Genomic DNA, 40440 nt, shown 5'->3' with positions numbered 1-40440 from the left:
GGTCTTGCCGTGTGCGCAGGATTGCGCACACGAGCAAGCGGCGACCGAGCTTACATGGGCGTACTTGCAGCAGCCCCTGCAAGCGGACCCACCCCGCCATCCCACGGATAGTCAGCTTTTGCCTTTGCCTTTGCCGTTGCCTTGGCAGGTGCAGGGCTGCAAGCCCTGCCGCAAACACACCCCTCACACCACCGGAATGCTGTGCTGCCCCAGATTCCGATATGGCGGCGTGGACATGACCATCTCCGCCAGCGAATAGGCCAGCTCGCGCTCGGCCATCACCGTGCCATCGGCACCATGCTCCAGCAGATGCTTCACTTCGGCATCGCTGTGCGCACGTGCCAGCAGGGTCAGGTCCGGGTTGATCGCACGCAGCTTGGCCAGCGCCTCACCGGCTTCCAGCGGCTGCGGAATCGCCAGCACTGCGATCTTGGCCCGCTCTGGATGGGCCTCGGCCAGCACCCGGTCGGCGGCGGCGCTGCCGCGGATCGCTGCCAGGCCCCTGGCGTGCGCCTGCTCGACGTGCTCCTTGTTGTCATCGATCACCAGCACCGGCACGCCGCGATCGCGCAGCACCTGTGCCAGCTCGCTGCCGACCCGGCCATAGCCGATCACGATGGCGTGGTCATGCAGGTCGCGCGACGGGCCGGTCGCCTCTTCCGGCTCTGGCGTTTGCGGCTGTGTTTCCTGCTTGGCCTGCCATCGGTCGAGCAGGCCGAACACCAGCGGGTTGAGCATGATCGACACCAGCGCGCCGGCCAGCACCAGCGACTGGCCTTCCTTCGGCAGGATCTGCAGCGCCACGCCGAGGCCGGCGATGATGAAGGCGAACTCGCCGATCTGGGCGAGGCTGGCCGAGATGGTCAGCGCAGTGCTGGTCGGGTGGCCGAACGCGCGCACGATGAAGAACGCGGCTGCCGACTTGCCGAACATGATGATCAGCACCGTGGCCAGCACCTGCCACGGATGCTGGACGAGGATGTTGGGGTCGAACAGCATGCCGACCGAGACGAAGAACAACACCGCGAACGCATCGCGCAGCGGCAGCGAATCATGCGCGGCCTTGTGGCTCAGTTCCGATTCGTTGAGCAGCATGCCGGCGAAGAACGCGCCCAGCGCGAACGAGACACCGAACAGCATCGCAGAGCCGAACGCCACGCCCAGCGCAATTGCCAGCACCGACAGGGTGAACAGTTCGCGCGAGCCGGTACCGGCGATACGTTCGAGGATCCACGGGATGACCCGGCGCCCGACCACCAGCATCACCGCCACGAACAGGCCCAGCTGCACGAAGGTCCAGCCGATGTCGGCCAGCACGCTGCCCAGCGAGTGCGACTCCTTGGCCGCGTCGGGACCGAACACGCCGGCCATCACCGGCATCATCACCAGCGCCAGCACACAGGCCAGGTCTTCGACGATCAGCCAGCCGACCGCGATCTTGCCGCGCATCGTCTCCAGCAGGCGCCGTTCCTCCATTGCCCGCAGCAGCACCACGGTACTGGCCGTGGCCAGCGAGAAACCGAAGATGACGCCATGAATGGCCGGCCAGCCCATCAGCGAGGCCACGCCCCAGCCGAGCAGGGTGGCCACCGCGATCTGGCCGATGGCGCCGGGGATGGCGATGGCCTTGACCGCCATCAGGTCCTTCAGCGAGAAGTGCAGGCCGACGCCAAACATCAGCAGCATCACGCCCAGTTCGGCCAGCTGGTTGGCCAGCGCCTGGTCGGCGACGAAGCCGGGGGTGAACGGGCCTACGCAGATGCCAGCAACCAGGTAACCGACCAGGGGAGACAAGCGGAGCTTGTTGGCCAGCGCGCCGAAGATGAAGGCGAGCCCCAGGCCAACGGCAACGATGTTGATCAGGTCGGTGTCATGGTGCATCGGCACTCGCAGGAAATCGGGGGTGCCCCGATTTTCACCGATGAAGCCAGATACGGCAAACCTGCCGTCCACGTGCCGTGGCCGGCGGGTTTGCCACGCATTTCTCCTCTACCCCCGCCTTCGGCGCGCCCCTTCAACAAGAAGGGGCTCTCCTCCAGATGCGGCCCGGGGTTGCCGGCCAGCGGCCGGCACTACCGCTTACCAGGTGTACTTGATCCGCCCGTACACATACGCGCCGTTGAAGCCGAACGGCGAGTAGTTGCTGTACGGCAGCATGCCGAAGGTGGAGTTCTGCAGGTCTTCGGTGCGGTCCGGGTACTTGTCCAGCAGGTTGTCGGCGCCCACGGTCAGAGTCCAGTTGCTGCTCGGCTTGTAGCTGGCCGAGGCATCCACCACCCAGGCATCGCCGTAGGTCTGGTCGCGCAGCGCGGTGGCCGAGTTGCGCACGGTGAACTTGCCGTAGCGGGTGGCGGCCAGGCCCAGTTCCCAGTGATCCGAACGCCAGGTGCCACTCAGGATCGCCTTGTCGCGCGGGTAGCTGTCCTCGATGCGGCCGATCTCATCACGGCCGATCAGCGACTGGGTCAGGCCCAGCGTGCCGAACACCGCTGGGGTGCCGCCGACACGGCGCACTTCGGTGTCGTTGTAGCTGTACGCAGCGGTCAGCTCCAGGCTGCTGGCGTTGAACGGCACCGTATAGCTGGACACGAAGTCGACGCCGCGGGTGCGCGTATCCAGGCCGTTGGTGAAGTACGAGAACGCGGTCACCTGCGGCAGGCCGAGGGTGCCCAGCAGCGCGCTGGTGGCGGCGTTGGTGGTGATGCTGGACGACAGCGCGATGCGGTCATCAATGTCGATCTGGTACGCATCGACGGTGATGTACAGGCGGTCGACCGGCTGCAGCACCAGGCCCAGGCTGTAGGAGGTGGAGGTTTCGGCCTTCAACGGCGAGGCGCCCAGCGCCTGCGCGGCCGGGCTGGTGGTCGGGAAGGTGCCGCGTTCAACGAACACGCCATTGAGGAACTGGCTGGTGACCGCCTGGTAGCCCTGCTGCGCCAGCGACGGTGCACGGAAGCCGCTGGAGGCGGTGGCACGCAGCGCGACCTTGTCGGTGAACGCATAGCGCGCCGACAGCTTGCCGGAGAAGCGGTCGCCGAAGTCCGAGTAGTCCTCGTAGCGGCCGGTGATGCCGGCCGAGAACTTCTCGGTCAGGTCCGCTTCCAGGCCGGCATAGACCGCGTAGTTGTGGCGGTCGGCATGCACTTCATTGGTCGGGGTGAAGCCGGCGAAGCCCTGCGCGCCGCTGCCGGTGTACGAGTTCAGTTCGCCCGGATTCTGGTCCCACTTCTCCTTGCGGTACTCACCGCCGAAGGACAGCGTGACCGGGTAGGCCAGGCCCCAGTCCAGCGACTTGGTCAGGTCGGCGTTGAAGATGTCCTGCTGGTACTTCAGCGTGCCGTCGTAGAACGAGCGCGGGCTGGTCGCACCGAGGCTGTAGTTGATGCTGTTGCGGGTGTGGAAATCGAGGGTGTTCTCGCCGTGGTTCAGGCTCAGGTCCCAGGTCCAGCCGCTGTCGGTGTTGCCCTTGACCCCGGCCACCAGCGAGCGGTCCTTGGAATACTGGTTGATCTCCGGCACGTAGCCGTCCGGATAGGTCTGCGCCAGCAGCGCGCTCTGCCCGCTATGGTTGCGCGAACGGTAGAACGCGAACGAGGTGATGTCGCGGTTGCTGAGCAGCGCGCTGGCGTAGCCGGTCACGTGGTCGCTGAAATCGAAGCTGGCGTTGGCCGAGGCGGCAGTGGCGTCCACGCGCGGGTCGCCGACGATGAAGGTCTTCTGGCCGATGCTCGGGAAGTTGCCGGTATTCGGCGTGGTGCCGCGGTACGGGCCGGCGCGGTTGCTCTCGTCCTGCTGGCTGATCTGGCCGGCCACGTGCACGCGGCCACGGCCGTTGCCGAACTCGACGCCGGTATCGCCGGAAAGCTGGTACTTGTTGCCGTCGCCGGCGGAGTACTGGCCGTAGTCCACGGCCAGGCTGCCGCCACGGCCGCTGCCCTTGAGCACGATGTTGATGACGCCGGCGATGGCGTCCGAGCCGTACTGCGCCGACGCGCCGTCGCGCAACACTTCCACGCGCTCGATCGCGGCGATCGGGATCGCGTTGATGTCCACCGCCGACGAGCCACGGCCGATGCTGCCGTTGACGTTGATCATCGCCGAGGTGTGGCGGCGCTTGCCGTTGACCAGCACCAGCACCTGGTCCGGCGACAGGCCGCGCAGTTGCGCCGGGCGCACGCCGCTGGTGCCGTCGGTCAGGGCAGGGCGCGGGAAGTTCAGTGAGGGCAGGGCGCGTGACAGGGCGGTGGCCAGTTCACTGGTGCCGGTGGACTGCAGCACTTCAGGGGTGATGATGTCGATCGGCGACTGCGATTCGGCGACGGTGCGGTCGGCCACGCGGGTGCCGGTGACGATCACGGTGTCCAGGGTGTTGGCGGCGGTGCCGGCCTGCTGGGCGGCGGCGACGAACGGAGAGCCACCGAGTGCGACAGCGACGGCGGCGGCGATCAGGCTGGTCTTGCGGGTCATCGGGATGGGCTCCGGTTGGCGGGGGCGGCACCGGAATCGACATCACGGGGGTGAGGCGGACGGCGGTTGTTGCGGTGCGCAATACAGCAATTAACGGGATATTCAGTGCCTGTCAAATGCCGGTCATCGGAAAAAACGTTGCAGCAGCAACCATTTAGCCCGGACAGGCATCGGCGGGGAGGAGACCCGGGAAGCGCGCGGCGAGGACGTGGGAGAGAGGAACGTCGGCCACTGCGCATCCCGGGACGCGTCAAGTATTCGTTAACGCTAGAATTGCGTCGCAGGAACAGTGCTCACCAGCACATTCCATCCGGTTATATGGACCCCTTCCCCGATGATCTCCCTTCGTAATTTCGCCTTGCGCCGCGGCGAGCGGCTGCTGTTGTCCAATGTCGACCTGACCCTGCACGCCGGTTACCGGGTAGGTGTGGTCGGCCGCAACGGTGCTGGCAAGTCCAGCCTGTTCGCGGCGGTGAAGGGCGAACTGGAGGCCGACAAGGGTGACGTCGACCTGCCCGGCAAGGTCCGTATCGCCAGCGTGGCCCAGGAAACCCCGTCGCTGCCGGACCCGGCGCTGAGCTTCGTGCTGGGCGGCGATACCGAGGTGGCTGCGGTGCTGGCCGAAGAGGCCGAGGCAACCGCCCGCGAAGACTGGGAGGCGGTGGCCAACGCACACACGAAGATGGCCGAGATGGGCGCCTACGACGCCGAAGCGCGCGCCGGCAAGCTGCTGCACGGGCTCGGCTTCCCGGCCGAGACGCACCACCGCGCGGTGTCCTCGTTCTCCGGTGGCTGGCGCGTGCGCCTGAACCTGGCCCGTGCGCTGATGATGCCCAGCGACCTGCTGCTGCTCGACGAACCGACCAACCACCTGGACCTGGACGCGGTGTACTGGCTGGAACAGTGGCTGCTGAAGTACCCAGGCACCTTGTTGCTGATCTCGCATGACCGCGAATTCCTGGACAACGTGGCCACCCACACCCTGCACCTGCACGGTGGCGGCGCCAAGCTCTACCCGGGCGGCTACACCGATTTCGAGCGCCAGCGCGCCGAACAGCTGCGCCAGCAGCAGATCGCGCACGAGAAGGAGCAGGCCGAGCGTGCCCACCTGCAGAGTTTCATCGACCGCTTCAAGGCGCAGGCGAGCAAGGCCGCGCAGGCGCAGAGCCGCATGAAGCGCCTGGCCAAGCTGGCCGGCACCGAAGCGGTGCGTGCCGAACGCGAGTTCCGCATCGAGTTCGCGCCGCCGGCCAAGCTGCCGTTCTCGCTGATCCGCCTGAATCACGTCGAGGCCGGCTATGGCCAGGACGCGGTGATCCTGCATAACGTCGGCTTCGGCCTGGAAGCGGGCCAGCGCATTGGCCTGCTCGGCCCCAACGGCGCCGGCAAGACCACCCTGGTGAAGACCCTGGTGGGTGAACTGGCGCCGATCGTCGGTGAGCGCATGGCGCACCCGGACCTGAAGATCGGCTACTTCGCCCAGCACACGGTGGAGTCGCTGCACGAAGGCCAGTCGCCGATGGAGCACTTCCGCGAGATCGCCCCGGATGCGCCGAACCAGTCGTTCCGCGATTTCCTTGGCAAGTGGAATTTCCCGGGCGACCGCGCGTTCGAGCCGGTCGATGGTTTCTCCGGTGGCGAGCGTGCGCGCCTGGCGCTGGCGCTGATCGCCTGGCAGCAGCCGAACGTGCTGCTGCTGGACGAACCGACCAACCACCTTGACCTGGAAATGCGCGAAGCGCTGGCCGAAGCACTGGCCACCTTCGAAGGCGCGATCGTGATGGTCTCGCACGACCGCCACCTGATCGGCCTGGTCTGCGATACCTATTGGCGCGTGGCTGATGGCGTGGTCGAGCCGTTCGACGGCGATCTGGATGCCTACGCCGCGTGGCTGCGTACCCGCCCGCAGGCACAGGGCACCAAGGCGCGCATGGAACAGGTGGAAGAGCCGGTGGTGGTCAAGACCGCCCCGGTGGCGCAGGTGGTGCAGAAGAAGCCGGTGAACCCGCACAAGCTGGCCGCCGCTGAAGCCAAGGTGGCCGAGCTGGAAGGTGCGCTGGCCGAACTGGATCGCCAGCTGGCCGACCCGGCCAACTACGCCGATGCCAGCCGCATGGCCGTGCTTGGCCGCGATCGGGAAACCGCCGCCGCGCAGCTGGAAAAGGCTGAAGCGGCGTGGATGGAGCTGCTGGAGTCCTGACCGGTCGTGCCGGCCAGCGGCCGACTGGCATTTCTGCAGAGCCGAGCCACGCTCGGCTTTCGCGCGTAGCGCGGCATTGGACACGGAGCAGCCGAGCGTAGGCTCGGCGCTACATCATGCCTGCGCCTGCAGCCACTCGCGGAAGCGCTTGGCCGGCTCGCGCTCGGCGCGCGAGCGTAGCCGCGTCAGCCAGTAGCGGCCCAGCTCCAGCGTGGTGCCGAACGGCTGCAGCAGGCGGCCTTCGGCCAGTTCCTGCTCGAACATGCGCAGCGGCAGCAAGGCCACGCCGGCACCGCCGGCGGCGGCCATCGCCACCGTCAGCGAGGAATCGAACACCGGCCCACGTGCTTCCACACCGCTGACGCCGGCCGCCTGCAGCCAGCGCGGCCATTCGTCGCTGCGATAGGAACGCAACAGCGGCAGCGTGGCCAGGTCGCGCGGCTGCTTCAGCCGCCGCGCCAATGCCGGGGCGCACAGCGGCGCGAAGGGCGCATCGAGGATCGCCGTGCAGGCCTGGCCCTGCCAGTCGCCATCACCGAAGCGGATGGCCAGATCCAGCCCTTCGCCGGCCAGGTCGATGCGGTTGTTGTGGGTCTGCAGGCGCAGCTCGATGTCCGGATGCGCGGCCTCGAATGCGGCCAGCCGTGGCAGCAGCCAGCCGGTGGCAAAGGTGCCGACCACCCCCAGTGTCAGCACTTCGCGGGCCGGCCCGCCGGTGTAGCGCGCGATGCTGGCCGAGATGCGTTCGAACGATTCGTTGAGCACCGGATACAGCGCTGCGCCTTCATCGGTCAGCGCCACGCCGCGCGGCAGGCGATGGAACAGGCGGATGCCGAGCCGGTCTTCCAGGCCCCGGATCTGGTGGCTCAGCGCCGCCTGGCTGACACACAGCTCCAGCGCGGCACGGGTGAAGTTCTGATGGCGGGCGGCGGCCTCGAACGCGCGCAGCGCATTCAGCGACAGGGTCGGGTGCAGCATCGTACAGTCGTGAGCTGGAGTGATGGCTGATCCTACCCTGTCGATAGAGTTGTTCGTAACAGTAGTGGGTTGAATGCGACAGGCATGAATAATTTTCATGTCTCTCGCTGATATTTCGCGCTGGTCGCCCATCGTGCTGGCCTGAATAATCGAGGGGTTGCCAGGAGATTCCGTATGCTCGCCCGTCGCCGATTCCTGCAGTTCAGTGGTGCCGCCGCCGCTTCTTCGCTTGCCCTGCCGTTGCTGGCGCGTGCGGCAGGCAAGGCCAGCGCACGCGCACCGACCGAGGCTGCCATTACCACCGCCAACGATTTCGCAGCGCTGGAGATGGCCTGCGCCGGCCGCCTGGGCGTGACCCTGCTCGACACCGCCAGCGGTCGCCGCTTGGGTCATCGCCAGGATGAGCGCTTCCCGATGTGCAGTACCTTCAAGAGCATGCTGGCGGCCACCGTGCTCAGCCAGGCCGAGCGTGCGCCCGCGCTGCTCGACCGGCGCGTGCCGGTGCGCGATGCCGATCTGCTCTCGCATGCACCGGTCACCCGCCGTCATGCCGGCAAGGACATGACCGTGCGTGACCTGTGCCGGGCCACTGTGATCACCAGTGACAACACCGCCGCCAACCTGCTGTTCGGCGTGGTCGGTGGCCCGCCCGCGGTGACCGCGTTCCTGCGTGCCAGCGGCGATACGGTCAGCCGCAGCGATCGGCTGGAGCCGGAAATGAACAGCTTCGCCGAGGGCGACCCGCGCGACACCACCACCCCGGCGGCGATGGCCGCCACCCTGCAGCGTGTGGTGCTGGGCGATGTGCTGCAACCGGCGTCGCGGCAGCAGTTGTCCGACTGGCTGATCGACAATGAGACCGGTGATGCCTGCCTGCGCGCGGGACTCGGCAAGCGCTGGCGGGTGGGTGACAAGACCGGCAGCAATGGTGAAGACGCGCGCAACGACATCGCCGTCCTGTGGCCCTTGTCCGGCGGCGCACCGTGGGTGCTGACCGCCTATCTGCAGGCCAGTGCGATCAGCAACGAGCAGCGCGCCGGGGTGCTGGCGCAGGTGGGGCGCATTGCCGATCGCCTGATCGGTTGAGGTAACCGGGAGTCATCCAGAAACGGCTTGCCGGATCGGTTCAGCGCGCGCATCCTGCGCGCGTTCCAACCCCACGGAAGACCCCATGAGCCATGAACTGATCTACCTGCTGCTGATCTTCGCGCTGCTGGTGATCCCACGCGCGTTGCAGCGTTTCAGCCTGCCCGCCCCGTTGACCTGCCTGCTGTTCGGCATCATCGGCATGCTCTGGCTGGGGGATCAGGCACATGATGCGGTGATCGGACTGCTGGCCACCCTGGGCATTTCCTCGCTGTTCCTGTTCGCCGGCCTGGAAGTGGATCTGCAGGCGCTGCGCCGGGGCATGTGGCCGCTGCTGGCACATCTGGTCATCCGTACCGGCACGCTGTTCGGCGTCGGCTGGTTGGCCTGGCGTTACGCAGGATTGCCGTGGCAGGCCGCCGGGCTGCTGGCGTTGGCGCTGCTGACGCCCTCGACCGGTTTCATCATGGACTCGCTGTCGCGGCTGGGCCTGAGCGAGGACGAACGGTTCTGGGTGACCAGCAAGGCCATCGCCGGTGAGCTGCTGGCGCTGGCGGCGTTGTTCATCGTGCTGCAGGCCGGCGACCCGGGACACATGGCGCTGTCCAGCCTGGCGCTGCTGGCGATGATGGTCGGCCTGCCGCTGCTGTTCATCGCGCTGGGCCGCTGGGTGGCGCCGCACGCGCCGGGCTCGGAGTTCTCGCTGCTGGTGATGGTCGGCATGGTGGCGGCCTACATCACCTACCTGCTGGGCGTGTATTACCTGGTGGGCGCGTTCATCGCCGGCCTGGTTGCGCGCCTGCTGCACCAGCGCATGCCGCTGCTGGCCTCGCACGAGAACCTGCACGCGCTGCGCCTGTTCGCCTCGTTCTTCGTGCCGTTCTACTTCTTCAACGCCGGCACCAAGGTGCCCAGCGAAGCGTTGAGCTTCGAGGCGCTGGGGCTGGGCATCGTGATCACCCTGGTGGTGCTGCCGCTGCGCATCGGCGTGGTCTGGCTGCAGCGCCGGGTGATGTTCGGCGAGAGCTTCCGCAGCAGCCTGCGCGTCTCGCTGGCGCTGGCTCCGACCCTGATCTTCACCCTGGTGCTGGCGGCGATCATGCGCGAGCGTTTCCAGATTCCGGCGGTGCTGTTCGGCGCGCTGCTGCTGTACGCCGCACTGACCACGCTGCTGCCGTCGCTGGTGTTCCGTACACCGTTTGACGTTGATCCGGTGGAGCAGGAGCCGGCCGGCGAGGGCGAGGCCGCGCCGGTAGCGGCGGCGACCGAAGCACTGCCGGCAGCACCGTCTGCCGAGCGCTGAGCGGGACTGGCGCGCGGTTTGCGCCCATCGTCCATGGCCGTTAGGGTTGGGGTATGAGACCGATTGCCGTTGCCACTACCGCCGCCCTCCTGCTCAGCCTCGCTGCGTGCACGCAGCGCTCCGACACGGTCGCCCATGACCTGGCGACCGCACCGGCCGATGCGTTCATGGCCGCCATCGCCGCACATTGCGGCCAGGCCTACGTCGGCAAGGTGGTGGAGGACACGCCTGCACCGACCGCCAAGGATCCGTTCGCCGGGCAGCGCCTGGTCATGCATGTGCGCGGCTGCGCCGACCCGGCGCACGAACTGCGCATCCCGTTCCATGTCGGTGATGACCACTCGCGGACCTGGGTGCTGACCCGCACGCCGAACGGGCTGCGGCTGAAGCACGACCATCGCCACGAAGACGGCAGCCCCGACGCGATCACGCTGTACGGTGGCGACAGCACGCCGCCGGGCACCGCCGAGCGCCAGCAGTTCCCGGCCGATGCCGATTCGGTGGCGATGTTCCGCCGCGCCGACATGCTGGCTTCCACGCATAACACCTGGGCGATGGAGATCGATCCGGATCAGACGTTCGTCTACGAACTGACGCGCCCGGACGGCCGCCGCTTCCGCGTGCAGTTCGACCTGAGCAAGCCGGTCGACCTGCCACCGCCACCGTGGGGCGACGACACAGCACCCGCGCCGTGATCCCCGGGTCGGACCCCTCCTGCGGAGGGCTCTGACCCCAACCCCTCAACTCAACGCGTACCGAAGCGCGCCCGGCAACCGTTGCTCACCCACACCTGGCCCCGTGCGTAGCCCCAGCTACGGCCCTCCTGGCAGGCGCTGCCGGACAGCTGCTGCTGCAGTACCGGCCGGCCCTGGCGCTCATCCCAGTCGCAGTTCTGCGTGCGGTTGTTGTTGCTGCTGCAGGTGATGGAGTAGTTGCTGTTGCCGCCGCCCCAGCCACCGCCCCCGCCGCCCCAGCCGCGAGCTTCGGCGAATTCGGCGCGGCAGCCGTTGCTGACCCACACCGCGCCATTGCGCACCCCCCAGGTACGGCCTTCGTCGCAGGGGCTGCCGGACAGCTGGCGGACCAGGCGGGCATTGCGCCAGCCGACCGGGCAGCTGCGTTCGCGATTGTTCTGGCTCTCACAGCGGATGGTCTCGCCGGGCCGGCCGTTGTTGCCGCCCCAGCCACCGCCGTTGCCGCCGCCCCAGCCACCACGGGCCTCGACGAATTCGGCGCGGCAGCCATTGCTGACCCAGATGCTGCCATTGCGGCTGCCCCAGGTGCGGCCCTCGTCGCAGGCGCTGCCGGACAGCTGGCGGACCAGCTGCGCATTGCGCCAGCCTGTATTGCACACGCGTTCTCGGTTGTTCTGGCTCTCGCAACGGATCACCCCGCTTTGCGCGGCGGCCGGGGCGGAGGGCAGGGCGAGCGTGGCGATGGTGCCCAGGCTCAGGGTCACGGCCAGGCGGGCCAGGGACAGCGGATTCATGGCGGCATCCCATACGGTGGCAGGTGCCTGACTATAGGGAGGGGGATGATCAAGCCGGTGTGACTGGCCGGATTTGCCCCGGCCGGGGCCTCGGCCGCAGAATACGGGGCTTTCCGGCCCCCATCCGGTGCCGGCGTTCTCCAGCGGAGCTTCCCCCAATGCGTACCCACTTCTGCGGCCTGGTCGACGAGACCCTGATTGGCCAGACTGTCACCCTCGCCGGTTGGACCGACGTGGCCCGTAACCAGGGCGGCGTCTGCTTCATCGATCTCCGCGATCATGAAGGCATCGTGCAGGTGACCGTGGAGGTCGACAACGCCGAAGTGTTCGCCGTGGCCGCTTCGCTGGGCTACGAGGACGTGCTGCAGGTGGAGGGCGTCGTGCGCGCCCGCCACGCGGTGAACGACAAGATGCGCACCGGCAAGGTGGAAGTGATCGCCACCGCCATCACCGTGCTGAACAAGGCTGCGCCGCTGCCGTTCCACGCCCACGAGAACCCGGGCGAGGAAACCCGCCTGAAGTACCGCTATCTGGACCTGCGCCGTCCGGAAATGCAGCGCATGCAGCGCACCCGCATCAAGCTGGTGCAGGCCCTGCGCCGCCACCTGGACGAAAAGGGCTTCCAGGACATCGAGACCCCGATCCTGACCAAGGCAACCCCGGAAGGCGCGCGCGACTTCCTGGTGCCGGCGCGCATGCACCCGGGCGAGTTCTACGCGCTGCCGCAGAGCCCGCAGCTGTTCAAGCAGATCCTGATGGTGGCCGGCTTCGACCGTTACTACCAGATCGCGCGCTGCTTCCGCGACGAAGCACTGCGTGCCGACCGCCAGCTGGAGTTCACCCAGCTGGACATGGAATTCGCCTTCGTGCGCGAGCGCGACGTGCAGGACTTCGTCGAAGACATGATCCGCGCCATCTTCAAGGAAGTGGTCGACGTCCAGCTGGATGCCAGCTTCCCGCGCATGACCTGGGCCGAGGCGATGCGCCGCTACGGTTCGGACAAGCCGGACCTGCGCATCGCGCTGGAGCTGGTCGACGTGGCTGAACTGGTCAAGGACAGCGAGTTCGCAGTGTTCACCGGCCCGGCCAACGATGCCGAAGGCCGCGTTGCCGCGCTGCGCATCCCGGGCGGTGCAGCGCTGAGCCGCAAGCAGATCGACGAGTACGCCGCGCACGCCGCCAAGTACGGCGCCAAGGGCCTGGCCTACATCAAGATCGCCGACAACGGCGAAGTCAGCTCGCCGATCCAGAAGTTCTTCAGCGAGGCTTCCTTTGCTGCGCTGGTCGCCCATGTTGGCGCCGGCAATGGCGACATCGTGTTCTTCGGTGCCGGCAGCTACAACAAGGTCTCCGACTTCATGGGTGCGCTGCGCCTGAAGGCCGGCAAGGACTTCGGCCTGATCGCCGATGGCTGGGCGCCGCTGTGGGTCACCGACTTCCCGATGTTCGAATGGGACGAGGAAGAACAGCGCTACGTCGCCCTGCATCATCCCTTCACCGCACCGGCCGTGGACGACATCGCCGACCTGCGCGCCAACGCCCGTACCGCCGTCTCGCGCGGCTACGATATGGTGCTCAACGGCAATGAAATCGGCGGCGGTTCGATCCGTATCCACCGTCCGGACATGCAGAGCGCAGTGTTCGAGCTGCTCGGCATCGGCGCCGAAGAGGCCCGCGCCAAGTTCGGATTCCTGCTCGACGCGCTGAACTACGGCGCGCCGCCGCACGGTGGCATCGCCTTCGGCATCGACCGCATCGCCGCGCTGATGGCCGGCACCGAGTCGATCCGCGACGTCATCCCGTTCCCGAAGACCACCGGTGCACAGGATCTGATGACCGACGCGCCGTCGCCGATCGTCGACGCGCAGCTGGCCGAAGTGCACATCCAGGTTCGCCCCAAGACCAACTGATCAGGAGATCCAGGCAATGACCGAGTTTGCGTTTTCGCTGGAGTGGGAAAAGCTGGGCAATGAAGGCTCCGAGGCCAACCTGGTCACCGAGCGTGCACGCGTGTTCGGTGGTTGGCTGGTCCGCGTCGGTACCAACCCGGCGGCGATGGCCCTGACCTTCGTCGCCGACGGCGAAGGCCGTTGGGACGGTGAAGACTTCGGCGTCGAGGATTACGAGGACGACGAAGAGGAAGAGTACGACGAGGACGAGGAAGGCGAGGAAGAAGAGGACGAGGACGAGGACGAAGAAGAGTACGAGGAAGAGGACGAGGAAGAAGAGGAGTCGCCTGAAAAGGCTTGACCCCCGCTTCGCCCTGGCGTCAACTTCCTGCATGTATTCGATCCGCCGCGCCACTGTGGACGATGCGCCGACCCTGTCGGCGCTGGCCGCCCGCACGTTCACCGAAACCTTCGGCCATCTGTACCCGCCGCAGGACCTGCAGGCCTTCCTGGAGGAGGCCTACACGGTCGAGCGCCAGCGCGTGATCCTGGCCCACCCCGATTACGCAGTGTGGCTGCTGGAACTGGATGGGGAGGCGGTCGGCCATGCCGCCGCCGGCCCCTGTGGCCTGCCGCATCCGGATGTGAAACCCGGTGACGGCGAACTCAAGCGCCTGTACCTGATCAAGACGCAGCAGAGCTGCGGCTGGGGCAGCCGCCTGCTGGAAACCGCACTGGCCTGGCTGGAGCGCGAAGGCCCGCGCACGCTGTGGCTGGGCGTGTGGTCGGAGAACTTCGGCGCGCAACGCTTCTACGCCCGCTATGGTTTCGAGAAGGCCGGCGAGTACCTGTTCCCGGTTGGCGATACCAACGATCTTGAATTCATCCTGCGCCGCGCACCGCGCGCGGCCTGACGTTCACCGCCGCTTGCTGCGCGCGCGTGTTCAATCACCTCACGTTCCTGCCCCGCTGACCGCCAGGCTGTTTGCATGACTCCCCCCGTATTGCTGCTGCATGGCATCTGGAATGCCCGCGCCTGGGTCGGGCCGCTGGCCTGGCGCCTGCGCGCGCGTGGTTTCCAGGTGCATGCGTTCGGTTACTCCTCGGTGTTCGGTGGTCCCGACGTGGCGGTGCCCCAGCTGCTGGAACGGTTGGCCGACGCCGGGCCGTTGTCGCTGGTCGGCCACAGCCTGGGCGGGTTGCTGGCGCTGGAAGCGCTGCGGCGCAATCCGCAGCTGCCGGTGCAGCGCGTGGTCTGCCTGGGTTCACCGCTGCGCGGCAGTGGCACCGCACGCTCGTTGTCCGAGCACGGCTGGGGCCTGGCGCTGGGACGCAGCAGCGAGCTGCTGCTCGATGGCCTGCCGGACTGGCAGGGCAGGGCCGAGGTTGGCCTGATTGCCGGCTCGGTGCCGCACGGGCTGGGCAGCCTGCTGGGTGCCATCGACGATGCCTCCGACGGCACCGTGGCACTGGCCGAGACCCGGCTGCCGGGCCTGGCCGACCATTGCGTGGTCCGCACCAGCCACAGCGGCCTGGTGGTGTCGCCCGACGCTGCGCGGCAGACCGCGCATTTCCTGCGCCATGGCAAGTTCGACCACAGCCGCGACGCGGCGGCAGCATAGGGGCAGGGGAGGCAGGCCGCCCTGTAGAGCCGAGCCCATGCTCGGCTGCATTCCGTCGGGCCCATTGAGCCGAGCATTGGCTCGGCTCTACAACAATACGGGCCTAGACACGGTTGCAGCGCCCGATCAGGTAGAATCCGCGCCTTGATCCTGAAGCAGCCAGACGGTAGCACCCATGGGTAGAGGCCCCTCCATCGAAGCCCGCAAGAACGCGTCCGACGCGAAGCGCGGCAAGATTTTCACCAAGATCATCCGCGAGATCGGCGTTGCCGCGCGCGGCGGTGGAGGCGACCCCAACAACAATCCGCGCCTGCGCGTGGCCGTGGACAAGGGCCTGGCCGTGAACATGTCCAAGGACGTGATCGAGCGTGCCATCAAGAAGGCGACCGGTGAGCTGGAAGGCGTCGACTACGAGGAAGTCCGCTACGAGGGCTACGCTCCGGGTGGCGTGGCCGTGATCGTCGACTGCCTGACCGACAATCGCGTGCGCACTGTGGCCGACGTCCGCCATGCGTTCAGCAAGTGCGGTGGCAACATGGGCACCGAAGGCTCGGTGGCCTTCATGTTCAAGCGCCTGGGCGTGCTCAGCTTCGCCGCAGGGGCCGACGAGGAAGCCATCACCGAAGCGGCCATTGAGGCCGGTGCCGATGACATCGTGGTCTACCCCGATGACGGCTCGATCGATGTGGTCACCAGCCCTGACGCGTTCAACGCGGTGAAGGATGCGATGGCCGCCGCCGGCCATGTCGCCGACCACGCCGAGATCACCTTCCGCGCGGACAACGACATCAAGGTTGAAGGCGACGTCGCCCTGCAGGTCAAGAAGCTGCTGGACATGCTCGAAGACCTGGACGACGTGCAGGACGTGTATTCCAACGCCGAACTCGGCGCCGACGCCTACGCCTGAGCCGTCTGCGACGGCCTGGGCGCGGGCCGTTGAACGGTCACCGCGGACAGCCATGAGCCCCCTACGCCTGCCAGCGCATCCCGTTCCGCCCCGCCAGGAGTGCAGCATGACCCGCATCCTCGGCATCGACCCCGGTTCGCAGCGGACCGGGGTCGGCATCATCGATGTCGATGCCGCCGGCCGCGTCACCTACGTGCACCACCAGCCATTGGTGCTGCTGGGCGCCGACGACTTCCCGCAGCGCATGAAGCTGCTGGTGCTGGGCCTGGCCGACCTGTGCCGCGAGTACCAGCCGCAGGAAGTGGCCATTGAAAAGGTGTTCATGGCCCGTAATCCCGATTCGGCGCTGAAGCTGGGCCAGGCCCGGGGCGCGGCGATCTCGGCCGTGGTGCTGCGCGACCTGCCGGTGCACGAATACGCCGCCAGCGAGATCAAGCTCGCCGTGGTTGGCCGTGGTGGCGCCGAAAAGCAACAGGTTCAACACATGGTCGGGCTCATGCTCAACCTGAAAACCAAGCTGCAGGCCGACGCGGCCGACGCGTTGGCGGTGGCGATCACCCATGCCCACGTACGGGCAACGGCCAACCGCCTGGGGCTCAGTGCCCGCCAGGCGTGGGGCCGCAAATGAGGAGCTGCACGCAATGATCGGTCGACTGCGCGGCATCGTCGCCTACAAGGCGCCGCCGTGGCTGGTGGTGGACGTGAACGGGGTGGGCTACGAACTGGAGGCGCCGATGAGCACCTTCTACGACCTGCCTGAGCTCGGCCGCGAGGTCACGCTGTACACCCACTACGCGCAGAAGGAAGACAGCGTTTCGCTGTACGGCTTCCTGCGCGAGGGGGAGCGGCGCTTGTTCCGCGACGTGCAGAAGGTCAGTGGCATTGGCGCGAAGATCGCGCTGGCGGTGCTGTCCGGCGTTTCCGTCGAGGAGTTCGCGCGCATGGTCCAGGCCGGTGACATCACCGCGCTGACCCGCATTCCCGGCATCGGCAAGAAGACTGCCGAGCGCATGGTGCTGGAACTGCGTGACCGTGCCGCCCAGTTCGGTGCCGGCGGCGCGCTGCCCACCGGCAGCGGCCCGGCCCCGGCCGACCCGCTGTCCGATGCCACCGTGGCCCTGCAGCAGCTGGGCTACAAGCCGGCCGAAGCGGCACGCATGGCCCGCGACGCCTTCAATGAAGGCGACGAAGTGGCCACCGTGATCCGCAAGGCGCTGCAGTCGGCGCTGCGCTGAGCCGCGTCCCTTTCCTTCAACGAACCGCCTGAGCGTCGCCAGGAGTCCCATGTCCAGCAGTCAAACCCCGCACGCAGCTGCCCCCGGCAGCCACGGTCACGCCCCTCCAGCAGGAGGCATGGCGCTGATCATCGGTGCGATCGGCGTGGTGTTCGGCGATATCGGTACCAGCCCGCTGTACACGCTGAAGGAGGCGTTCTCGCCACACTACGGGCTCAACAGCGACCACGACACCGTGCTGGGCGTGCTGTCGCTGGCGTTCTGGGCGCTGAACATCGTGGTCACGCTGAAGTACGTGACCATCATCATGCGCGCCGACAACGACGGCGAGGGCGGCATCATGGCGCTGATGGCGTTGACCCAGCGCACGCTGCGCAACGGCTCGCGCTCGGCCTACGTGGTCGGCATCCTCGGCATTTTCGGTGCCTCGCTGTTCTTCGGCGACGGCGTGATCACCCCGGCGATATCGGTGCTGGGTGCGGTGGAGGGCCTGGAGGTGGCCGCGCCGGGCCTGCATGCCTTCATCGTGCCGATCACGGTGGTGGTGCTGTTGATGGTGTTCGCGGCGCAGCGCTTCGGTACCGAGAAGATCGGCAAGGCCTTCGGCCCCATCACGTCGGTCTGGTTCATCTCGCTGGCGGCGATCGGCATCTACAACATCGTCGATGCGCCGGAAGTGCTCAAGGCATTCAACCCGTGGTGGGCGATCCGCTTCTTCATGGAGCACAGCTGGCATGGGATCTTCATCCTCGGCGCAGTGGTGCTGGCGGTGACCGGTGGCGAGGCGCTTTACGCCGACATGGGCCACTTCGGTGCCAAGCCGATCCGACACGCCTGGTACTTCTTCGTGCTGCCGTGCCTGGTGCTGAACTACCTGGGGCAGGGCGCACTGGTGCTCAACCACCCCGAAGCGCTGAAAAACCCGTTCTTCGAGGCGGTGCCGCCGTGGGCGCTGTACCCGATGATCATCCTGGCCACCATGGCGGCGGTGATTGCCTCGCAGTCGGTCATCACCGGCGCGTTCTCGGTCTCGCGTCAGGCGATGCAGCTGGGCTACATCCCGCGCATGCGCATCAAGCACACCTCGCACGACACCATCGGCCAGATCTACATCCCAGGCATCAACTGGGGCATCGCGGTAATGGTGATCGGCCTGGTGCTGGCCTTCCGCAGCTCGTCCAACCTGGCAGTGGCCTACGGCATCTCGGTGTCGGCCACCATGCTGATCGACACCCTGCTGCTGGCCCTGGTGGCCCGTTCGCTGTGGCCGAAGGCGCGCGCCTGGCTGCTGCCGCTGTGCGTGGTGTTCTTCATCATCGACCTCGGCTTCGTCATCGCCAACGGTGCCAAGCTGCTGCAGGGCGCCTGGTTCCCGGTGGTACTGGGGATCTTCCTGTTCACCATGATGCGCACCTGGCGCCGTGGCCGCGAACTGCTGCGCGATGAGATCCGCAAGGACGGCATCCGCCTGGATACCTTCCTGCCTGGGCTGATGCTGGCACCGCCGGTGCGCGTGCCGGGCACTGCAGTGTTCCTCACCGCCGACCCGACCGTCGCCCCGCATGCGCTGATGCACAACCTCAAGCACAACAAGGTGCTGCACGAACGCAACGTGTTCCTGCACGTGGAGACCCTGCCGATCCCGTATGCGATGGAAGGGCAGCGGCTGAAGATCGAATCGGTGGGCGACGAGTTCTACCGCGTCTACGTGCGCTTCGGCTTCATGGAAACCCCGGACGTGCCGCTGGCGCTGATGCGCTCGTGCGACCACGGTGGCATCTACTTCGACCCGATGGACACCACCTTCTTCGCCAGCCGCGAAACCATCGTGGCCACCGCCAACCGCGGCATGCCGATCTGGCGCGACAAGCTGTTCGCGCTGATGCACCGGAATGCCGCGCCGGCCACGGGCTTCTTCCGTATTCCCGGCAACCGCCTGGTCGAACTCGGGGCCCAGGTCGAGATCTGAGGTCTGGTAGTGCCGGCCGCTGGCGGGCATCCGCCGCACCACCGGTGTTCATGGGGTTGCCGGCCAGCGGCCGGCACTACCGTGCTTCCGGCCCCGGAATGCAACCATTTACCGCATAATCACGGTATGACCGACGACCGCATCATCGGCGCCGGCGCCACCCGCGAGGATGACGCCGCCGACGCCAGCATCCGCCCCAAGCGCCTGGCCGACTATCTCGGCCAGGCCCCGGTGCGCGAGCAGATGGAGATCTACATCGAAGCGGCCAAGGGGCGCGGCGACGCGCTCGACCACGTGCTGATCTTCGGGCCGCCTGGCCTGGGCAAGACCACGCTCAGCCACGTCATCGCCAACGAACTGGGCGTGGCCCTGCGGGTGACCTCCGGTCCGGTGATCGAGAAGGCCGGGGACCTCGCCGCACTGCTGACCAACCTGCAGCCGCACGACGTGCTGTTCGTGGACGAGATCCACCGCCTGTCGCCGGTGGTCGAGGAAGTGCTGTACCCGGCGATGGAAGACTTCCAGATCGACATCATGATCGGTGAGGGCCCCGCGGCCCGTTCGATCAAGATCGACCTGCCGCCGTTCACCCTGATCGGTGCCACCACCCGCGCCGGCCTGCTGACCGCGCCGCTGCGCGACCGCTTCGGCATCGTCCAGCGGCTGGAGTTCTACAGCGTCGAGGAGCTGACCCGGATCGTGCGCCGTTCGGCCACCATCGTCGGCATCGACTGCACCGCCGACGGCGCCGGCGAGATCGCGCGGCGCGCGCGCGGCACCCCGCGTATCGCCAACCGCCTGCTGCGCCGCGTGCGCGACTACGCGCAGGTGAAGGCGGGCGGCCACATCGACGAGGCCGTGGCGCAGGCCGCGATGAAGATGCTCAAGGTTGATCCGGAAGGCTTCGACGAGCTCGACCGGCGCCTGCTCAAGACCCTGGTCGACTACTTCGATGGCGGCCCGGTCGGCATCGAGTCGCTGGCCGCGGCGCTGTCCGAGGAGCGCGGCACGCTGGAAGACGTGGTCGAGCCGTACCTGATCCAGCAGGGCTTCCTGGTGCGCACCGCGCGCGGCCGCATGGCCACCCACAAGGCCTACCGGCACATGGGCCTGAAGCCGAAGAACCCGCCGCAGGATCTGTTCGCGGAGGTTCCCGATGTCGGTTGAGCCACTATTCAGTTGGCCGACACGCATTTACTGGGAAGATACCGACGCAGGCGGCGTGGTCTACCACGCCCGCTACGTGGCCTTCATGGAACGGGCCCGGACCGAATGGATGCGTGCGCTCGGCTACGGCCAGGAGCGCATGCGCGCCGAGCATGGGATGGTCTTCGCGGTGCGCTCGATGCAGATGGATTTCATCAAGCCGGCACGGCTGGATGACACCCTGCAGGTGAGCGCCCGCCTGGTCCAGCTGAAGAAGGCCAGCATGGTCTTCGACCAGCAGATCCTGCGCGACGGCGAGCTGCTGCTGTCGGCCCGGGTCCGCATCGCCGCACTGGAAGCGGCCAGTTTCCGCCCGCGTGGCATGGACGAGGCCGTCCTTGCCATGCTGCAACCCCACCTCCACCCCGAATCCGAACACTGAGGAACAACGGATGATCGCAACGCTCCTGGCCCTGCAGGCCACGGTCACCGAGGCACTGCCGGCCGACGTCAGCAACGCCGCGACACAGACCCTTGCCCAGGCCACCACCGGCGGCGGCATCAACTACCTCGAACTGATGGCCAAGGCCAGCCTGCCGGTGAAGATCATCGTGCTGCTGCTGCTGGTCGGCTCGTTCGTCAGCTGGGTGATCATTTTCCGCAAGGCCCGCGTGTTCAAGCAGGCCACCCGCGAAGCTGACGAGTTCGAGAACCGCTTCTGGTCCGGCGCCGACCTGGGCAAGCTGTACAGCGCCGCCACCGACCGCAGCCGCAGCGTGACCGGCCTGGAAGCCATCTTCGAAGCTGGTTTCCGCGAGTACACCCGCCTGCGCGACAAGCGCCGCCTGGATGGCCGTGCGCAGCTGGAAGGCGCGCAGCGTGCCATGCGCACCACCTACACCCGCGAAGTGGACCAGCTTGAGCGCAACCTGGAACTGCTGGCCAACATCGGTTCGACTGCCCCGTACGTGGGCCTGGTCGGTACCGTGTTCGGCATCATGGTGACCATGCACGACATGATCAGCAGCGGTGCGCAGGCCGGTATCGCCGCCGTCGCGCCAGGCATCTCCGAAGCCCTGTTCGCCACCGCCATCGGCCTGTTCGTGGCGATCCCGGCGGTGTGGGCCTACAACCGCTTCACCACCCGCGTGGAGCGCATGTCGGTGCGGTTCGAGACCTTCGCCGAAGAGTTCAGCTCCATCCTGCAGCGCCAGAGCGCTGGCGACGAGTAAGCGCCTGACCCGGGAGTCCAAGCCATGTCCGCTGCCATCGGTCGCCGCAAGCGCCGCAAGCTGAAATCGGAAATCAACGTCGTTCCCTACATCGACGTCATGCTGGTGCTGCTGATCATCTTCATGGTCACCGCGCCGCTGCTCACCCTGAGCTTCGACGTCGACCTACCGCAATCCAACGCCAAGGCGCTGGAAAGCAAGCAGGACCCGGTGATCGTCTCGGTGCGCCAGGACGGCCAGCTCAGCCTGAAGCTGCCCGACGCCAAGGAGCCGACCGCCGTGTCGGCCGAGGAACTGGAAGGCCGCCTGGCCGGCATCGCCGCCCAGGACAAGGGCGTGCGCGTGATCGTCGCCGCCGACCGTGCCGTGGCCTATGAAAAGGTCATCGCCGCGATGGATGTGATCAAGCGCGCCAAGGTAGACAAGGTAGGCCTGGCCACCGATGCACGCTGACGCCCTGCCACCTCCGCAGCAGCGCGAACCCGGCTGGGGCCTGCCCCTGGCGCTGGCGTTGCTGGTGCACCTGCTGGTCGCGCTGGTCTTCATCGTGGCCTGGTTCTGGTCGCCCGAGCGCAACACCGACGCCGCCGCCGGTGATCCGTCGGTGGAGGCCAGCCTGGCGCTGTCCGCGTCCGAAGCGTCCGCCGCCCGCCAGGCCCTGCGCCAGTCCGAAAAGCTGGAGGACCTGCCGCCGCCGGTGGCCGAGCCGGTTCCGGTGCCGGAAGACACCATTCCGCCGCCACAGCCGATTCCCGAGCCGCGCCCACAGGACGCCCCCACGCCGCAGCAGCAACAGGCACAGGAGCGTGTCGCGCAGCCGGATACCAAGGACCAGGAAGCGGTCAGCGCGTTGGCCATCTCGCAGGAGAAGGCCAGGCAGGAGCAGGAAGCCAAGCGCCGCCAGGAGCAGATCGACCTGACCGAACGCAAGCGCCAGGAAGAGGCCGAGCAGAAGCTGCGCCTGGCCAAGCAGCAGGAAGAAGACGCGAAGAAGAAGCTGGCCGATCAGGCGCGTCAGGCCGCGGACAAGGCCGAGGCCGAGAAGCAGAAGAAGATCGCCGAGATCCGTGCCCGCCGCGAACAGGCCGAAAAGGAAGCCAAGCTGGCTGAGCAGAAGCTGCGCCAGGTCGCCGCCGCCCGCAATGCCGCGGGCAGTGCCGCCGCCGGTTCCAGCGGTGCGTCCCAGCCGGCCGCCGGTGGTGGTGGCAACAGCGATGATCTTTCGGCCAAGTACGCCGCGGCGATCCAGGCCAAGGTGCTGTCGCAGTGGGTGCGGCCGGACACGGTGCCGCTGGGCCAGCGCTGCCAGATCACCATCACCCAGATTCCGGGTGGCACGGTGATGCAGGCCAAGGTCAGCCCGAACTGCCCGTACGACGAGGCCGGCAAGCGTTCGATCGAGGCCGCCGTGCTCAACGCGCAGCCGCTGCCGTACCGTGGCTTCGAGTCGGTGTTCGCACGCACGCTCAACTTCACGTTTACTGCCCAGGATCGCTGAGGCGGCGGGCCGGGGCGGCTCTCGAGCCACCCGCGCCCACGGTTGTCGCGCTTGCCTCTGGTGTGCTCGGTTTCGACCGGGCAGGCTGTGGGCTGCTGTCGAACACCGTCCTCCGGGGCGGCGTGACCAGGGCAGACGGTGCGATGTTAGCCACGACGTTAACGGTGCGTGAGAAGACGGGCTGGAACTGACCCGGAATTCACGTACCCTTGGTTCATGATTGCGAAGCGGTTCACTCCCGCTTTGTTATCCCTCGTTCCGGTTTCCCCTTATTGAGCGCTCCATGAAAAAGATGCCTCGCTGGCTTGCCGTGTTTGCGGCCCTGTTGCTGCCCTTTGCTGCTGTCGCGCAGCAGAAGGGGCTGGATATCGACATCATCGGCGGCAATGCCTCCGCGCTGCCGATCACCATCGTGCCGATGCCCTATCAGGGTTCGTCGGCCGCTCCGCAGACCGACGTCGCCGGCGTGGTCCGTGCCGATCTGGAGCGTTCGGGCCAGTTCCGCACGCTGCCGGAAGCGCAGATCGTCGAGAAGCCCGTGCGGGGGGGGGATATCCAGTTCGCGACCTGGCGCGCGCTGAAGCAGAACTACATCGTGGTCGGCCGCGTGCTTGATGCCGGTGCGGGTGCCTACCGCGTCGAGTACGAACTGTTCGACGTGCCCAAGGGCGAGCGCCTGCTGGGCCTGGCGATGACCGCCCGTGGCAACGCCATGCGCGACGTTGCCCACCAGATGGCCGACGCCATCTACGAAAAGATCACCGGTGTGCGCGGCGCCTTCTGGACCCGCATCGCCTACGTGACCGCCAGTGGCAAGGGCGACGCCATGCGCTACGCGCTGATGGTGGCCGATTCCGATGGCTTCAACCCGCAGACCATCGTGCGCTCGGCCGAGCCGCTGCTGTCGCCGTCGTGGAGTCCGGATGGCAGCAAGCTGGCCTACGTCAGCTTCGAGCGTGGCAATTCGGCCATCTACATCCAGAACATCGGCACTGGAGCGCGCGAGCTGGTCACCAGCTTCCGCGGCATCAACAGCGCCCCGGCGTTCTCGCCGGATGGCCGCAAGCTGGCCCTGACCCTGTCGCGCTCCGGTAACCCGGAAATCTACGTGATGGACCTGGGCAGCAAGCAGCTGACCCAGCTGACCAACCACTTCGCCATTGATACCGAGCCGACCTGGGCACCGGACGGCAGCGCGGTGTACTTCACCTCCGATCGCGGCGGCCGTCCGCAGGTCTACAAGGTCGGTGCCGGTGGCGGCAGCGCCGAGCGCGTCACCTTCCAGGGCAACTACAATGCCAAGCCCTCGGTGTCCTACGATGGCAAGAAGATCGCCGTCGCCCAGGGCTCGGGCAACAGCTACAAGATCGCGATGATGGACAGCTCGCTGGGGTCGCCCCGCTGGAGCACGCTGTCCCCGGGTTCGCTGGATGAATCTCCGAGCTTTGCGCCCAACGCAAGCATGGTGCTGTACGCCGCCCGCGAAGGTGGCCGTGGTGTGTTGTATGCCGTTTCGGCCGATGCGCGGGTTCGCCAGCGCCTGGTCCTGGCCGACGGTGATGTGCGCGAACCGGCATGGTCCCCATACCGTACCCAGCGCTAAAAGAGTGTTAATATTTTCGTTGTCTTGAACCCCTCATCGGCTTAGGAGCCACAAAGGTATCGCCATGAACAAGTCCACCCGCGTTCTGCTTGTTTCCCTGCTGTCTGTGGCCGTCCTGGCCGGTTGCTCGAAGAAGGTGAAGGAAGAGCCGGCAGCCCCGGTCGACACCGGCACCTCGACCACCACCCCGACCGGTCCGTCGACCTCCGGCCTGTACGGCCCGGGCGATCTGGACACCGACGCCTGCCTGCGCCAGCGCGTTGTCTACTTCGACCTGGACAAGGAAGACGTGAAGCCGGAATTCCAGGCCATCATGGCGTGCCACGCCAAGTACCTGCGTGACCGTCCGTCCTCGCGCATCACCCTGCAGGGCCACACCGACGAGCGCGGTTCGCGCGCGTACAACCAGGCCCTGGGTGAGCGTCGTGGCAACGGCGTCAGCTCGGCCCTGCAGGCCAACGGTGGTTCGGCTTCGCAGCTGACCGTCGTGTCCTACGGTGAAGAGCGTCCGGTCTGCACCGAGTCGAACGAGTCGTGCTGGTCGCAGAACCGTCGCGTCGAAATCGTCTACACCGCGCAGTAATCCATGCGCATTGGCATCAAACTGATGCTGGTCGTTGCGGCAGCCCTCGTGGCTGCCGCACCGGCGCACGCACAGCGACAGAGCCTGGCTGACCGTGTCGGCGCGCTCGAGCAGCAGATGTACAACAACAGTGCCAACCAGGACCTGTTGAACCAGATCAATCAGCTGCGGCAGCAGGTCACCAGCCTGCAGGCCTCGATCGAGCAGTTGCAGCATGACAACGCCCAGCTCAAGCAGTCCGCCCAGGACCAGTACCTGGATCTGGACAGCCGCCTGAACCGGTTGGAAGGGGGCAACGCCGCCCCGGCCCTGCCGCCCGTTCCGGCGAGCGCGCCGAAGGCCGCACCGGCCCCGGCAAAACCCGCAGCGGCGGCCACTTCCGAGCGGCCGCCTTCGGTCCATGGTGATGCTGGCAGCCTTGCCGCCACCGGCGATGAGCGCACCTCCTACAACGTTGCCTTCGATGCGTTGAAGGCCGGCAGGTACGACGATTCGGCGCAGCTGTTCCTGAGCTTCCTGGAGTTGTACCCGAACGGCGTGTACGCGCCGAACGCGCTGTACTGGCTGGGCGAGAGCTACTACGCCACCCGCAATTTCCCGATGGCCGAGACCCAGTTCCGAGAGCTGCTCTCGCGCTATCCGACCCACGACAAGGCCGCGGGCGGCCTGCTCAAGATCGGCCTCTCGCAGTACGGCGAGGGAAAGGTCGACCAGGCCCAGCAGACGCTGGAGACCGTCGTGGCGCAGTACCCCGGCTCGGACGCCGCGCGCACCGCGCAGGACCGTCTGCAGTCCATCCGCCTGGGCAGGCAGATCCGCTGATCCGCTGAGCGGGCGTACAATAGGTGCCCTGTAGAGCCGAGCCCACGCTCGGCTGCTTTCGTTTCCGGACCGGCAAACCCGTCCGGTTGCTGTTGTAGAGCCGAGCCATGCTCGGCTGTTTTCGTTACCGGCCACGGTAGCCCACCCGCCACGTGTCCCACCAAGAAGTACCCGCCATGACCGCCGTTACCCCGTCAAACGCCGTCGCCACCCCCAGCGACATCGTGCAGTCGCCGCTGCCGCGCCTGAAGATCACCGAGATCTTCACCTCGCTGCAAGGCGAGGCCGATACCGCCGGCTGGCCGACCGTGTTCGTGCGCCTGACCGGCTGCCCGCTGCGCTGCCAGTACTGCGACACCGCCTATGCCTTCCACGGCGGCACCTGGTGGGACATCGACGACATCGTGGCCGAGGTGCTGGCCCAGGGCGTCCGCCACGTCTGCGTGACCGGCGGCGAGCCGCTGGCGCAGAAGCGCTGCCTGGTGCTGCTGCAGAAGCTGTGCGATGCGGGCATGGATGTCTCGCTGGAAACCTCCGGCGCGCTGGATGTCAGTGCAGTGGACCCGCGCGTGTCGCGCGTGGTCGACATCAAGACGCCGGGCTCGGCCGAAGCCGTCCGCAATCGCCTGGAAAACCTGCCGCTGCTGACCGTCCGCGACCAGATCAAGTTCGTCATCTGCAACCGCGAGGACTACGACTGGGCCAAGGCCATGGTCGCCGAGCACGGCCTGGTGGAGCGTTGCACCGTGTTCTTCTCGCCGAGCAAGGGCGAGATCAGCGCGCGGCAGTTGGCCGACTGGATCGTCGAAGACCGGCTGCCGGTGCGCTTCCAGATGCAGTTGCATAAAATCCTGTGGAACGACGAGCCGGGCCGATGAGCCGGCGCAGCGTTCCCTGATGTAGCTCCGGCGCGGGACAGCGTGCTGGCTTTCCCCTCCCAACCGGAAGATTTCCCATGAAGAAGGCAGTCGTGCTTCTCTCCGGCGGCATGGATTCAGCCGCCGTCATCGCCATGGCCCAGGAACAGGGCTTTGCCGTGCATGCCCTGAGCGTGCGCTACGGCCAGCGCCACACCTCCGAACTGGATGCCGCCGCCCGCGTGGCCAAGGCCCAGGGCGTGGTCGCGCACAAGACCGTGGACGTGGACCTGCGCAGCATCGGTGGCTCGGCGCTGACCGATGACATCGACGTACCGGAGGCGGGCGGTGCCGGCATTCCGGTCACCTACGTGCCGGCGCGCAATACCATCATGCTGTCGCTGGCCCTGGGCTGGGCCGAAGTGCTCGGTGCCAATGACATCTTCTGCGGCGTCAACGCCGTCGACTACTCCGGCTACCCGGACTGCCGCCCCGAGTTCGTGGCCGCGTTCCAGGCGCTGGCCAACCTCGCCACCAAGTCGGGTGTGGAGGGCGCGGGCATCAAGGTGCACGCACCGCTGCAGTTCCTCAGCAAGGGCCAGATCGTCAGCGAAGGCGTGCGCCTGGGCGTGGACTTCGGCCTGACCGTGTCCTGCTACAACGCCGACGCCAACGGCGCTGCCTGTGGCCACTGCGACGCCTGCCGCCTGCGCGCGCAGGGTTTCGCCGAAGCCGGCGTGCCCGACCCCACGCGGTACGCCTGACCGCGCCTGGTAGAGCCGGCCGCTGGCCGGCTTCCCCGGTGGGGCAATCACTCCCTCGGTGGTGCCAACCGTTGGTCCGCACTCCTTGACCTAGCGGGCCTGCAACCATCCCGATGCCTCGATGAAGGCCCGCACCGCAGCCGGATCGGCATAGTCCAACTCAATCATCCGCGCGATACCGGCCTTCTCGTCGGCCTGCTGGCGCATGTACTCCTGCGCGATACGGTAGCCGGCGTAGTAGCCCAGGTCACTCACCCCGAACGGATTGCGCGCGCTGTTGTACAGCCAGTTGTCCAGGTTGTCCCCGTGCATCTCCGCACGGAAGCGCGCGCGGATTTCCGCTTCGTGCGCTGGCCCATAGGTGTACAGCGGCAACGCCGGGCGGCGCCCGCTGATGCGCTCTGCCACGTATTCGGCCACGCCTTCGCGTACCGCGTACTGGGCCAGGCTGCCGGTGGTCTCGCGCTGCTGGGTATGCACGTATTCGTGCAGGTTGTTCTGCGCGTTGTTCGCACCGGGGCGGCTGTCGTAGAAGATCCGCAGGCGGCTGCGCATCGGCTCGGGCAGCTCGCTCACGTCCACGCGCTCATCGCCGAGCGCCATCTCCGCGCCGATCAATACCTTGTTGCCCAGCGTGGTGCCGCCTGTGCGCAGCACGCCCACTGCATAGGTGATGGTGGCTGGACGCAGTGCCGGGTAGAGCGCCCGGAACGCAGTCAGGTCGCGCTCCAGCGTGGCGCTGGCGAGCTGTGCGTTGGCGGTGAGCGGCCGCACCGACGTCCAGAAGCGCGGCCACGCCCACATGGCCACGGCGTATTCGCGGGCAGTGTAGTGGCGCACCTGCATCAGCGCATGCAGCCCGGGGCTGCCGGGATCGATGTAGCGTTGCTGGACCAGCGCCACCCGGCGTTCGCCATCGGGTTCGGCGCGCACCGCATCATAGGTGGCCCAGAAGCGGGCGATGTCGTCAGTGACGACCTGGGATGGGGCGGCCAGGGCTGCGCAGGGCAGCAGGGCGGCAAGCAGGCTGGCGATCAGGCGCATCCATGGCTCCGGGAAAGGATCACAGATGGGATGCGACAATGGCCCGAAAGGTTTAAGCCGCTGGTAGTGCCGGCCGCTGGCCGGCATCCTCGACACACCGGGGTTTCACGCGACCGGCCAAAGTAGGGTAGAATGCCCACCCCGCCGAAAGGCTGGGGCAGTGCAATGGGCCGTTAGCTCAGTCGGTAGAGCAGAAGACTTTTAATCTTTTGGTCGAAGGTTCGAATCCTTCACGGCCCACCATTGCGGTCAATGACCCAAGTCATTCAAAAAGGCACCGCTCAGCGGTGCCTTTTTGTTGTTGCTCGCAAAATGCCTATTTCGCCTTGGCGCCGCGCGCCAGCGCCGCCTCGCGTTCCGCCGCCACCTGCGTGGCAACGGCTGCAGCATTGGCGGCGGCATTCGCAGCCCGCTCCGCCGCAGCACGATCCGCATCGAACCGCGCCTGCCGCTGGGCGCTGTAGGCGCGTTCCAGTTCCAGCGAGGCAAGGAAACTGTCTGGATGCTTCGCCGCACACGCCCGCTGTACCAGTTGCACAGCATGATCGGACAGCCCGGGCTGGATATTGCCCAGCAGGCAATCGGCATACGGTACGGACGCAGCGGGGCCAGCAGCCAGCGCGGCAACGATCACGACATTCAACACGCAAACCTCCTTGTAGGTTTCGATGGGACCCGGTACCGGCCGGTCCGGCCCCAGTATGGCCCGGTTTGCAGTACAGGGTGAGGCTACTCCGGCCGCACGTCCCGGCACACCAGCTCGGCCAGACTGCGGCAGGCAAAGAACAGCCCTTCAACCACGCCGGCATCCAGATGCCGGTCCGGCGTGGCCATTGCTCGGCAGCGGTCGGCGGCGTGCAGCATTTCCGCCACGGTCAGCATGCCAATGGCGGCTCGTTCCACCCGCGACAGGGCAACCCCGCGCCCTGCAGATAGGCTGGTTTCAGGCCAGGGCAGGCCATCGGCGCCTTCGCCCGCGCGGATGCGTTTGAGGCAGCCAGAAACGTGCTCAGTTCGGGCGCAGGGTTGTCGTCGTCATCGTGGGTGCTGGCGGCGTATGAAGCATAGGGCGGACGGTCGGTCATCTCGGCTTCCTCAGCTCTGGAGTGGGCGTGCCACCGCGCAGGGCGGGTGGCAGGCGATGCGTGGCTGCAAGCCGGAATGACATCACGTAGTAACCGGCGGGTCCGAAGACCCCCACGCACCGCCCGCCATGAAGGCCGACGGATCACCCGCCGGCACGGTCCAAAGACGGTGTCGGCGGGTGAGCGCAAACAACAGCGTGAATGTCATTACGGGCTTGCAGGCCCGCTGCCACCCGTTGTCGGTGGCGCAGTATGGTGTTTACGCCTGCGCCTGGAGCTCAATGAGGATTTTCCGAAGAACGATGCGGAATCCAGGCGCGCGACGATGGTGGCGCAGGCCGCGCCGACGCAGCAAGCGACAGGGCGCGACGCATGTGCTCATGCGCTCGGTCGGTCGCGTTGGACAATGTCGGTAACTGCCGCTGACGGCACGTTTGCCGTGGTGGGGAACGTGGAAAGTGCGCGCCACGTTTGCCAGCCGTGGTGGTACGGAACAGCGGGTCACGCACTCAAAAATCGGTGCATCTGCGACGTCCAAGGTGTTGTAGAGCCGAGCCATGCTCGGCTGCGGTTTGCGCGGTGGGCTGAGCCGAGCGTGGGCTCGGCTCTACAGTGATCCGTCCCATCCGCGACGGTTGAACTGTTGTAGAGCCGAGCCATGCTCGGCTGCGATTCGCATGGGAAACCGAGCCGTACCCGGTTGCGCGCGGGGAGGTCATCCCCCGCATGGCATGGATCTATGCATCTGGCAGGGATGCTGAGCGTGCAGAAGCCGCCAATGCCTGCCGCTGGGCGCTATGCTCGGCCTCTTTCCCAGGACGGGTCACCCCATGCGCTTGATCATGCTGTCGCTGTTGTTGTCCGCCATCTCCGTCGCGCCGTTGATGGCCGCCGAACCGGCGCCGTCCGCACAATCAGCGGCCGCAACCTCGCTGGTGATCGGCGAAACCTTCACCATCGAATCGAAGGCGCTGGGTGAAACCCGCCGCATCAATGTCTACCGCCCGCAGCCCTGGGGCCTGGACCCGAAGGCGCCGCTGCCGGTGATCTACATGCCCGACGGCGGCATCGGTGAGGACTTCCTGCACGTGGCAGGACTGGTGCAGGTGCTGAGCGGCAATGGCAGCATGCGCCCGTTCCTGCTGGTCGGCATCGAGAACACCGAGCGCCGTCGCGACATGACCGGCCCCAGCAGCGATCCGCAGGACCAGAAGATCGCGCCGCGCGTTGGGGGTTCCGCGGCCTACCGCACGTTTCTGCGCGATGAACTGATGCCGCAGGTACGCCAGCGCTACCCGACCACCGACGAGCGCGCGCTGATCGGTGAGTCGCTGGCCGGCCTGTTCGTGGTTGAGACGCTGCTGCAGGAACCGGCGCTGTTCAACAGCTACATCGCGCTGGATCCCAGCCTGTGGTGGAACCGCGGCGCGATGCTGGCCGGAGCGGCCAGGCAGTTGCCTGCGGTGACGCGTGCGCAGCCGCACGTGTTCCTGGCCAGCAGCGGGCAGCCGGAGCTGGCCGCCTCTGCCGCACGACTGGCCGCATTGCTGCAGCACGCCTCGCCGTCGCCGCTGGTGAAGTACCTGCCGCTGCCGGAGGAAACCCACGCGACCCTCTATCACCCGGCCGCAATGCAGGCGCTGCGCACGCTGTTCCCGGCACCACCGCCGGCCTCGCCCTGACCGCACTGGCACCGGGCTGCACGCCATGCAGGGATGCGGCAGCGGTGCCATGCGGTGCGCCGCCCGCAATGGGAGAGTGTGGATGCAGCGTGTGCGTGGATGGAGTATGGCGGCCTGCCTGGCCATGAGTAGCTGTGCGATGTCGGTGGCGCCACCGGCAACGCAGAATGAAGCGAAAGAAAGCGCGGCCACCGCTGTGCCGGGCGTGGTGCTGCCGGATACCGAAGCGCTGCGCGTGCACGATCCGGTGGGCCGCGATTATCCGATCTGGGTAGCACTGCCGGCTGACTACGCGGCGCATCCAGAGAAGCGCTATCCGGTGCTGTATGTGACCGATGCGCTGTACACCTTCCCGCTGGTGCGCAGCGTGCGCAACATGGTGGGGCAGAAGGGCGTGAACCTCGAGGATTTCATCCTGGTCGGGCTGCCGCCGCAGGAAGGCCTGACGTCCAAGCAGAGCCGCTCGCGCGATTACACGCCCAGCGATCCGGCGCGCACCGATCCGCGTGACTACAGCGACGACGTCAGCTACGGCGGCGCGGCGCACTACCGTGATTTCCTCGCTGAGCAGGTGCTGCCGATGATCGATGCGCGCTACCGCACTGATCCGGCGCGGCGCGCCTATGCCGGTCATTCCTATGGTGGCTTGTTCGGTGCCTACGTGCTGACCACGCGCCCAGACATGTTCCGCACCTACATCCTGTCAAGCCCGTCGCTGTGGTTCGACAACCATCGGGTGCCGCGCATGCAGGCCGAGGCCAAGGCGCCCACGCAGCCGACCACGGTGGTGCTGTCGATCGGCAGCTTCGAAACGGTGAAGCCGGAGCCGCGCTATTTCACCCGCAACGACATGCTGCGCCACAACGCCGAATTCGCCGAGCAGCTGCGCGCCAACGGGCGCTCGTTGACGGTGGACAACATGGTGATCGATGACCAGGATCACTTCACCGTGTATCCGGACATGATCACCCGCGCGCTGCTGAAGGTGTTCCCGGGTACCGGACCGTACAGCAGCGGTTGATTGCAGGTTCAATCCACGCCATGCGTGAATGATTGCCTCAGGCCGCGCTGGCCTGCGGCGGCGGCATCAACGTGGCATCCGCTGCATGGCGGAAGCACAGGCGGATGGCATCGAGCAGCTCGCTCATGCTGTACGGCTTGGGCAGGAAGTGGATGCCGGCGCGCAGCTGCGGCAGCACATGATGCTGGTCCATGCCGGAGGTGACCAGGATCGGCAGCTGCGGCAGATGCTCGCGCACGCGGTTGGCGGTTTCGATGCCGCTGATCCCGCCCAGGCAGACGTCGGTGAACAGCAGGTCGAACGGCTCGCCGGCGTTGAGCAGGCCCAGCGCGGCCTCGGCACTGCTGACAGCGGTGACCTGGCAGGCCTGGCTTTCCAGGGCGAGGCGGCTGAGTTCCTGGGTTTCCTCGGCGTCCTCGATCAGCAGGACGCGCGGTTCCACAAAGCGCTTGGACAGCAACATGACGCGGCAACTCCGGACAACAGGGGAGCAGAAGGCGCGCAAGTATGCGCAAGCCGGGGGTGATCCCGGCGTGCACGCCAGGCTAAGTGAGCGTTACAGCCGATGCTGCTGCCGGCGGCGTACCTGCCAGGCCAGCACCGCCACCGCCAGCAGCGCGGTGCCGATACGCAGGCTGGTGGCCTGCCAGCCCAGCGCGACGGCGTCATCGAGGCTGAACGCGTTCCACGCCATGTTCATCGATACATGCAGCACCAGGCCGCACCACAGGGTGTCGCCGTCCAGATGGTCGAGCCAAGCGAAGATGAAGCCGCCCAGTGCGATGACCGCGCCGACGAACAGGGCAGTGCCGCCGCCGTCGAAGCCGCCGAAGCCCAGCCAGTGCACCCAACCGAACAGCAGCGCCTGCGGCAGCGCAAGCAGGGACCACGGGCCACGCATGAGCTTCACCAGCAACACGAAGCCGAGGCCGCGGAACAGCACTTCCTCGGCCAGTGGGAACAGCACGGCGAGCATCGTTGCATCCAGGGTGGTCAGTGCGGTGTTGGGCGTGCCCAGCAGCGCCAGGCCCAGCCAGCAGGGCAGGCTGGCCAGCAGCACCCACATCGGGCCGCGCCAGCCGTTGCCGCGCAGCCCCAGGCTGGCCATCAGGCCTACCCCATGGGGGCGCAGCAGTGCGGCCAGCAGCAGTGCCAGCAGCACGGCCAGTGCGTTGTCCAGCAGGCTGCCGCCGTAGGGCATGGGCAAGGCGGGAATCGGCGCGCCTGCGGCCGCAGCGACATCGCGCAGATTGAGGCCCAGGCCGACGCCGAGGAGCACCAGCAGCAGGCGCGCCGCGTTGGGCAGGCGGGACAGGACGGTCATGCACGCACTCCCTGCGGAACCAGCGTGCAGTGTGGAAGGCGGCCGGGGAGGCTGGCACGCGCCGGAAGTCCCTGTGCCATCGGTCATGTGTTGCCGCACAGTCATCCGTGGGCAGGTAGAGTCGTTGCCAGACCTTCAGGAGCCATGCCCATGCTGTGCCCCGTGTGCAAGACCCAGACCCTGCAGATGGCCGAGCGCCATGGCATCGAGATCGATTACTGCCCCGGTTGCCGTGGCGTGTGGCTGGACCGTGGCGAGCTGGACAAGATCATCGAACATGCCGGCGCCGGTGCTGCGGTGCCGCCGCCCGCCCCTGTGCAGGCACAGCCGGCCGCTGCGCCGCCGCCGGTGATGCATCGCGATACCCGCCACCTGGGCCAGCGCTACGAGGACAACCGGGGCCAGCAGTACGGCCATGGGTACAAGAAAAAGAAGAAGGACAGCTTCCTGTCGGAGTTGTTCGACTTCTAGGTGCTTCGCTTTTGTAGAGTCGAGCCATGCTCGACTGGCTATTGCCAAAGCAGTCGAGCACGGCTCGACTCTACATGTGCAGCATGGTCACAGCCGGCGCAGGATGAACTCGCGGTCGCGCGTATCCCCGACGACGAAGTCGTACTCGCCGACCTTGCTGCAGCCGTAGCGCGCGTAGAAGCGCTGCGCGCCGAAGTTCTCCTCCCAGACGCCCACCCACAGGGTGCGGCGCTGCGGCTGGTCCAGCCAGGCCATGAACGCGTCCATCAGGCGCGCGCCGTGGCCGCCGTTCTGGTAGTCGGCCAGGATGTAGAAGCGCTTCAGTTCGATGTCGCCTTCGCAGGCATCGGCATGCGGCAGGGTGTTGGCACCAGCAGCCAGGTAGCCGACCACGTTGTTGCCGTCCATCAGCAGCCAGATCGCGCTGCGCGGGTCGGACAGTTCGGTGCGCTGCGGTTCGCTGCTGTAGTGCGGAAATCCTGCAGCTCCTGCGCCGGATACGAGTCGCCCCAGGTTTCGTTGTAGGTGGTGATGGCGATGGCCGACAGCGCGTCGACATCGGCAAGGGTGGCGCGGCGGATCTGCAGCGACATGGCGGAGCCTGCATTGGAACGTGGCGCAGTGTAGCCGGCCCCGGCGTTTGCCGGGGCTGGCGGTTGCTCACACCCCGCTGATCAGAACCACATGCGAACGCCGGCCACCCAACGCGTGTCGCGCGCGTGGTCACCGGCGTAGTCGGCGGTGTCGCCAAACGTGCGCTCGTGGCTGATGCCGATGTACGGCGCGAAACGGCGGCTGAACTCATAACGCAGGCGCAGCCCGGCTTCGACCTTGTTCAGTCCGCGACCAATGCCGTACTCCGGTTCATCCTTGGCTGCGATGGTGGCTTCCAGCAGCGGCTGCAGGATCAGGCGGTTGGTCAGCAGCACGTCGTACTCGACCTCGGCCTTGGCCAGCACCTGGCCGCCGGAACCCATGTACAGCGTTGCCGAGCTCTCGAACTTGTACGGTGCAAGGCCCTGGATGCCGATGGCCGCCCAGGTGCGCGAGTCGGCCGGCTGGAAGTCCTGGCGCACGCCGACCAGCACGTCCCACCACGGCGATACGCTGCGACCATACAGTGCTTCCAGTGACGACGATTCCGTGCGGCCGCGGCTGCGTTCGCCATCGGTGCGCAACCACAGGCGGTTGATGTTGCCACCGATCCAGCCGGTGGCCTCCCAGGCCTGGCCGGTGCTGTTCTTGCCGTCCCAGTGTTCGAGGCGATCGATCAGCAGCAGGCTGTTGATCTGCGGTGCATGCTCCATCGCATCGTGCGCGATCGGTGGGAATGCGGCAGCGCGGTCGGCATCGGTGGGAACCGGGATCGGCTCGCGCGGTTCGATCGGTGCGGGCGTGCCGTGACCCATCCCCTCGTGGTCCATCTGTGAATGGTCCATCTTCGAGTGGTCCATCGTGGAGTGGTCCATGCCGGCGTGATCCGCCGCGCCCATGTCCATCTTCGAATGATCCATCTTCGAATGATCGACCGGTTCGGCCGGCGCGTTGGCGGTCTTTGCGGGCGGATCTATCGCGTCCATGTCATGGCCAGCATGCGACTGCGCGAATACCGGCCATGCCGCGGCCAGGCCCAGGGCCAGTAGGCTGGGGGAAAGCAGTGAGTGGCTCATTCTTCGATCCTCACTTCGCGCATCATGCCCGCTTCCATGTGGTAGAGCAGATGGCAGTGGTAGGCCCAGCGACCGAGCGCATCGGCACGCACGCGGTAACTGCGGCGGGTGCCGGGTGGCATGTCGATGGTGTGCTTGCGCAGCTGGAATTCGCCCTGCGCGTTTTCCAGATCACTCCACACGCCGTGCAGGTGGATCGGGTGCTGCATCATGGTGTCGTTGACCAATACGATGCGCATGCGCTCGCCGTAGTTCAGCCGCAGCGGCTCGGCGCTGGCGAACGGAATGCCATCGAATGACCAGGAGAACTTCTCCATATGGCCGGTCAGGTGCAGCTCGATCTCGCGGCTCGGCTCGCGGCCATCGGGGTCCTCGAACAGGCTGCGCATCGCGCCGTAGGTGAGTACCTGGCGACCGTTGTCGCGCAGGCCGATACCGGGATCGTCCAGCTTCGGTTCGGTGGCCGAGCTCTGCATGTCCACCAGCGGGTTGTTGCGTTCGCTGGCCGGGTGCTTCGGTGCCTTGCTGGCGGCATCGCTACCGCCGTGCGCACCGTGGCCCATGCTGGCGCCGCAGCCGCCTTCCATGCCCTTCATCGCGGCCATGTCATGGCCACCATGGCCACCACTACCCATGTTGTGCCCCATGTCGCTCATCGTCAGCAACGGGCGTGGGTCGCGCGCGGGAATCGGTGCCTGCAGGCCATGGCGGACTGCCAGCGTTCCGGCGGCAAAGCCGGTACGGCCCATGTCCTGGCAGAAGATGGTGAACGCGTCCTGCCCGGTCGGTTCCACCAGCACGTCGTAGGTTTCGGCCGGCGCGATGCGGAACTCGTCGATGCTGACCGGATGGATGTACTGGCCGTCGGCGGCGACCACGGTCATCTTCAGGCCGGGAATGCGCACGTCGAAGTAGGTCATCGAGGCGCCGTTGATGAAGCGCAGCAGTACTTTCTCGCCGCTGCGGAACAGCCCGGTCCAGTTGCCGGCCGGCGCGGTGCCATTCATCAGGTAGGTGTAGGTGTGCGCATTGATGTCGGAGATGTCGGTGGGCGTCATCCGCATCCGCCCCCACATGCCACGGTCGGACAACGCGGCCGACCAACCGTCGCGCTTCACGTCACGCAGGAAGTCGGGCAGGGTGCGCTTGTAGTAGTTGTCATGCTCGGCGAGCTTCTTCATGCGCCGGAACAGCGCGCCGGGGTCCATGTCGGTCCAGTCGGACAGCAGGATCACGTGCTCGCGGTCGTGCTGGTAGGGCGCCGGCTCGGCCGGGTCGATGATCAGCGCGCCGTACAGGCCGGCCTGCTCCTGGAACATCGAGTGGCTGTGGTACCAGTAGGTACCCGACTGCTTCAGTTCGAAGTGGTAGTGGTAGGTCTCACCGGGGCCGATGCCATTGAAGCTCAGGCCGGGCACGCCGTCCATGTTGGCCGGCAGCAGGATGCCGTGCCAATGGATCGAGGTCGGGTGGCGGTCCAGCGTGTTGCGCACGAACAGGTCCACGGTCTGGCCTTCGCGCCAGCGCAGGATGGGTGCCGGCAGCGATCCATTGACGGTGATCGCCGGACGGGTGCGGCCAGTGAAGTTGGCCAGCGATTCGCCGATGGCCAGTTCGATGCGGGTGTCGCTGAGCACGGCGGGGGCGCCGGCCAGGCGTGGGGCGGCAGTGGCGGCGGCGAGCGCGCGCTGCGGCACGCCGACAGCGGCGATGCCGGCAACCACGCCACCGGCGGCCAGGCCCTGCACGAACAGGCGGCGCGACGGCATGGGCACAGCGCCCGGACCGCGGGGGATGCGGGTATTCATGGTGGTGACTCCAGACACGTAAAGACGCCGGCAGGCGGCGGGCTGCGGTGCGCAGGGCGCACGGTGCGTGTGGAATCAGCCGATGGGAGGGCGTGAGATCGGCGGCAGCGGCGGCGCCGGCCGGCCGGTGGCCGGCATCGGCTGCGGGGCCAGCGACAGTGCCGGCCCGGCAATGAACGGCAACGGCTGCACCACCAGCAGCGGGTGCTGGGCGCAGCTGCGCACGCAGTCCTTGATCTGGCAGTGGGCGTCGTGGGCCGGGGCCTTGGCCTGCGGGGCCGGGTTGGCCTGCGTGTCGGCGTGGTGGTGGCAGTCGGCAGTGCCGCCATCAACAGCAGCGGCTGCGGCGTGGGCCATCCGCCCCATTTCTTCGTGACCACGGGCCATGGCCGCGTTCAGCCCGTTGAGCAACAGGCTGAGCATGAGCACGACGCGGAGCAGGGTCGAGGCCAGGGACATGGCGCTAATTTAGCCGCAAGCGGGTGCGGATGCACTTCCGGCTGAATGGCCGGTTCAAGGTTGGAGCCGCACCAATGTAGAGCCGAGCCCGGCTTACCCCTCTTCGCGCACGATCTCGACCAGGCGCGGGCCATAGCGGCTCAGCTTGGTACCGCCGATGCCGCCGACCCGGGCCAGTTCATCCAGGCTGGTCGGGCGCCGCTCGGCGATGTTGCGCAGCGTGCTGTCGTGGAAGATCACGAACGCCGGTACGTTCTGTTCCCGGGCCAGTTCGGCGCGCAGGCCGCGCAGCGCGTTGAACAGGGCCAGGTCCTGCGGCAGTACCGACAGGCCGGTGCGCTGCGCGCTGCGCTCGCGTCCGCTGCTGCTGCTGGCCGGGTCGCGGCGCATGCTGATCTGGCGGCGGCCGGTCAACACGTCGCGGCTGGCATCGGTCAGGCGCAGGCCACCGTGACCCTCGCTGTCCACTTCCAGCAGGCTGGCCGCGACCAGCTGGCGGAACACGCTGCGCCAGGTGCGTGCATCGAGGTCGCGGCCGATGGCATAAGTGCTCAGCTTGTCGTGGCCCTGCTGCCTCACCTTCTCGTTCTCGCTGCCGCGCAGGATGTCGATCAGGTGGCCGACACCGAAGCGCTGGCCGCTGCGGTAGACGCAGCTCAGCGCCTTCTGTGCCGGTATGGTCGCGTCCCACGAGGCCGGTGGCGTCAGGCAGTTGTCGCAGTTGCCGCACGGCTGGGGGTAGGTCTCGCCGAAGCCGGCCAGCAGCACCTGGCGGCGGCACTGCATCGATTCGCAGTAGCCCAGCAGATGGTCGAGCTTGGCCCGCTCCAGCTGCTTGCGCTCTTCGCCCGCCTCGGACTGCTCGATCATCTGCTTGAGCAGTACCACATCACCCAGGCCGTAGCACAGCCAGGCCTCGGCGGCTTCGCCATCGCGGCCTGCGCGTCCGGTTTCCTGGTAGTAGCCCTCCATCGACTTGGGCAGGTCGGTATGCGCGACGAAGCGCACGTCCGGCTTGTCGATGCCCATGCCGAAGGCGATGGTGGCACACATCACGATGCCGTCCTCGCGCAGGAAGCGGCGCTGGTTGCCGGCGCGCACTTCCGGCGGCAGGCCGGCGTGGTAAGGCAGAGCGTTGAAGCCCTGGCCGCAGAGGAATTCAGCGGTCTCCTCGACCTTGCGCCGCGACATGCAGTAGACGATGCCGGCCTCGCCACGGTGGCCGCGCAGGAAGTCGGTCAGCTGCTTGCGGGCGTTGTCCTTCTGCACCACGGTGTAGCGGATGTTGGGGCGGTCGAAGGAACTGACAAAATGGCGCGCTTCCTGCAGATCGAGGCGCTCGGCGATCTCGCGCTGGGTCGGCGGATCGGCGGTGGCGGTCAGCGCGATCCGCGGGATCTGCGGCCAACGCTCGTGCAGCACGGTCAACTGGCGATATTCGGGGCGGAAGTCATGGCCCCACTGCGACACGCAGTGTGCTTCGTCGATGGCGAACAGGGCGATCTGGCTGCGCGACAGCAGCGACAGGAAACGCCCGGTAAGCAGCCGCTCAGGGGCGACATACAGCATGTCCAGTTCGCCGGCGAGCAGCTCGCGCTCGACGCGGCCGGCGGTCTCGGCATCCAGGGTTGAATTCAGGTACTCGGCGCGCACGCCGAGCTGGCGCAGGGCTTCGACCTGGTCCTGCATCAGTGCGATTAGCGGCGAGATGACGATGCCGCAACCGTCACGCAGCAGGGCCGGGACCTGGTAGCACAGCGATTTGCCGCCGCCGGTGGGCATCAGCACCAGGGCGTCGTGACCGGCAGCCACATGCTCCACGATGTCCTGCTGCGGACCACGGAAATCGTCGTAACCAAAGACGCGTTGGAGCAGGTCGTGCGCGGGACGGGAAGCCATCGCGCTAGTTTACCCCGGCGGGGGAGTCGGCAGGGCTGCGCCCTGGGAACGGGCCATCGCATGCGCGCTGCCGCTCCCACGCTTCGCTCCGCGAAACGCGGGCCCCACTTACCAGCTCCCAGACCCCCGCCGCTTCGCGTCCGCCCCCTGACTCAGGGGGCTCTCCCCCGGACTTGGCCCGGTGGGCGGTAGATCCACGCCATGCGTGGATGAAATCTGTCAGATATCGACAAACAAAATGGGGTCAGACACGTTTTCCTGCGGAAAACGGATCTGACCCCAAGTAATGCCCTGGCAGATCGCGGAAAACTGTCGAAGGCGGGGTGG

At 67.1% G+C, this 40440-nt stretch carries 38 protein-coding genes, 1 tRNA gene and 1 pseudogene; 26 read left to right on the top strand and 14 right to left on the bottom strand.

Annotated features, from left to right (window positions below):
- Positions 1 to 183 precede the first annotated feature (183 nt).
- Together ybaL and A7X97_RS06135 are read right to left on the bottom strand one after the other, a co-directional pair.
- On the bottom strand, positions 184 to 1881 hold the full coding sequence (gene ybaL, locus A7X97_RS06140) for a YbaL family putative K(+) efflux transporter (RefSeq protein ID WP_069139333.1): 1698 nt from the start codon (positions 1879 to 1881) through the stop codon (positions 184 to 186).
- A 198-nt stretch (positions 1882 to 2079) separates the two neighbouring features.
- Entirely contained in the window at positions 2080 to 4467 is a 2388-nt protein-coding gene (locus A7X97_RS06135) for a TonB-dependent receptor plug domain-containing protein (protein ID WP_111007691.1), read from the bottom strand.
- Positions 4468 to 4801: 334 nt separating this feature from the next.
- Here A7X97_RS06135 and A7X97_RS06130 point away from each other — a divergent pair, with 334 nt between their 5' ends.
- Positions 4802 to 6667: an ABC-F family ATP-binding cassette domain-containing protein gene (locus A7X97_RS06130; RefSeq protein ID WP_061480402.1), complete on the top strand. Its 1866-nt coding sequence runs from the start codon at positions 4802 to 4804 to the stop codon at positions 6665 to 6667.
- Between the two features lie 114 nt (positions 6668 to 6781).
- Here A7X97_RS06130 and ampR read toward each other — a convergent pair whose 3' ends face one another.
- Positions 6782 to 7645, bottom strand: a complete 864-nt coding sequence (ampR, locus tag A7X97_RS06125; protein WP_111007690.1) for a LysR family transcriptional regulator AmpR — start codon at positions 7643 to 7645, stop codon at positions 6782 to 6784.
- 174 nt (positions 7646 to 7819) lie between these two features.
- On the opposite strand from ampR, the gene blaL2 reads away from it, so the two are divergent.
- The 3 genes from blaL2 to A7X97_RS06110 all read left to right on the top strand — a co-directional run bounded on the left by blaL2 (position 7820) and on the right by A7X97_RS06110 (position 10729).
- A complete protein-coding gene (blaL2, locus tag A7X97_RS06120) occupies positions 7820 to 8731 on the top strand; it encodes a L2 family extended-spectrum class A beta-lactamase (protein ID WP_111007689.1) in 912 nt (303 codons plus the stop codon).
- Positions 8732 to 8816: 85 nt separating this feature from the next.
- Positions 8817 to 10034 carry a cation:proton antiporter gene (locus tag A7X97_RS06115; RefSeq protein WP_072167665.1) on the top strand — a complete coding sequence of 406 codons (1218 nt, stop codon included), beginning with the start codon at positions 8817 to 8819 and terminating at the stop codon, positions 10032 to 10034.
- A 53-nt stretch (positions 10035 to 10087) separates the two neighbouring features.
- Entirely contained in the window at positions 10088 to 10729 is a 642-nt protein-coding gene (locus A7X97_RS06110; RefSeq protein ID WP_005410764.1) for a hypothetical protein, read from the top strand.
- A gap of 50 nt (positions 10730 to 10779) precedes the next feature.
- Here the strand turns inward: A7X97_RS06110 and A7X97_RS06105 are convergent, their stop codons facing one another.
- Positions 10780 to 11523 (bottom strand): DUF3011 domain-containing protein, encoded by a 744-nt coding sequence (locus tag A7X97_RS06105; protein WP_072167666.1) that lies wholly within the window; start codon positions 11521 to 11523, stop codon positions 10780 to 10782.
- Positions 11524 to 11681: 158 nt separating this feature from the next.
- On the opposite strand from A7X97_RS06105, the gene aspS reads away from it, so the two are divergent.
- From aspS to queC, 18 genes are all read left to right on the top strand, one after another.
- Entirely contained in the window at positions 11682 to 13433 is a 1752-nt protein-coding gene (gene aspS, locus A7X97_RS06100; RefSeq protein ID WP_088497145.1) for an aspartate--tRNA ligase, read from the top strand.
- 16 nt (positions 13434 to 13449) lie between these two features.
- Entirely contained in the window at positions 13450 to 13773 is a 324-nt protein-coding gene (locus A7X97_RS06095) for a DNA primase (RefSeq protein WP_072167668.1), read from the top strand.
- Between the two features lie 31 nt (positions 13774 to 13804).
- Complete coding sequence (locus tag A7X97_RS06090) at positions 13805 to 14326, top strand: GNAT family N-acetyltransferase (RefSeq protein ID WP_049415346.1); 522 nt, start codon at positions 13805 to 13807, stop codon at positions 14324 to 14326.
- Positions 14327 to 14401: 75 nt separating this feature from the next.
- A complete protein-coding gene (locus A7X97_RS06085; RefSeq protein WP_032954421.1) occupies positions 14402 to 15034 on the top strand; it encodes an esterase/lipase family protein in 633 nt (210 codons plus the stop codon).
- A 175-nt stretch (positions 15035 to 15209) separates the two neighbouring features.
- Positions 15210 to 15941 (top strand): YebC/PmpR family DNA-binding transcriptional regulator, encoded by a 732-nt coding sequence (locus tag A7X97_RS06080; protein ID WP_005418519.1) that lies wholly within the window; start codon positions 15210 to 15212, stop codon positions 15939 to 15941.
- A 106-nt stretch (positions 15942 to 16047) separates the two neighbouring features.
- Entirely contained in the window at positions 16048 to 16569 is a 522-nt protein-coding gene (gene ruvC, locus A7X97_RS06075) for a crossover junction endodeoxyribonuclease RuvC (protein ID WP_005418518.1), read from the top strand.
- Between the two features lie 13 nt (positions 16570 to 16582).
- Positions 16583 to 17176 (top strand): Holliday junction branch migration protein RuvA, encoded by a 594-nt coding sequence (gene ruvA / locus A7X97_RS06070; protein ID WP_005418517.1) that lies wholly within the window; start codon positions 16583 to 16585, stop codon positions 17174 to 17176.
- A 49-nt stretch (positions 17177 to 17225) separates the two neighbouring features.
- Complete coding sequence (locus A7X97_RS06065; RefSeq protein ID WP_072167670.1) at positions 17226 to 19145, top strand: potassium transporter Kup; 1920 nt, start codon at positions 17226 to 17228, stop codon at positions 19143 to 19145.
- Between the two features lie 126 nt (positions 19146 to 19271).
- Positions 19272 to 20312 (top strand): Holliday junction branch migration DNA helicase RuvB, encoded by a 1041-nt coding sequence (gene ruvB, locus A7X97_RS06060; RefSeq protein ID WP_111007688.1) that lies wholly within the window; start codon positions 19272 to 19274, stop codon positions 20310 to 20312.
- Positions 20302 to 20733 carry a tol-pal system-associated acyl-CoA thioesterase gene (gene ybgC, locus A7X97_RS06055; RefSeq protein ID WP_049413323.1) on the top strand — a complete coding sequence of 144 codons (432 nt, stop codon included), beginning with the start codon at positions 20302 to 20304 and terminating at the stop codon, positions 20731 to 20733. Before ruvB ends, ybgC begins: the two co-directional genes overlap by 11 nt.
- A 10-nt stretch (positions 20734 to 20743) precedes the next feature.
- Complete coding sequence (gene tolQ / locus A7X97_RS06050; RefSeq protein WP_005410752.1) at positions 20744 to 21523, top strand: protein TolQ; 780 nt, start codon at positions 20744 to 20746, stop codon at positions 21521 to 21523.
- A gap of 24 nt (positions 21524 to 21547) precedes the next feature.
- Entirely contained in the window at positions 21548 to 21976 is a 429-nt protein-coding gene (gene tolR / locus A7X97_RS06045) for a protein TolR (RefSeq protein WP_005410751.1), read from the top strand.
- Positions 21966 to 23021: a cell envelope integrity protein TolA gene (gene tolA, locus A7X97_RS06040; protein ID WP_069139342.1), complete on the top strand. Its 1056-nt coding sequence runs from the start codon at positions 21966 to 21968 to the stop codon at positions 23019 to 23021. Before tolR ends, tolA begins: the two co-directional genes overlap by 11 nt.
- A 283-nt stretch (positions 23022 to 23304) precedes the next feature.
- Complete coding sequence (gene tolB / locus A7X97_RS06035; RefSeq protein ID WP_005418511.1) at positions 23305 to 24624, top strand: Tol-Pal system beta propeller repeat protein TolB; 1320 nt, start codon at positions 23305 to 23307, stop codon at positions 24622 to 24624.
- A 64-nt stretch (positions 24625 to 24688) separates the two neighbouring features.
- Positions 24689 to 25207, top strand: a complete 519-nt coding sequence (pal, locus tag A7X97_RS06030; RefSeq protein WP_005418510.1) for a peptidoglycan-associated lipoprotein Pal — start codon at positions 24689 to 24691, stop codon at positions 25205 to 25207.
- Positions 25208 to 25210: 3 nt separating this feature from the next.
- Positions 25211 to 26029 carry a tol-pal system protein YbgF gene (gene ybgF / locus A7X97_RS06025; protein ID WP_053499377.1) on the top strand — a complete coding sequence of 273 codons (819 nt, stop codon included), beginning with the start codon at positions 25211 to 25213 and terminating at the stop codon, positions 26027 to 26029.
- A gap of 176 nt (positions 26030 to 26205) precedes the next feature.
- The gene (gene queE, locus A7X97_RS06020) at positions 26206 to 26907 is read left to right on the top strand and encodes a 7-carboxy-7-deazaguanine synthase QueE (RefSeq protein WP_072167671.1); all 702 of its coding nucleotides are present in this window, start codon (positions 26206 to 26208) and stop codon (positions 26905 to 26907) included.
- 77 nt (positions 26908 to 26984) lie between these two features.
- Positions 26985 to 27650: a 7-cyano-7-deazaguanine synthase QueC gene (gene queC / locus A7X97_RS06015; protein ID WP_061480332.1), complete on the top strand. Its 666-nt coding sequence runs from the start codon at positions 26985 to 26987 to the stop codon at positions 27648 to 27650.
- Positions 27651 to 27740: 90 nt separating this feature from the next.
- Here the strand turns inward: queC and A7X97_RS06010 are convergent, their stop codons facing one another.
- A complete protein-coding gene (locus tag A7X97_RS06010; protein ID WP_088497144.1) occupies positions 27741 to 28694 on the bottom strand; it encodes a DUF2268 domain-containing putative Zn-dependent protease in 954 nt (317 codons plus the stop codon).
- Between the two features lie 167 nt (positions 28695 to 28861).
- On the opposite strand from A7X97_RS06010, the gene A7X97_RS06005 reads away from it, so the two are divergent.
- A tRNA-Lys gene (locus A7X97_RS06005) sits at positions 28862 to 28937 on the top strand.
- Between the two features lie 73 nt (positions 28938 to 29010).
- On the opposite strand, the gene A7X97_RS06000 is transcribed toward A7X97_RS06005, so the two are convergent.
- Positions 29011 to 29340 (bottom strand): hypothetical protein, encoded by a 330-nt coding sequence (locus A7X97_RS06000; protein ID WP_088497083.1) that lies wholly within the window; start codon positions 29338 to 29340, stop codon positions 29011 to 29013.
- A gap of 83 nt (positions 29341 to 29423) precedes the next feature.
- A complete protein-coding gene (locus A7X97_RS22050) occupies positions 29424 to 29576 on the bottom strand; it encodes a hypothetical protein (protein ID WP_227838078.1) in 153 nt (50 codons plus the stop codon).
- A 1033-nt stretch (positions 29577 to 30609) separates the two neighbouring features.
- Here A7X97_RS22050 and A7X97_RS05990 point away from each other — a divergent pair.
- Positions 30610 to 31461, top strand: a complete 852-nt coding sequence (locus A7X97_RS05990; protein WP_088497082.1) for an alpha/beta hydrolase — start codon at positions 30610 to 30612, stop codon at positions 31459 to 31461.
- An 82-nt stretch (positions 31462 to 31543) separates the two neighbouring features.
- Entirely contained in the window at positions 31544 to 32482 is a 939-nt protein-coding gene (locus A7X97_RS05985; protein WP_072167675.1) for an alpha/beta hydrolase, read from the top strand.
- Between the two features lie 37 nt (positions 32483 to 32519).
- Here the strand turns inward: A7X97_RS05985 and A7X97_RS05980 are convergent, their stop codons facing one another.
- Positions 32520 to 32945: a response regulator gene (locus A7X97_RS05980; protein ID WP_061480336.1), complete on the bottom strand. Its 426-nt coding sequence runs from the start codon at positions 32943 to 32945 to the stop codon at positions 32520 to 32522.
- A 93-nt stretch (positions 32946 to 33038) separates the two neighbouring features.
- Positions 33039 to 33806 (bottom strand): CPBP family glutamic-type intramembrane protease, encoded by a 768-nt coding sequence (locus A7X97_RS05975; RefSeq protein ID WP_072167676.1) that lies wholly within the window; start codon positions 33804 to 33806, stop codon positions 33039 to 33041.
- Between the two features lie 150 nt (positions 33807 to 33956).
- Here A7X97_RS05975 and A7X97_RS05970 point away from each other — a divergent pair, with 150 nt between their 5' ends.
- Positions 33957 to 34277 carry a TFIIB-type zinc ribbon-containing protein gene (locus A7X97_RS05970; RefSeq protein WP_088497081.1) on the top strand — a complete coding sequence of 107 codons (321 nt, stop codon included), beginning with the start codon at positions 33957 to 33959 and terminating at the stop codon, positions 34275 to 34277.
- Between the two features lie 87 nt (positions 34278 to 34364).
- Here the strand turns inward: A7X97_RS05970 and A7X97_RS05965 are convergent.
- From A7X97_RS05965 to recQ, 5 genes and pseudogenes are all read right to left on the bottom strand, one after another.
- Positions 34365 to 34870, bottom strand: a pseudogene (locus A7X97_RS05965) (N-acetyltransferase family protein).
- A gap of 81 nt (positions 34871 to 34951) precedes the next feature.
- Positions 34952 to 35947: a copper resistance protein B gene (locus tag A7X97_RS05960; protein WP_088497080.1), complete on the bottom strand. Its 996-nt coding sequence runs from the start codon at positions 35945 to 35947 to the stop codon at positions 34952 to 34954.
- Positions 35944 to 37755 (bottom strand): copper resistance system multicopper oxidase, encoded by a 1812-nt coding sequence (locus tag A7X97_RS05955; protein ID WP_088497079.1) that lies wholly within the window; start codon positions 37753 to 37755, stop codon positions 35944 to 35946. Before A7X97_RS05955 ends, A7X97_RS05960 begins: the two co-directional genes overlap by 4 nt.
- A 75-nt stretch (positions 37756 to 37830) precedes the next feature.
- Positions 37831 to 38214, bottom strand: a complete 384-nt coding sequence (locus A7X97_RS05950) for a CopL family metal-binding regulatory protein (RefSeq protein ID WP_088497078.1) — start codon at positions 38212 to 38214, stop codon at positions 37831 to 37833.
- Positions 38215 to 38307: 93 nt separating this feature from the next.
- Positions 38308 to 40113 carry a DNA helicase RecQ gene (gene recQ, locus A7X97_RS05945; RefSeq protein ID WP_072167681.1) on the bottom strand — a complete coding sequence of 602 codons (1806 nt, stop codon included), beginning with the start codon at positions 40111 to 40113 and terminating at the stop codon, positions 38308 to 38310.
- Positions 40114 to 40440 lie beyond the last annotated feature (327 nt).

This window comes from Stenotrophomonas sepilia, assembly GCF_003244875.1.
Classification (GTDB): domain Bacteria; phylum Pseudomonadota; class Gammaproteobacteria; order Xanthomonadales; family Xanthomonadaceae; genus Stenotrophomonas; species Stenotrophomonas sepilia.
Note: the sequence above shows the minus strand (reverse complement) of the source record. Positions and strands in the feature narration are given on the sequence as shown.

Excerpts from the sequence above, each read along its gene's own strand:
- ybaL (WP_069139333.1), bottom strand. The coding sequence starts at position 1,881 with ATGCACCATGACACCGACCTGATCAACATCGTTGCCGTTGGCCTGGGG.
- A7X97_RS06135 (WP_111007691.1), bottom strand. The coding sequence starts at position 4,467 with ATGACCCGCAAGACCAGCCTGATCGCCGCCGCCGTCGCTGTCGCACTC.
- A7X97_RS06130 (WP_061480402.1), top strand. The coding sequence starts at position 4,802 with ATGATCTCCCTTCGTAATTTCGCCTTGCGCCGCGGCGAGCGGCTGCTG.
- ampR (WP_111007690.1), bottom strand. The coding sequence starts at position 7,645 with ATGCTGCACCCGACCCTGTCGCTGAATGCGCTGCGCGCGTTCGAGGCC.
- blaL2 (WP_111007689.1), top strand. The coding sequence starts at position 7,820 with ATGCTCGCCCGTCGCCGATTCCTGCAGTTCAGTGGTGCCGCCGCCGCT.
- A7X97_RS06115 (WP_072167665.1), top strand. The coding sequence starts at position 8,817 with ATGAGCCATGAACTGATCTACCTGCTGCTGATCTTCGCGCTGCTGGTG.
- A7X97_RS06110 (WP_005410764.1), top strand. The coding sequence starts at position 10,088 with ATGAGACCGATTGCCGTTGCCACTACCGCCGCCCTCCTGCTCAGCCTC.
- A7X97_RS06105 (WP_072167666.1), bottom strand. The coding sequence starts at position 11,523 with ATGAATCCGCTGTCCCTGGCCCGCCTGGCCGTGACCCTGAGCCTGGGC.
- aspS (WP_088497145.1), top strand. The coding sequence starts at position 11,682 with ATGCGTACCCACTTCTGCGGCCTGGTCGACGAGACCCTGATTGGCCAG.
- A7X97_RS06095 (WP_072167668.1), top strand. The coding sequence starts at position 13,450 with ATGACCGAGTTTGCGTTTTCGCTGGAGTGGGAAAAGCTGGGCAATGAA.
- A7X97_RS06090 (WP_049415346.1), top strand. The coding sequence starts at position 13,805 with ATGTATTCGATCCGCCGCGCCACTGTGGACGATGCGCCGACCCTGTCG.
- A7X97_RS06085 (WP_032954421.1), top strand. The coding sequence starts at position 14,402 with ATGACTCCCCCCGTATTGCTGCTGCATGGCATCTGGAATGCCCGCGCC.
- A7X97_RS06080 (WP_005418519.1), top strand. The coding sequence starts at position 15,210 with ATGGGTAGAGGCCCCTCCATCGAAGCCCGCAAGAACGCGTCCGACGCG.
- ruvC (WP_005418518.1), top strand. The coding sequence starts at position 16,048 with ATGACCCGCATCCTCGGCATCGACCCCGGTTCGCAGCGGACCGGGGTC.
- ruvA (WP_005418517.1), top strand. The coding sequence starts at position 16,583 with ATGATCGGTCGACTGCGCGGCATCGTCGCCTACAAGGCGCCGCCGTGG.
- A7X97_RS06065 (WP_072167670.1), top strand. The coding sequence starts at position 17,226 with ATGTCCAGCAGTCAAACCCCGCACGCAGCTGCCCCCGGCAGCCACGGT.
- ruvB (WP_111007688.1), top strand. The coding sequence starts at position 19,272 with ATGACCGACGACCGCATCATCGGCGCCGGCGCCACCCGCGAGGATGAC.
- ybgC (WP_049413323.1), top strand. The coding sequence starts at position 20,302 with ATGTCGGTTGAGCCACTATTCAGTTGGCCGACACGCATTTACTGGGAA.
- tolQ (WP_005410752.1), top strand. The coding sequence starts at position 20,744 with ATGATCGCAACGCTCCTGGCCCTGCAGGCCACGGTCACCGAGGCACTG.
- tolR (WP_005410751.1), top strand. The coding sequence starts at position 21,548 with ATGTCCGCTGCCATCGGTCGCCGCAAGCGCCGCAAGCTGAAATCGGAA.
- tolA (WP_069139342.1), top strand. The coding sequence starts at position 21,966 with ATGCACGCTGACGCCCTGCCACCTCCGCAGCAGCGCGAACCCGGCTGG.
- tolB (WP_005418511.1), top strand. The coding sequence starts at position 23,305 with ATGAAAAAGATGCCTCGCTGGCTTGCCGTGTTTGCGGCCCTGTTGCTG.
- pal (WP_005418510.1), top strand. The coding sequence starts at position 24,689 with ATGAACAAGTCCACCCGCGTTCTGCTTGTTTCCCTGCTGTCTGTGGCC.
- ybgF (WP_053499377.1), top strand. The coding sequence starts at position 25,211 with ATGCGCATTGGCATCAAACTGATGCTGGTCGTTGCGGCAGCCCTCGTG.
- queE (WP_072167671.1), top strand. The coding sequence starts at position 26,206 with ATGACCGCCGTTACCCCGTCAAACGCCGTCGCCACCCCCAGCGACATC.
- queC (WP_061480332.1), top strand. The coding sequence starts at position 26,985 with ATGAAGAAGGCAGTCGTGCTTCTCTCCGGCGGCATGGATTCAGCCGCC.
- A7X97_RS06010 (WP_088497144.1), bottom strand. The coding sequence starts at position 28,694 with ATGCGCCTGATCGCCAGCCTGCTTGCCGCCCTGCTGCCCTGCGCAGCC.
- A7X97_RS22050 (WP_227838078.1), bottom strand. The coding sequence starts at position 29,576 with ATGCTGACCGTGGCGGAAATGCTGCACGCCGCCGACCGCTGCCGAGCA.
- A7X97_RS05990 (WP_088497082.1), top strand. The coding sequence starts at position 30,610 with ATGCGCTTGATCATGCTGTCGCTGTTGTTGTCCGCCATCTCCGTCGCG.
- A7X97_RS05985 (WP_072167675.1), top strand. The coding sequence starts at position 31,544 with ATGCAGCGTGTGCGTGGATGGAGTATGGCGGCCTGCCTGGCCATGAGT.
- A7X97_RS05980 (WP_061480336.1), bottom strand. The coding sequence starts at position 32,945 with ATGTTGCTGTCCAAGCGCTTTGTGGAACCGCGCGTCCTGCTGATCGAG.
- A7X97_RS05975 (WP_072167676.1), bottom strand. The coding sequence starts at position 33,806 with ATGACCGTCCTGTCCCGCCTGCCCAACGCGGCGCGCCTGCTGCTGGTG.
- A7X97_RS05970 (WP_088497081.1), top strand. The coding sequence starts at position 33,957 with ATGCTGTGCCCCGTGTGCAAGACCCAGACCCTGCAGATGGCCGAGCGC.
- A7X97_RS05960 (WP_088497080.1), bottom strand. The coding sequence starts at position 35,947 with ATGAGCCACTCACTGCTTTCCCCCAGCCTACTGGCCCTGGGCCTGGCC.
- A7X97_RS05955 (WP_088497079.1), bottom strand. The coding sequence starts at position 37,755 with ATGAATACCCGCATCCCCCGCGGTCCGGGCGCTGTGCCCATGCCGTCG.
- A7X97_RS05950 (WP_088497078.1), bottom strand. The coding sequence starts at position 38,214 with ATGTCCCTGGCCTCGACCCTGCTCCGCGTCGTGCTCATGCTCAGCCTG.
- recQ (WP_072167681.1), bottom strand. The coding sequence starts at position 40,113 with ATGGCTTCCCGTCCCGCGCACGACCTGCTCCAACGCGTCTTTGGTTAC.